Here is a 41,518-nt window from a genome sequence, read left to right as displayed (position 1 = left end):
ACCCCAAATGTGCGCACTGCTAAGGGGGCACAAGTATCGGTATATGGTGGGGGAGACGCGTGATACCTCTATGCACCCGCAAAAAGAAAACGCCTATATACCGCCACAATCCCTGCGCCACGCTCTAGCAATCCTAGAGCAAGACATAACACAGAATCTAGCGCACAAATAGCACAAAAGAGGTGTATGAAACGCACAAAGAGGGCACACAAATGGGGCGGAAAAGCTTGGGTGTGCAAAAAGGGGAGTGTGTGGTAAGGCTCTATAAGTGAAAATCTGTCGTGTGGGAGTGATATGAGTGGTGATCACGACTGGACTTGAACCAGCGACCCCTACCATGTCAAGGTAGTGCTCTACCACTGAGCTACGCGATCTGTGCTCAAAACAAAAGCGAGGTTGGGAGTATAGCAACTTTTAGCTTTAACAAAATTTATTTATACAGAATCTAGTGCGCTTAAGCACAAAGGCTAGGCTAGATCACTCTAGTAAGTCCTTTGTCGCGAGGCTTTTTGTCGTCTTAGCGCCGAGTTTTTTGAGGGATTCAAACCTCGAGGCGAGACTCCCCCGCCCGCTTGTGAGTTTAGAATCTATCTCATCGCTTTGCTTGAGCACGCGCTCTAGGAGTTTTTTGAGCGCGCTAAAATCCTCTGTGATCGCCACAAATTTATCATAAAACTTCCCAATCTCCTCAAACGCCGTGCGCACTTTCTCATCGCTCTGTATATGCACCCAGCTCACCTCAATAGTCTTAAGTGCCATAAAGAGCGTGTGGGGCGTGGTGAGATAGACTTTTTTAGTATAGGCGTATTGGTAGATCCCACTATCTGCGCTCAGAGCCAAATCAAGGATATTTTGGTAGGGGATAAAGAGTAGCACAAACTCATAAGTGCTAGATTCAAAATTCGCATAGGGCTTTTTGGCAAGCTCATCGATACGATTTTTGAGATTATGCGCGATTTCTTGGCATACGCTTATATCAAGGGTTTCAAAGCTAAAGTTATTTGGCAGCGGGAATTTAGAATCGATAATAATGCTTTTTTGCTTATCCAAATACACCACCGCATCGGGGCGATACCCACTCCCCTCGTGCGTGAAGTGCGCCTCTAGCTTATACTGCTCGCCTTCGATTAGCCCACTATGCTCTAGCACATTTTTGAGCTGGATCTCAGCAAAATTCCCCCTAATTTTCTTATCGCCCTTTAGAATCTGTGCGAGCTTCTGGGCATTCTGCCCGATTTCTTGACTATAGGCAAACATATTTTTGATATTTGTCTCTAGCTTGGCTTCATTGGCCACAAGCTTTTCTTTATACTCTTTCATACCCTCCTTGTAGGTTTCTATACTCTCACGCACGGGGGCAAAGAGGGAATCGAGCATTTTTTTAGAATCTTCTAGCAAGTAAAGCTTATTTTGCTGGAGCATACTTTGGGATTGGGTTTGCAGGGATTTGTCAAACTCCGCTTTGAGCGTGGCGAGGTTTTGGGCGTATTTTTGCTCTAAGGATTGCAAAAGCGTGGCGTGGGCTTGTATCTGTGCTTGCGCTCTCGCGTTATCCTGCAGCGCGAGGCTGTATCGCTCGCTAGATTCTGTAATCTGGGCTTTGAGGGCTTGCTCATTCTTTTGGAATGAATCCACCTGCGCGATGAGGGCTTGGGTGTCCTTGCGCAGGGCGGTGTTTTGGAGCAGGGCGCGCATAAGCACAAACACTAGCGCGATCACTACTCCCAGCAGTCCGATAATGATGTAGAGCATTTATAATCCTTTTTATTTAAGACTTTCTTTGAGATTGTTGTAATACACACAGGCATTTTCTAGTCCCATATCGCAGGATTTTTTGTAGGTTTGTAGTGCCTTTTGGTGTCTTGCTTGAGGTTGATACCACCACGCTCATAGAGCGAGCCTAGTGAAAAGCACGCATTAGATTTGTAGTTTTCATAATGTTTTTGGCATTGGGCTTGATGGGCGGTGTTGGCACAGGCAGATTTGAGCGTGTAGCCATTGCAGGATTTGTCCATATATGCTGCGGCGATCCCCCAATCCTTGAGTGTGCCGCCAAGCCCAGATACATACCACAATCCTATCTGATAGCAGCTATTGACATCGCCTAGCTCGCAGCCCTTTTGGAATAAATGCGCGGCTTTTGTGGGATTGCGATTTGCCCCGCCAAAGCCGTGATAATAATAAAACGCCAAATCCCCACAAGCCACGCTATCGTTTGCCTCACATTGTTGTGCGAGCGTCTGCCCCCTCTCATCGAGTGAATCTTCTTGCGCTAAGGCAGCGAGCTTTTGGCGTAGCTCGCACCCTGCGTCAAAACCCAGCTTGCAAGCCCTATGCGCGTATGTATCGGCTTGCTTAAGATTCTGTGCTATGCCTTGGGCGTTTTGATACATTAGTGCTATGTTGTAGCACGCGTTGCCATCGCTTTTTTGGCAGGCTTTTTGATAGAGCCCCATCGCCTTAGTAAAATCCTGCTTTTCCCCCACGCCATAGCGATATACCGCTGCATACGCCCTGCACCCAAATGCCGAATCCAGCTCGCAAGCCCTCTTAGCATAGCGCGCGATAGAATCTCGCTTATTTGGCGCGATATCTTGGAAACTTCCTTCCCATATCTCGGATATAGCGAGCTCACAAGCTTCTTTGGGCGAAAGATTGGTGCTAGTAGCCCCATCGCAGATGAGCCCATAGCGCGTTGGAGAAAAGAAGTCTTTGGGGATTTTGCCATCATAGGTTTTTTTGATCGTATCCACATAGTCCCACTCCACAAGCCCGTTTTCTAGATTTGTGATACTAAGGATAATGTTGTATTGCACGATGGTTTTGCCCCCTAGCTCTTTGATGTCATTAGAGATTCTGCCGCTTAGGGAGTATTTGGGGACTAGCAGCGCGCCTTTGGGAATGATATTGCTAAACTCTAGATTGTTACGCATAGCACGGATAGAATCTAGCATAGGATCGGCGTTTGAGGCATTGCCAGCGATGACATTAGTGAGGGTAAAGAGCTTAGAATCCTTAATCTGGCGCAAAAACACTCGCGCCACCAACGCAGAATCTAGCGCAAAATCCGTGAGGTTGAAAAAATCCGAAATGGCGATGACTTTTGTGCCCTCATCTTTGCTTGATTTGGCAAACTCCGAGTGCAGCAAGTCATACCCCGCTAATTCACTAAATTGCGTGATTTCCTCAAGGCTGGGAGAAAGTAAGGTGCCCTCAGAGGGAGTGGCACTCCCTAGAGAAACGCACAATGCTATAATCCACAGAACATATCTCATCATTGTGCCTCCATTGCCTCTAGTGGGGGATCTTTTGTCGGTGTATTATACTTCAATTTTTGTATAATGGCTTGGCTTAATACACTTTAGGGGTGCGTATGGGGATCTGGCTAAAAGTTGGCAATATCGTGCTATTTGTCCTCGCTGTGATTTTGGGGGTGTTTGTGTTCCCACATAGTAAGATTACCCAAGAGGTGCTTGAGCTCTTCCCACAAAATGCGGATAGGGAGATCATCGAGGTGTATCGCGAGTTTGCAAGCTCTCGGTATGTGCTTGTGGCAAGCGAGGGCTTTGATGAAATCTCACGAGAAAACCTCAAGGCGTTTTTAGCGCGCACAGAGGATTTGCCCAATGTCGCCACGACTTTTACCCACACGCAAACCCCGCAAGATTTGGAGGATTTTATCGCTAGGCATTATGTCGCTATCGCCTCCCCCACGCACTCATTACAGAATCTAGCGCGCCTAAGCCAAGAGCAAATCACAAGCCACATAGTCCAAGGTGTGCAGAGCCTATTGCGCACACAAGATGGCGCAGGGGCTAATACAGAATCTAGAGAAACCCGCACCAAAGATTCACAAAGCCCCACAACCCCGCCCTCCTTTAATCCCCACGATCCGCTTGGACTTTTTAGCCTCCCCGTGCTAGATTCTAAAGAGCTCATCGCTAAGGACTATGGACTGCTAGGCGTGGTGGAGCTAAAAAGCATTGAGAGTGAGGCACTCAAACACACGATTGCAGGCTTTCAGTCTATTGCCAAAGACTTCCCAACCATACGCTATTTTTCCCAAAACTTTATGGATTCACTAAACCTCACGCTGACTTTGGAGGAGGTGGGATTTTTGCTCACTTTTTCTTCAATCGTCTTTGTGGTGCTCTATTTTGTGATTATCCGTATCCCTATGCTGACACTGCATACTATCATCATGCTCGTGCTTGCTAATGTGATAGCGATGTTTGTGGTTGCAAATATCTATCCCAAGGTAACGATTATGGCTCTAACCTTTGGTATGGGGATTAGTAATATCGCCATTGATTATATGATGCACCACAACTTTTTTGGGCTCTATGCCTCTAAGCGCAGGAGGTTTAACGCTCCGGTGTTTTATGGCTATATGACGACGATTGTGGGCTTTGGGATTTGCCTCTTTGTCCCCTTCCCGCTTTTGGCGCAGCTCTCTTTGTATGCGATACTCTCACTTAGCGTGAGTTATTGCTCCTTTGCGTTTGTGTATCCGTATATGGGCTTTAGGGCACCGAGGTTTTTCCCCACTATGGCGAGATGGCGCACCCAGAGCCTCTCTAAATGGTGGTTTTTGGCACTCTGTGTAGCGAGTATGGGCTTTGTGACTACGCATTTGCATTTTGACTTTGATCTCTCAAAGCTTGGGTATCACAACAAAGAGCAGATAAGAGAGCGCGAGTTTTTTGCCAATGCCTATGAGCGTGAGAGTAGCCAAATCTTGCTTAGCCATAAGGATTTGCAAGGGCTCATCGCGCTTGCTAATGCCCTGCAGCGCGCACTCAACGCACAAGTTTCACAGAGCTTCATACCCCTTAGCCTCCTGCCAGATAGTGCGCACCTAAAAGCTAGCAGGGAGCTTTTAGAATCTCATGCTATGGGGTATAATGTCGCACTACTGCAGCGCGCCCTCCCGCCACTTAAAAATGCGATGTTAGCGCAGATTAGCCCTAAAGATGAGGAGCGCAAAGCCGCGATAGAGACGCTTTTTGAGACTATGCAAAGCGCGTATGATCCTGCCAAACTCAAAGATTTGGAGCACCTTAGACTAGAGGCGTTAGAATCCCTAGGCTTTCGCGTGATAGAGCACGGGGGAGTGCTCTATTATCTCGCAAGCATTCACACAGAGGATTTGCCTCTCGTGCGCCAAATCGCGCGCAAGGAGCTTGGCACACAAGCCACGCTAGATAGCAAAGGTGGCGTGGGTGCTAGCGGGGGCATAAGCGGCGTAGATAGCACAGAGGGCGGCATAGAGACGCGCTCGCTCCAAGAGTTGCTTAGCCATATCACAGATTCACTCTATGCGCCTATGCTCATTATGCTAGGCATCGCGCTCACTGCTATGCTTGTTACGCTTGCCTTAAGTGCGCGAGGGAAGTTTTTAGAATGCGCGGTGTTTGTGCTTTTTCCCCTTACTAGCGCGCTTTTTGTTATCTCCACGCATAGCGCGCTAGATATTTTGCACCTCTTTGCGTTGCTCATCTTAGTGGTGGTGAGTGTGGATTATGGAATCTACGCGGCAAAGGAGGGACTAAACTTGCGCACCACACACGCGATATTTTTCTCCGCTATCACCACAGGCGTATCCTTTGGGATTTTGATGCTTGGCAATACTAAGGCGATTGTGTCCTTTGGGGAAGTGATGTTTGTGGGTATGGCGTGTATTTTGGTATTGCTTTTTTGGCTAAAGAGCGGGCAGGCACGACAATCACACTAGCACGCGACTAGCAAGGGTATAAGCCCCTAGCCCCCCGTGTGATAGAACGCGCGCTCTGAAATCTGCTCCGCGCCCCATTGGTTTTTTTCAGGCTTGTTATACACGGCTTGCTTGAGCAGCGCGCTCATCGCCTCCTTATCGCCCGATACTATCGCCTCGCGCGCATTCACAGAATCTTGGTAAAACAAACACGGGCAGAGCACACCCTCACTCGTGAGGCGGATTCTATTGCAGCTTGCACAAAAATCGTCCTCGTGCGGCGCGATAATCCCAAAGGCATAATCCCTGCCGTCTTTGGCTTTGGCATTGATACTAAAGAGTTTGGCGGGTCCGAAGTGCTCTTTAAATAGCGGCGTGATCGTGTATCGTGAAGCAATAGTCTCTAAAATCTGCTTAGAATCTAGCGAGATAAGCGTGGAATTAGCGTGCGTGTTTTCCATAAATTCGATAAAGCGCACCAAAATCCCGCGTGCTCGCCCAAACTCGAGCATATCACAAATCTCATCACGCGTCTGACTAAGTGCCACCATATTGAGCTTCACACCTAGCCCGACATTTTGGGCAGATTCTATGCCGCGCAGGATTTGGGGCAGCGCGTCGCGCTTAGAGATGGCTTTGATACGCTCGGGCTTTAGTGAATCTAGCGAGACATTAATACGCTTTAGCCCAGCGGTTTTAAGGCTTTTGGCAAATTTTTCGAGCAAAAAGCCATTAGTCGTGAGCGCGATCTCAATGCTAGGCTTGTGCGTATAGATTCCAGCGATAAACTCCACAATATCAGCGCGCAAAAGCGGCTCGCCACCGGTAATGCGGATTTTGGCGATGCCATTGTCGATGGCGATTTTGATAAACTCTAGGAGTTTTGGGAGCTCTAGAGCGGTGTTGTCAAAAAAATCATCGGGCGTATCGGGCATACAATATTGGCAGCGGAAGTTGCACTGCTTAGTTAAAGACACGCGTAGGTAGTCGATTTTTCGCTTAAAAGTATCGATGAGCATAGATTCTCTTTTTGTGGGTTAAAGTTGGGAGATTATACAATTGCAAGCATAACTAAAAACTAAATGAGGGAGAGGGAATGAGCGTAGCGTGTGTGGTTTTGTGCGGGGGGAGGAGCAGTCGTATGGGGTGTGATAAGGCGTTTTTGCCCTTTGGCGAGAGGGATTTGGCGCATTTTGTGTATGCGCGCTGCAAGGAGGTGTTTGCCAAAAGTTTTTTGTGCTTTAAAACCCCTAAGCCTAATGTGAATCTGCCTATGATTATAGAATCCCTTCACTCCCAAATCACGCAAACACATAGCCCCAATAGCCAAAAAGTGAGCGAGGGCAAGGATATTGCCTTTTCGCCATTGCACGGGATTGCGTGTGCGCTAAGGGAGCTAAAAAGCGCGTATGTCGCCTTTGTGAGCGTGGATACGCCTTTTGTTAATCCTAAGATTCTTTATACGCTCTATGAGCAGGTGCGCGAATGCGGGGCAAATGGCGGCTACATCGTGCAAGTTGATGAGGCGGGGGCTTTGGTGCGCGAGCATTATCTGCTCTGTGTGTGGCGTAAAGACGGGTTAGATTCTCTCGCGCGCGCCATAGAGGCGGGGGATTTTGTAGTGGGGGATTTGGTGAGAGAGCTTGGGTTTATCACATATGTGGTGTGTGATGAGGGCTTAAGCCACAATCTCAATACGCCGCAGGACTATCAGCACGCGCTTAAGAATCTACCCCGTGTGCGGTAGATTCTAAACGCACGCGCTCTTAAAGATAGCAGGCTTTTGTGATAAACTCCCGCGCTCTGCTCAACGCCTCTAAGTCTATCGCCTCGCCCCATATTTGTCGTATGCTTAAATCTAGATTTGTGAGCATTGCCTCTTTTAAGTCTTCAATATCTGGGGCTTTTGGATTAAAATCCACGCGATTGTGGCGCAAATCCTCTAAGCTATGGGGCTTTAGGATTGTGCAGGGCTGAAAACCGCGTGCTTTGCTCTGGGCTATCCTGCAAAAAGAGCACGGGTATGCCCATCGCGGTGCAGGGCGAGGCGCAGTGCAGGGCAGTGGTGATGACGAGTCTTGCCTGTGTGGCGTAGCGATCTAGGAGTGCTTGGGTGCTCTGATAGTCCCCATTAGCGATTCCTTTCTTCTCGTTTTTGGAAATATGTCTGTATGGTTTCTTGGCTTGGGTAGGTAAAGTTTGTCCTGCGCTTGGCAAAAATCTGCTCCTTGTTATCAAGCGCGAAAGAGCGCAATATGATAGGATAGATACTATCGTTTCTGTCGTTTTTGGAGAGATTTTCTCTAGCGCGTATGGTTACCATCTCTGTGCGCTTTTGCCCGGATTTGACGACAAAGGGATCTTTGGGCTTGATAATCTCTAGCTTGGAGGCGATGTCAGAATCCACACTAGGATTTAAAATCTCTATAGAAAACTCGTGATCGATACTATCGGTATTGTGAAACACCACTCTAAAGGTATTATCCACCACTTCGTGGGTGCGGATTTTATAGAGCTCGGAAGTGTTGTTGATATTTAGGAGCATACCCTCTTTTTTGGTGCTCACCACTAGCAGCGCGACAAACACAATGCTAAGCACGACGATGTAGGCAATCGTGCGGAATCTAAAATAGCGCACCTTTTGGTTTTGTTCCATCGCGGTGGGCGAAGTCCAAGTGACAAGCGAGGGCTTGTGGAGCTTGCCCATCACGCCCGTGCAGGCATCTACACACTCAAGGCAGTTGATACACTCTAGCTGCATACCCTTGCGTATATCTATGTGCGTGGGGCAGACTTTGACACACTGCTCGCATTCTATGCACTCGGCGTTTGGATCGATGAATTTTAGCTTTTTGTCAATCTTAATGCCGTGCTTGTCATACACGAAGCCCCCGCGGTTGTAGTTGTAGGTGGGCATAAGCGTATCGTTGTCATAGAGCACGGATTGCACGCGGCAGTATGGACAGATATAGACGCAGAAATTTTCTTGGATAAAGGCAATATCAAAGATAAAAAAGATCCCAAAACCTAGCCAAAACACCATAAGCACAGGGTGCTCGGAGGGCTTGGCAATATAGGCGAAAAAATCCTCGGGTGGCACAAAAAACCACATAAGGTTTGCCGCAGCAGTGAGACACAGAAACGCGATAATCACAAATGCAAGCGTGGCTTTGAGCTTATCAGCGAAGCTCTCAAGCCGCAAGGGCTGCTGTTTGTTGGAAATTTTTTTGCGCAAGCCAAAGATGGTGGTTTGTAGCAAATCCCGATAAATCACGCGAAAAATCGTCTGCGGACACGCCCAGCCACACCACAGACGCCCCGCCAAAGTCGTGATAAAAAATATCCCCACAAAAAGCAATATGAGCAAAAATGGCATCAAATAGAGCTCTTGCATATTAAAACGCGTGCCTAGCAGGTGCAGCTCGCCGTGATCAAAAGAGAGCAAAAAGATGTGTGTGCCATCGATAGTGATAAAAGGGAAACCAAGGAGCACGACTGCGGCTAGAAAATAGACGAGATAGCGCTTCTTGCGATAGAGCACTTGCTTTGGCGCGGTGGTTGGCAGAGTGGCAGATTGCATACAAAATCCTTATTGTGTTGTGGTATGAAGGCTACTATTATACACTATTTTACTGCAATTTGCCTTTGGCAAATTGCCACCGCTCGTGGGGAGTGAATCCCCACTTCGCTCCGCTGCGCGTTCATACACGCAATCTTGAAGCGAGATTCTGTGATTGCTTAGTGTAATCGCGTCAGGAACGCCGCTTGGACTAGCACCTTTTCTATAAACCGAGCCAGAGCCTATCATTTAATGCAAGTTTTACGCAGTAAAACTTGTCTATCGGGGCGTGGGCAAAGCCCCTCGCCCCTCCGCTTACGCGAGCATACATTGCATTTTTTAGCAAGGTTACAGAATCTTTTGGTGTAATCGCGTCAGGAGTGCGATTTGGCAATGGAATAGATTCTATAAACCCACCTTTTGGCAAAACTTGTTATCGGCAATGTGGGTAAAGCCCTCACTTCGCTCCGCTGCGCGAGCATACATTGCATTTTTTAGCAAGGTTACAGAATCTTTTGGTGTAATCGCGTCAGGAGTGCGTGTGGCGTTTGCACAGATTCTAAACCGAGCTAATGTAACAATTTGTGAATCCACAAAAGTGTGTTTATTGTGGAAAAGTCTCGTCTTGCATTGTTTTTAGCACTTTTTGCGCGAGATTTTGTTACAATCCATTTACTAAACCAGAAAAGGAGGATTTTATGGAGTTTTTGACGAGCTTAAATGAAGGCACGCAGTTTGCCATACAAATCGCTGTGGTGCTTGTGTGCTTGTTTTATGGTGCGCGCAAGGGCGGCGTGGCATTAGGGCTACTTGGGGGCATTGGTATCCTTATGCTTATCTTCCTTTTTCACGTCAAGCCGGGCAAGCCCGCTATCGATGTGATGCTCACAATCCTCGCAGTGGTGGTGGCGTCAGCGACACTGCAGGCTAGCGGGGGTTTAGATGTGATGCTCCAAATCGCGGAGCGTATCCTGCGTAGGAATCCAAAATTCCTCACGATTTTGGCACCCTTTGTAACCTGCTTTTTGACTATCCTCTGTGGCACGGGGCACGTGGTTTATACGATTATGCCTATCATCTATGACATTGCGATCAAAAACAATATCCGCCCCGAGCGTCCTATGGCGGCGGCTTCGGTGTCCTCACAAATGGGGATTATCGCCTCGCCCATGTCCGTGGCAGTGGTATCCCTCACCGCCTTGCTTTTAAACGCCAAGCACCCGCTAGCGGGCTTTGATGGCTATATCAACCTCTTGCAGATCACTATCCCTAGCACGCTCTTTGGGGTGCTCTGTATCGGGATATTTTCGTGGTTTCGGGGCAAGGATCTCGATAAAGACGAGGAATTCCAAGCGCATTTAAAAGATCCCGAGTTCAAAAAATATGTCTATGGCGAGAGCAAAACCCTGCTCAATGTCAAGCTGCCCAAAAAAGATTGGGTGGCGATGTGGATTTTCCTCGGAGCCATCGCGCTTGTGGCGACTATCGGCGTGTTTGATAGCCTCAAGCCAAACTGGGGACAAAAGATGAGCTACACCTACACGATTGAAGCAGGTGGGCAAATCTCTTGGACGCCAAGCGGGGAGAATAAGGGCAGTATCGATCTCAAAAAACTCGGACTCGATCAAACGCCCAAAACTACTGAATTTGGGGAGAGCACAAGCGCGTTTAAAGAAGCACTAGATTCTGGCGCGCTTGTGGCGACACCACAAAAGGACAAGCTAGGCAACCCAAGCTATGACTATATCTCGATGGTGAATGTGATCCAAGCCTTTATGTTGCTCGCGGGCGCGCTCATCATTATCTTTACCAACACTGATGTGAAAAAAATCGGCTCTAATGAGATTTTCCGCTCGGGTATGATTGCGCTTGTGGCAGTGTTTGGGATTTCGTGGATGGCGGATACGATGTTTGAGGTGCATACGCCGATGATGAAAGCACTGCTAGGCGATGTCGTGAGGGAGCACCCTTGGACTTATGCGCTGATGCTGCTACTCATCTCTAAGTTTGTCAATTCCCAAGCCGCAGCCATCGCAGCCTTTGTGCCTTTGGCACTCAATATCGGCGTGGAGCCCGGTGTCATCGTAGCTTTTGCCGCGGCGTGCTATGGGTATTATATCCTGCCCACTTACCCAAGCGACTTGGCGACTATCCAGTTCGATCGCTCGGGCACGACGCGTATCGGGAAATTTGTGATAAACCATAGCTTTATCCTGCCCGGGCTTATTGGCGTGTTTAGCTCCTGCTGTGCGGGATATGTGCTCGCTATGGTTGCGGGGTATGTGTGAGACTATATCTTTCTTAAGCCTCATTTAGGCTTTCTCTAGGCTCTGTCTCTTAGAGTAGCCTAGAGCCCAAATGAGGCAAAGGGAGCGAGAGTGCCTCTCTAGGGCTTTGCGCTCCCTTATGTTTTCTTATACCCCCTTGCCTAAGCCCCATTTTCTTTAGTTATCAAACCACAAGCTACGATTTTATAGATTCTGTGTCGCTTAGATTCTGTCTTTGTGTGTTGTTTAGAATCTCTTTAGATTCTGTGCGTGTTTTAGAATCTGCGTTGTTTGGGGATTGGTTGTGTGTTTATGAATCTATGGAGGTAGATTCTGTGATTGTTTCAGATTTTGAATCTGTCTTAGATTGCGTGCTCCCTACATTTGCTCTTGTAGATTCTGTAATCGCCTTTGAATCTGCCTTAGATTTTGTGTTTGTTTTAGAATCTGCTTTGGATTCCCTAAGTTCCGCATTACTTAGATTCTACCCTTGCCCATTTTTCAGAATCTCTTTAGATTCTGTATTTCTTAGATTCTCATTCTCACGAATATTCCCTAGATTCTCAAAATCACTTGTTTGCGCAAAAGAAAAGGAGTTTATCCCCTCCTCACATCCTTTAGCCCCGAAAAGATAAAGAGCCATTTCTGTGCGATCATCGCGTCTGTGTGCGCCATGCCTCCCACTCCTCCCAGCTCGCAGCTTCCTTGTTTTTTAGCTCATAGAGCGTGCCACCGAGATTCTTATGTCCGACATGCTTATGGCAGTCTGTGCATTTCATCGCCTCATCTGTGCCCTTAAACTCCAAATACTTTTGGTGCATTTTACTAATGCCCGAAGTTTTGAGCGCATTTGCCTCGATAAAGGCGTTTTCGTGGCATCGCATACACGAACTATCAAAGGTATGATTTGCCCTTGTGTGCTCGCGGTTGCCTAGCCAATCTTTTGTGCTAGGATCGCCTGTGAGCGTAGTCCAGCCCTCAGCGATGCCATTTTTTGCCTTGGTAAAGAGATAGTTATGTAAGCTATCATGGGGCAGGTGGCACTCCGCGCAAGTAGCTTGCACGCCTTTGGGGTTGCTCGCGCCGTGGATTGTATCGGCGATATTTGTCTCTGCTATCGCCCCGTCCCACGCGTGACAACTCCCGCAAAAGGGATACTCGCCGCTCGCCACCACCGCCTTATAGCCTAGCGAAGTAGCGATCAATGTCGCAAACACGCTTACCACAACTATGTAGAAAATTTTCTTTTTCATAGCCTCACCTCGCTATTAGATTTTGCATCGCTTCTTGTCCGTGGCATTGCGCGCACAGGACTTTTGGGGCTTTGGTAGAGCTTAGATTCTCTGCGCCTGCACTCACATCGATATGGCTTTTGTGGCAAATATCACAATCCAAGCTCTCATAATGCGGGCTTTGGTGGATATTGTTATTATGCCCTAAACCACTTGTGTAGTCTGCGAGCTTGTCGTATCCGCCGTGGCATTTCTCACAGCTCCTATTCATAGCACTTGAGTAGTCTTTTGGCTCTTTTTCTAAATGGCAATCCGTGCAGGAGAGATTGAGCTTTTTGTGGATTCCATAGATGGGGAACCTCGCCTCGCTAAAATCCTGCGCTACTTTAGAATCTCCCTTAGAATCTTTTAGAGCATTCCCACCCTCTGCCCACGCGAGCACACCACACAGCATTACACATACGATAACCCATCTCATCACACACTCCTTATTGCATTGTATCGTTTGGCTAACGCCTCGCCCGCGCGCATTCCATACACGAGGCAATCTAGCACCGCGCAGCTCCCTAGGCGATTATACCCGTGCCTCCCGCCTGTGAGCTCCCCGCACGCATACAAGCCCTTGATGATTTTTAGCTCATTATCATACACCTCACACCAAGTGCTAGTTTTCACCCCGCCCATACAATGATGCACCTTCGGACCCGGGCGCGCGGCAAAAAATGGCGGTTTCTCTACCTTGATGTATTTGCCCTTAAATTGTGAAAAATTGCGCCCAAACTCCGGATCGGTGTAGTTTGGATTTTTTGCTGCCTCATCGACAAAGCCATTGTATCGCGCAAGCTGCTCCAAAAACGGCTCTTTGTTAATCCCATAGTATTCGATGAGCTCATCGAGGGTTTCAAACTGCCGCACCGCCCCTGCTAGCATACCGCGCTGCAAATCAGGCAGCTTAATCGTCTTTGCCCCCTCTATGTCGGTAATCACCACCGGTGGGATTCCCTCATTTTGTGCCGTTACCTTGAGGATCGCGTCCGAGCCGATTTTCCTATCTGCAATTTCGTTAAAAAACCGCTTGCCCGTCTTTGGATTAATCGCGATTCCATAATCATAGGCTTGAGTGATGAAGCGATACCCAAAGCCAAATCCACCCTCATCAAAGCTCGTTACGTGCATACTTTGGATATATTGCATATCCACAAATTTCACATTGTCTTTGAGCAAAATCTCTGCGGTATAGCCCGTCGCGCCGAGGTGGTTTGTGGTTTTAAACTCTTTTGTGAGACTAGAATCAAAGCGCGAGCGGAATCGATAATCCGCGCCCCAGCCGCCCGTGGCGAGGATCACGCCGCCCCAAGCCTTGTAGTATTTTACCTGCCCGCTTTTGTTGGCAGATTCTATAGCGTCAGGATTGAAGTCAAATTGATACTTCTCGCGCACTTTGAGCCCAATCACATTGCCCTTTTTGTCATACACGATGCCATCCATTATCACGCGTGTGAGGATTTTGCCGCCATCTTTTTGGATTTTTTCTTGCAGTGGGCGCGTGATGTAGCTCCCCACGCCCGGCGAGAGCGAGCGCGCCACCGAGTGCCCGCCACTGCGTGTGAGCGCGCTAAACTTCACGCCACTTGCCATAAGCCACTCTAACGTGCGCGGCGCGTCTTCTACCATAATATCCACGAGCTCCTTGTCATTAATGTTGCGCCCGCTTTTTAAAATGTCTGCGACAAACTTTTCTTTAGAATCTTCTACATTCTCCTCTTTTTGGAATCGTGAGCCAGCCACGGCGATTTTACCCCCGCTGTATGCACTATTGCCACCCAAATAGGGCATTTTGTCTATCATCACGACATTTTTTATGCCATTATCTAGCAGGCTCTGCATCGCCGCTGAGCCCGCATAGCCACTCCCCACGACGATAGCATCAAACTCCCTATCCCACTTTGGGATCTCCTCCTCAAACACCTTTGCAAGCGCGCTTAGTGGCAGCGCACAGACGCCTACGCCCCCAGCGATGAGTTTCAAGGCTTTTCGTCTCTCTTGCATAATGCCCTCCTTTATTTACTTTTGATTTACTTTACTACAAAAGCCATAAAAGCACAAGGATTTTTTAAAAAACTTGTATTTTTGTCTAAAAACCTCGTAATTTGGTGCATTTTGCGGGAGGGGAAGCAAATAAGGGGCGAGTGGAGGAAACAAGGAGGGGTGCAGAGGATAAGAGGAATGGAGGGAAGCGGGACAAAAAGAAAAAAGCAGAGAGGTAAGATAAAAAAGAAACAAAAACGCAAAAAAAAAGGGGGAAGCAAAGAGGCAAAAGGCAAAAGAAGTGGGGCAAAAAGTAAAGAGATGGAAAAACAAGGCAGAGAAGTGAAAAAGTAGAATAAAGAGATGGGACAAAACAGAGGCGGGAGCAAACGAGGGGCGGGATTAGTCTAAAAATAGCGGGTTTTGCACGATGCGCTCGAGATTAGCAAGAGCTAAGTGTATGCGGTGCTGGGATTGGTTAAACTGCAGACGCGCTTGGTTGAGTGCTACCTCGACATTGAGCAGCTCGCGGGAAGTCTCGATATTTTGCTCATAGCGGTTTTGCACGATTCTGTAATTCTCCTCGGCTAGCACGATTGCCTTTTGTGAGACTTCGTATTGCTCCTTGGCGATGGCTAAATCATCGAGAGCTTTATCAAGGGCTAGGGACATTTCTTTTTTGAGATCGCTTAGCCTGCTCTGCATTGCTAGTATCTCATAGCGTTTAGATTCTATGGCATACGCATCGCTAAGCCCGTTAAAAAAATTCCACGACACGCTTAGGCGCGCTTGGGATTGGAGGTTGGTGCCAAAGCGATTGAGCAGGCTCACATCATTGCTATACCATCGCCGCGAAAAGCTCACATCAAGTGCGGGTAAAAAACTCCCATACAACGCCTTTTGTTGGTTGCCCATAGAGGAGAGAATCTCCTGCATATACAGATACTCGGAGCGATGGGAGAGCATAAGCCCCATAAGTTTTTGCCGCTCAAAGCGCAGTTTGTCTAGCTCATAGGCTCTAATCTCTTCAATCGCGTGCGCGCTCACCTCTTGCATAATGAGCTTTTGGAGTGCTAGGGTGGCGTAATGCAGGGTGTTTTTGTCATTGCTTTGGGTTACCTTGGCATTAGCGAGCATCACCTCCACACTCAAAAGATCGCTCTTTGCCTTCACACCTTGGAGGTAGAATTGCTGGGCTTGGGATTTTTGCAGCTCTAGGAGGCGGATAGATTCTGTAGAGATGGCGAGATTGTCTCTGGCTTGGAGAATCTGTATATAGAGGCTTTTAGCAAGTAAGATAATATCCTGCCTGCTCGCCTCATACATATGCTGCTGGGCTTGGTAGAGATCTTTATAGAATCTAAACCCATACAAATCTCTTAAGCCATTAAAGAGATTGTAGCTCATTTGGATATCGCTAAGATTTATGGTGTAGATGGTGTCATTGACGCGGGTATTTTGCGTGATGGTGTATTGCAATCCTAGCTTTGGGGCAAATCTCCCATATTGCGCCAAGAGATTTGCCCTGCTTTGCTTGGTGCTAAACTCCTGCTCTTTTATCACATCGCTATTTTGGAGGGCTAGGCGTATGACTTCATCGAGGCTTAGTCCCCACGCGCAAGTGGGCAATATCGCAGGCAGTATCACTGCCAAAGCCACCCTCCACATCGCCCTTTTCATCATTTTTGGCACCTCCACTTTCCTATCTGCTGCCAACTTTTTGCGCGTTTTAGAATCTCCCTTAGCCTTTTTGGGATTTTTATAAGCGCGTTATGCTCTCTTTTGCGCGTGCTCCCTCTGCGCTCTTTAGCCCAAAAGTAGAGCAAAAGCGCGCTTGGGATTACTAAGAGGCTTAGCACTCCTGAAAAGAGTAGCCCACCCACTAGCACCGAGCCAAGCCCTCTGTATATCTCGCTTCCCGCCCCGCCAAAAAGCACGAGTGGGAGCAGCCCAAATACGCTTGTAAAGATACTCATAAAAATCGGGCGCACGCGGGATTTGGTAGATTCTCTAATGCTTGGCAGATACGCCATACCATAGCTTAGGTTAAACTGCGTCTGATACACGATTAAAATCGCGTTATTTACCACGCTTCCAACAAGAATAATAAAGCCTAGCAGGCTAAGCATATCGAGGTTTTGGGGATAGACAAACGCATTGACAAAGCTAAGCCCAAAGAGCCCGCCACAAATGGCAAAGGGCACGGTTAGGATAATGATAAAGGGATAGGAAAAATTCCCATACAGCGCGCATAAAATAAGATATGTAATAAAGAGTGCCAACGCAAAGCCCATATACAAATCCTCCCTACCGCCCTGCATATCCTTAGCACTCCCGCCAAAGATGAGACGATTATCGCGCAGCTCGCCCTTTGTCTGAATCTCAGGGAGCACCTCCTCGCGTATGGTGGAGAGCACCTCCTCTAGGGGCTTGTCGGCGGGGGAGTTAAGCACGAGCAAAATCGTGCGCTCTCGCTCAAAATGCCGAATCTGCGCCATCGTGTATTCTTGGGCAATGTGCGTGAGTGAGCTTAACGGGAGGAGCTTGCCGCTGGGGGTGTAAATCTGTGTGTGCGCAAAATCCTCGGGTGCTTGAAAATCCACACTCTCCCTAGCGCGCCCTATGCTCTCCTCGCTCAAATCCGGCAGGGCTTTGAGCACGAGATCGATAGTCTTGCCACTAGGGGTTTTGAACTCATCGATTTGCTTGCCATCAAGCACCACATCGATAATATCCCCAAAGCTCTTAGCGTTTAAGCCATTGAGTGCTAATGCCACATAATCAGGATAGAGCACAATCTCGCGATTGGTATTCTCTAGTGCTGGCAGGGGGCGCACCTGCATATAGGGCATTTTTTGCTTGATAGCGTTGCTTAGGGCGGTGGCGGTGGAGATGATTGAATCTAGCTCGCTCCCCACGACATTGATATAGATACTCTGCGTGCTAGAGCCCTTATCAAATATCCCCTGCTGCACCACGGAGGCTTGCACGCCGGGGATATTGCTAATGCTTGTCTGAATCTGTGGGATAAGCCGCCTAATCTCTGCGGGATTGCTAGAGGTTACGCCAAGCTGCATATAGCTCTCACTCCCCGAAAAAAATAAATGCTTAATAGGCGGCAAATCATCAGAATCTTTTTGTGTGTAGCCTAGAGATTCTATAAGGTGTTTATTTTGGGCAAAGATACTCTCGCCGATTTCCTTGCGCTGCTCATAGGAGATACCCGGCGGGGCGTTTATGTAGCCAATGAGGAAGTTTTGATTACCCTTAGGCAGATAATCAAGCCTAGGGAAAAGCACCCAGCTAGCAAGAGCACAAAATACCATAAATGCGATGATAAACCACGCACTGCGCCTAGGCGTGCGCAGGATAGAATCTAGCACGCGTATAAGATATGCGCTCAAAGCACCACCAAGCCTCTGATACCAAGCAATAGCACGACTAGATTCAAAGCTAAAGCGTCCCATACACACATACAGCATCGTAGGTATCACAAAAATCGAGGCAAAAAACGAAATCCCAAGCCCAAAGCACACGCTAAGCGCGATATCATAAAAGAGCTGCCCCAAATCCTGCTGCATATCCATAATGGGGATAAAAATGGCAATAGTCGTAACCACCGAGGCAAAAATCGCGCCAATCACTTCCCGCGTGCCATCGATACAAGCACGCAAAAGGGGCTTTTGCATATGCAAGTGGCGCGTGATATTCTCTAGCACCACGATGGCATTATCAATAAGCATACTCATCGCAAAGCTCACACCCGCGAGCGAAATCACATTGAGCGTGCGTCCCATAAGGTTTAAAAAGAAAAAAGCAGCGATGATACATATCGGGATACAAATAAGCACCACCGCCATAGAATAGAGATTGCGCAAAAAGAGATAAAGCACCGCGCACGCGAGCGCAATACCCACGATGATATTGTCTTTGACAAGGCTTAGCGCATCAAGGATATAGCCCTCCTGATCCCTGCTCCACACGAGCTCCAAGCCATTTTCGCGCAAAATCCCCTCGTTTAGATTCTGCACGATGGCGCGCGTCTTTTGGGTAAGCTCTAGGATATTGGCATTTGCCACGGGCACGATTTGCACGCTAAGCGCGCGAGTGTCATTTAGGTAGCCATAGCTTGCCTGCTTGGCAAAGCCTTCAACCACGACGGCGAGATCTTGGAGATAGAGAATCTTGCTACCGGATTTTTGGATAGGCGTGTGCAGGATCGAGGCGGCGTTGTTGTATTCAGATTCTACTTTTATCTTGTAGGAGCGCATACCATAGTCCAGACTCCCTGCGGTGGTGTTTTTATTATGCTTAGTGATGGCAGCGATGACTTCAGCGATGGCGATATTGTGGTGCGCGAGCTTTTTAGAATCTAGCAGGACTTGCATTTGTGTGGCGCGCCCACCGGGATAAAACACCTCGCCCACGCCCTCTATGCGCTCCAAATGCCCTAGCACATAATCCTCAAAAAATGTCTTATAGGTATCCACTTCGCGCTCATTCCCCTCCAATGTGCGCAAAAAGAGATAAATCGCTGGCGGGATACTCTCGCCACTTAAGGCGATGGTGGGCTTATCCACATCATCGGGATAGCCCTTTATCTCGTCCATTTTGGCACTCACTTTAAACAGCGCGAAGTTTATATCCACCCCGCTTTTAAACTCTAGCCCTACCACCGCGCGCCCCTGCCTCGCAGTAGAGCGGATAGATTCTAAGCCTTCAATCCCTTTTAGGTATTTTTCTTGACGATTGATGATCTCCTTTTCCACCTCATAGGGCGTCGCACCGCTCCAAGTCGTGTAGATACTAATCGTGGGCTTGCTCACTTGGGGCATAAGCTGATAGGGCATAGATTTTAGCCCCAAAAGCCCAAACATCAGCGCAAAAATCACGCACACAAATACCACCATAGGATTGTGTAGGCAAAATTTGAGCGTGCGTATCATCGCCACCTACTTTTTGAGGCTTTTTAGCTCGATAGTGGATTCTTTGACTTGCATACCATTTTGGAGGCGATCCTGCCCGCGATACACGACAGAATCTGTGCTTTTGAGATTGCCCCGCACGATGGCATTGCTCCCCTGCACGCTTAGCACTTCCACAGGCACAGCGTATGCTCTAGAATCTCGCACCACAAACACACTCTGCATTCCCAAATACTCCACGATACAATCCCTAGGCACCATATTGCCCTCAATCACCCCGCCACTAGAGAGCAGGACTTGTGTCGCCATACCATCGACAAAGCTCCCATCGTTCTCCACACTGATATGCACGGGGAATGTCCTCGTATGCACATCCGCGCGCGGTATGATGGCATAGATTTTACCCTTATAATGCTTTTTGTTGATAAGCACGCCCACTTCCTGCCCTCTCTTTAGGTGTGTGAGCATATGTGAGGGCACATCGACAATGATCTCCGCACTTGTGGTATCCACGATCTCACAGATTGGATCGCCCACATTAATCCACTCGCCTTTGTTGATTTTTTTATCCACGATGATGCCGCTGATTGGGGCTTTGATATGTTTTTTGGCAAACTCCATTTTGGCAGATTCTAGCTCGGAAGTGAGGGCTAGGATATGGCTATATTGGGATTTTTGCTCGTATTCTATGCTCTCATACTGCTGGAGCGAGACAGATTCAGACTTTAGGAGGTTTTTGTAGCGCGCGAGCTCTTTTTGCTGGCGTTCGTGGATATATTGGGCTTGACTAAGCTTAGCCTGCTTGCTTTGGATTTCTTTTTGGAGTAAGTCGGCATTGACTTTGGCAAGAGAGGCATTGAGTTTGATAGAATCTCCGATTTTAAAATACACCTTTTCGACTACCCCGCTTGTCTGGGAAGCGACTTTGGAGCTATTGAGAAAGTGCAGCGTGCCAAGGAATGGAGTTTGTGCCTGCAGCGCGCCTTTTTGGATAGGTTTGGAGATGATGACTGCCTCTGGGGTTTGGGCTTTTGTTTCACTCTTTGTGCTTTTTTGAATCTGTGATTTGCTGCTCACTTCCTCTTTTTTTTGGCTTGATTCCCCTTGGGCAAAGAGACTAATCCACACAAATGCTAAGAGAGCTACAATCCTCATTTGGCTACCTTTACTCTTAAAATGCGGCGGCAAAATGCCAGCGCGCACCCATATAGAATCTAAATCGTGTAAAATCCAAATTGTTTCAATACCGCTTCCATACCGCCTATGCTAATGGGGCATGCCACAGATTCTGTCCTAAATTCTGCAAAAAAGCGATGAGATTTTATAAATGTTTCATTTTGTGTATATGCCATAGAATCCCCTGTGTATAGGCATTTTTAGAGAATCTAAACGCACAAACTCTCCAAAATTACCCTTTTGTGGTGGCAAAAGTTCCACAAATTGTTGTTTTTTTGTTACATTGATAGGGAATCTCAACAAAAAGGAGTGCCTTATGACAAGCAACAATAGACAGGCTGTGTTGCAGCGTTTTCAGCAATTCGTGAGATTCCGAAACAGATTCGGACTTGCTCTCGCAGTGATTGTGCTCGTATGCTACTATGGCTTCATCGTGGGCGTGGGATTTTTCCCTGAAGTTTTGGGGTATAGGCTAGGGCCTAGCTCTATCACATTTGGCATTATGTTTGGTATCTTCCTCATTGTGCTCTCCATCGTGCTTACAGGTGTTTATACATTTTTTGCCAACAAATACTTTGACAAAGAGCAAGAAGAAGTGATAGAAGAGTTACACCAAAGTGGGCTTATCGATGAGTTGAAAGACGGGAGGTAACATTATGAAACATAAAATCTTTTTAGGGCTTTTGTTTGCAAGCCTTACACAAGTCGTATTGGGCGCGGGCTTTGACGCAGGAGATGTAGAAAAAAGCGATCTCAATCTCATCGCTATCGCGCTTTTTGTGCTCTTTGTGCTCGCCACGCTAAGCATTACCTATTTTTCAAGCAAAAAGTCCAAATCCGCCGATGGATTTTATACCGCAGGGGGTAATATCACGGGTATGCAAAATGGTATCGCCATTGCGGGGGATTATATGAGCGCAGCGAGCTTCCTAGGAATCGTCGCGCTAGTTTTTACCAATGGCTTTGATGGCTTGATTTATTCTGTGGGCTTTTTGGTTGGTTGGCCTATCGTGCTTTTTTTGATCGCAGAAAAATTCCGCAATCTTGGCAAATACACCTTTGCCGACATTGTCGCCTATCGCCTCAAATCTAAGCCCATCCGCACGATTTCAGCCATCAGCGGCTTAGCGGTAATCGTCTTTTATCTCATCGCACAAATGGTGGGCGCAGGGCAGCTCATACAAGTGCTCTTTGGACTTCCATACACCGTGGCTGTGGTGCTTGTAGGGATTTTGATGATTTGTTATGTCGTCTTTGGGGGAATGCACGCCACCACTTGGGTGCAAATCATCAAGGCGTGTTTGCTTTTGGGCGGTTCAACCTTTATGGCGCTTATGGTGCTCTATCATGCAAATTTTGATCTCGCCTCTTGGTTTGCTAAGGCTGTGTCTAATCATAGCAAGGGCGAGGCGATTATGAGTCCGGGGACCTTCCTGCCCGATCCTGTTTCTGCGATTTCTTTGGGGTTAGCGTTGATGTTTGGCACGGCGGGCTTGCCCCATATCCTTATGCGATTTTTTACCGTCAAAGACGCTAAAGAAGCGCGCAAATCCGTGTTTTATGCTACCGGACTTATCGGATATTTCTATATCCTTACCTTTATCATCGGGTTTGGGGCTATCGCGTTTTTGCTAGGCAATCCGGAATTCACTGATAGCGAGGGGAATTTTACCGGTGCGAGCAATATGGTGGCTGTGCTCCTAGCTCAAGTGCTTGGTGGCGATGTGTTTTTAGGATTTATCTCCGCAGTGGCGTTTGCTACGATTTTGGCAGTGGTGGCGGGGTTAGCCATCTCTGGAGCGGGTGCGATAAGCCACGATTTGTTTGTCAATGTCTGCAAAAACGGCGTGTGCGATCCAAAGCTTGAGATGCGTGTTACCAAAGGTGCCTCTATCGGACTTGGAGTCTTGGCTATCGTCCTAGGCATAGGTTTTGAAAATCAAAATGTCGCCTTTATGGTGGGACTTGCCTTCGCTATCGCAGCAAGCGTGAATTTCCCTATCATTCTACTTTGCATTTATTGGAAAGATCTCACGACAAAAGGCGTGTTTTGGGGCGGACTCATCGGACTTATCAGCGTTTTGGCACTTGTGTTACTTAGTAAAAGTGTGTGGGTAAAAGTGCTACATTTCCCTGAGGCGATTTTCCCTTATGAGCACCCCGCTATCTTTACGATACCATTGACACTTGTCCTCATCTATATCATCTCTAAGCTTGATAATAGTGAGCGTGCAAAAATCGATAGAGCAGGGTTTAAAGCCCAAGACTTCCGTGCTCAAACAGGGATTGGTGCAAGCGAGGCAGTGGCTCACTAAAAGAGCCGCTTAAGCCCTATGGATTCTATTAAACCACCTTTTGTGGGAAAATGGGGCTCTGCGGGTTTGCAATGTGCTAAGGTTGAAGAATTTCTAAAGAAACTTCGTTTTCTAAAGAAACTTCGTTTTGTGAAAAGCATATCGCAATGAATAGTTTTGCTAGCAGTAGCAATCTTACAGAATCCACACAAGGCAAGCAAGACCACGCACAGAATCTCAAGTGGCTTTAGAATCTAGCCTTATAGATTCTAAGGCCATTGCAAAATCCGCTCAAAATCCACAAAAACAAAACCTAGAATCTAAAAAATCGTAGAATCTACAATATAGAATACAAAAAAGATTCAAAACTTACCATTTCAAAAAACCTCATCAAGGCTTTTAGTGTTGTAAATTTGCAAATTTTCCAATTGTTTTGGATTCTCAATCCATGTTGGATTCTAAGCCCACACTAGATTCTGTGTTTTGCTTGGGATTGTGCGCTTGGCTTGGCATTTTGTTATAAGCTCTTTAATCATTGTAGTGCGTAAGCTTGCTTTGAAAGAAGCAGAGGCTAGCTCCACGCCCTCCAAAAATCTGCAATCTTACCGCACACATCACATACCCGCTTGACTTAGTGTGGAGGGAAACAAAAAGAGTTGTTTGCATTATAGAATCTAAAGACTGCCTAGATTCTCTAATGCTAGGTTTTGGGATTTAAGTCCTAGAGCTTTTTGAGGAGCTCTTGCATAAGCTTCACTTCACTCTCTTGCTCGGCAATGATGCCTTGAGCGATTTTGCGAATCTGGGGATCTTTGGCATAGGCGAGGATAATTTTTGAAGTCTTAATCGCGCCGTTGTGGTGAGCTATCATCGCACGCACGAAGTCCTTTTGGATATCATCTGTGGGCTTTATCTCGTGCATTTGGTGCATCATCGTATCCATCGCCTGCCTGTTGGCTTTGAGAAACTCCTTGTAATCCGCGTTTGATAGCGTCGTGCTTGTGACTGTATCGCCGCTAAGCAGGGCTTTGAACTCCTCGATTTCTTTAGTTTGGGATTGGATGATGTTTTGTGCGAGTGCGCGTAGCTCATCATTGGTGATATGTGGCAAAAGCAGCGTCGCAGAATCCACCGCGCCCTGATGATGGGGGATCATATCGGTAAGATAATCGATCTCTGGGCTTCTGGATTCTGAAAAGTCTTGGAGCATCATCGGTGCGTGCATAGAATCTAGCATTGCTTGGCTTGAGGCACTTTGGCTTAGCGTGGGTTGCTCTTGCTGGGTGTGGTGCTCGTGATGGGCGTGGTGATTGTGTGTGTTGGCAGATACCAAACCCATAGCCAAAAATCCTGCAAAAACAAAACGAAGTAACATAAAAATCCTTTCAAGTGGGGAATTGTGCTTGGCATTATAGGGGAGAAGTTTTAATTGATACACTTTATTTGGGGAATTTTTTGTATAATTGGCTCTTTGCAAACATCGTGGCTCCTAGCCATCTTGCTATCCACACACTCACCTCTCGACCCCTTCATCTAGTGGCCAAGGATACCGCCCCTTCTAGGCGGTTACGCAAGTTCAAATCTTGCAGGGGTCGCCAATCTAGCGTTTATTTTCTCCTTCATCTAATGGCTTTGAGGGCTTAGATTCTGTATGTTGGGATTGTGCTATTTGCTCGGATTTAGGCGTATGCGTATCCTGCGCCTTTTTGGCTTGCTTTTTATCCTTTTTGTTTTTGCCCTTATCTTTTGTCACTTTGGTTTTTGCGAGCTTGTCTTTTTTACGCTCTTTAAATTGCGCCAAAACCTCCTTGGTGGGATCGTCGCTATAGTGTTGGTATTCAGAATACTGCCACACGATATGCGGATCTGGGAGCAGGCACACACGCGTTTGATCCTTGTCCTCGTAGTCGATTTTGCTTAGCAAATCGCGTGCGACATTGAGCCGTGCGCGCTTTTTATCGTTGGTATTGACGACTACCCACGGGCAAAAATGCGTATGTGTGCGCGCAAACATCTTTTCAAACGCCTCGGTGTATTCATTCCAAAGCCCTAGGGATTTGTCATCGATGGGACTTAACTTCCACATACGCAATGGATCGGTTTTGCGGCGCAAGATTCTGCGTTTTTGCTCATCTTTGCCCACATCAAGAAAGTATTTAAAAATCATCGTGCCGCTTGCGATAATCATATGCTCGAGATTAGCCACTTGCGTGATGAATTCCTTATATTGCTCCTGGGTGCAAAAGCCCATCACTTTTTCTACCCCCGCACGGTTATACCAACTCCTGTCATAAAAGACGATTTCCCCACCGCTTGGCAGTGTGGAGATATAGCGTTTAAAATACCATTCTGTGCTTTCTGTCTCTGTGGGCTTTGAGAGTGCTACGGTGCGGCAACCTCTGGGGTTTAGGTGCTCGGTTAAGGCTTTTATTGTGCCGCCTTTGCCTGCTGCATCGCGCCCTTCAAAGATGATCATTATCTTTTTTTTGTATTTTTTCACCCAATTTTGCAGTTTGCAAAGCTCTATATGGAGCTTTTGGAGCTCGTTTTCGTAAAAATCCTCTTTCATTCTGCCGGATTTCTTTTTATACACTTCTTTGATATCCATACTATTTTCTGGACGGATTACAAGCTGCTGCTTTGCCTTTGACATACGCGCTCTCCTTTTTGTGTGGATTATCCACCGAGGGTATAAAAAAACGCATTAATAAATGCTAAAATGCCACAATCTGCAATAAAAATACTCCAAAAGGTGCTGTTATGAAACATACCCTCTCTTTTTTGCTCATCGGCATAGATTCTCTAAGTGCCATCACGCTCCTTAGCTCGCTTGCGCAAAAAAACGATGTGCTTTTAGAATCTAGCGGCTTGTTTGTCAGAGCCACGCACACGCACAAAGCCACCCTAGAGGCGTTTATGCGTGAAGTGAGTGCGCTCTTTGGCTCTAAGCTCGTGCGGGGCAAAAATCTCGCCCAAACCGCTATCGCGCTGCTCAAAGCCACGCACCAAAAGCTAAGCACCGCAGAGAGCTGCACGGGCGGGCTGCTAGGCTATAAATTTACACGCATTAGCGGGGCTTCGGAGGTGTTTTTGGGCGGTGTGATAAGCTATGATAATGCCATCAAGGAAGCTTGGCTGGGCGTAGATTCTCACGATTTGCAGAGCTTTGGTGCGGTGAGTGAGGTAGTCGTCTCGCAGATGTGCAAGGGGGTTTTGCGCCTAAGCGGTGCGGACTTTGCCCTAGCGACAAGCGGCATAGCCGGACCGGGCGGAGGAAGCGCACAAAAGCCCGTGGGGCTCGTGTATATCGGCGTGCAGCACCGAGGCGAGGCGGCAAAGGTGGAGCGACATATCTTTAGCGGTAATCGCACAAGCGTGCAAAAACAAGCCGCACAAACCGCGATACTTATGCTACTGCGAGAGATTTTGTATCTTTAATCCTAAATCCTTTGAGAGAAAATAAATGGGGAAAGAAGTCTCGTTGTGCTTTGTCCCAAAGCCTAGTGAATGAAAATGTAGAAGCGCGATTATAGTGTGCGGTTTATAAAAATATTTATACTGAGTTTATGATGGCGTGTGATAATGTCGCGCTAAAACACATTAAAGGAGTGCAACAATGAAAGTAAGGAAAGTAGTTTTGGCCTTAGGGCTTAGTTTATGTAGTGTCCTGTGGGCGCAATCTGGCACAGATTCAGAGAGTATCGCCGAGCTGTTTTATACACTCAATGGCGATGCAAAAGATCCACACAAAAAGATAAACCACACTAAGGGTTTTTGCGCTATCGGGGAGCTTGTGCCTGTGAAGGGTATCACGAAAACCTATGATATCCCATTGCTTAAAGAATCCGCTATCCCCACACAAGTGCGCTTTTCGCTTGGTGGTGGGAATCCTAACGCAAGCGATGGCACAAAGGGCAGGGGATTTGCTCTAAAAATCGGGGGCAAAAGCGATAGTTGGGAGATTGTCGCGCTCAATGCCGAGATAAGTTTTGCAAAAGACTTAGAGGAGTTTGTGAAGTTTTTTGAAATCAGAATCCCAAAAGATGGGAAGGTGGATTCCCAAAATCTTGCTAAGGTGACTAAAGAAACGCCATCTTTTGCAAATTATGAAAAATACCTCGCTACCCTCCCGCTCACGCCTAGTGTGGCAAACACGAAGTATCATAGCGTGCATACTTTTTACTTCAAAGACACCAAGGGCAGGGATATCCCAGCGCGCTTTGCCTTTGTGCCTGTGATGGGCGAGAAGGGACTCACACCCGATGAGGCAAAAAAGCTAGGCAATGACTTCCTAGAAGCGGACTTTAAGAATAAAGTCGCTAGCAAGCCTATAGAATACAAAATGATGCTAATCCTAGCCAATCCAAAGGATAAGACTGATGACACCACCGCCCTTTGGAGTGGCAAGCACAAAGAGGTGCAAATCGCCACGCTTAGGGTTACAAAATACGATGGTGATGGCTGCAATCGCGATGTGTTTATGCCAGCGGTGCTGCCAAAAGGCGTGGGTGCGCCCAAAGATCCGCTCTTTGAAACAAGGAATGAAGTGTATGGCATAACCTTTGGGAGACGGCAGTAGGGTGGATTAGGGCTAGATTCTATGCAGATTGTAGAATCTACGCCGCCACCACCGCGTTTCTCACGCACTAATGCCAAAAACCACAGAATCTCGCACTTAGATTCTATATGTGCTTACCTAGCACAGGCAATGGGAGTGTGAGCTCGCATTGCCAATACATAGGCTAAACCTGCATAGACAAATCCCCCCTACTCGCATTTAAACAAATCTAGCTGCTTATTGAGTGTATCCGCCTTAGAAGCTATGTCTCTAGAGATGGTGTTTATCGTATGCACGCTTTGGCTATTTTGACTGATGAGCGTATCTAGCTGCTTGAGGTTTGTTAAAATCTCACTGATAGCCTTAAAGAGCTCATTTGCCTTGTGCAGTGATTGGGAGGAGGCATCAAGCGCGCTTTGAAGTGAGCGCATACTCTGCTCTAAAGATTCCGCACTCTCAATCGAAGAATCCGCCACCTGCGAGATATTCTCCACATTTTCTCCCATCGCTGCGTTGGCATCGTGTGAAGATTGGATGATCACATTGACCACTGCATTTATCTCGCTTAGCCCCTTTTGTGTGCGCTCTGCAAGTTTGCGCACCTCATCAGCCACCACGGCAAAGCCCCGCCCCGCTTCTCCAGCGCGCGCGGCTTCTATATTAGCATTGAGCGCGAGGAGTGCGGTTTGATCGGCGATTTCATCGATGAGAGCAAGCACATCTTTGATACGCTCACTCTCCTTAGCATCGGATTCTAATCGGCTTGCGATTTCGTGCTCTGTGCTCACATTTTGTTGGAGAGAGCGCACCATTTGGGCAAGCACTTCTTTGGTGTTTGTGAGTTGGGTAAAAGATTCTTTCACATCATCAGCACTCCTTTGTGCCAATGCGATAGAATCTTGGAGCACCACTTCAAGCTCCTCGCGCATACTCGCGCTTTTATGCACCACCTCCGCACTTTGGGCAATGCGTGAATCTATCTCTTGGGAAGAGTCCGAGAGATTGCGCGCTTGTGTGATATTTTGGTGTGAAGTGTGCTTGGCGTTGCTAATGGTGTCGCTAATTTTTTGGATAAAGGCATTGATATACGCGCTTGCCTTAGCTATCTCATCTTGGTTTCTTATGGGCAGGCGTTTGGTGAGATCGCCATCGCCTTGGGAGAGATCTTTGGCGACATTGGCGAGATTTTCTATGGGCGCAAACACAAGAGTCCTAAAGACAAAAAACAGCACGATGAGCATTGCACCCACCACGCCCAAAATCCACAGCACAATCTCGAGCAAAATCCTATCAGAATCCGCTAGCATCTCTTTGTTTGAAATCGTGATTTTTGCCACGCCCAGCGCGTCTCCTATCTGTGAAGTCCCGTGGCAGGCTAGACAACTCTCTTGGGCTAGGAGGGGCTTTAGCATCACATAGCCACTATCCCCACTGCTTTGGTAGGCTCTAAGCTCTTGTGTCTTATCCGCAAAAATCCTCTTAATCTCCACATCATCACTCACAGATTTTTGCAATCCCATAAGCTCGATAACATCTCTAGAGGGAAATATCTGCAGATTTAGCACGCCGGGCGTGTGCTGCGCCCCATTGATAAAGCCATTAATCACTTCAGGATCGCCAGAATTCATCGCGACTTTGAGCCCTTCAAAAAGCATAGCATTGAGTTTATTGAGCTCGCTTGTCGTGTTGTTTTTGGCTAGGCTCTTAAAGCCACTTTGGAGATTAAACAACACCACGCCAAGTAAGATGGCGATAAAGAACAAAAGTATGGCGGTAATCTTTGAGCGGATTGTGCCTAGCATTGTGCTCTCCTAAGTTTTATATTTGATTAAGCTTTATCTTAGAGCAAAAAGGCTTAAATTGTCAAGCAAATCCCCACATTGTGCCAAGGGGCGCGCTAGATTTAAGGGTTTTTGCAGAGCTTTTTTAGCTTAGATTCGTTATACTAGGCGCAAAATACCCAAACACAAGCCTAAAGGAAATCATTATGAGTGCTTTTGAGACGATTATCGGACTAGAAGTGCATGTCCAGCTAAATACCAAAACCAAAATCTTTTGTTCCTGTGCTACGAGCTTTGGTGCCAAGCCCAATACCAATGTCTGCCCTACTTGTTTGGGGCTACCCGGTGCGCTTCCGGTGCTAAATAAAGAGGTGGTTAAAAAGGCGATTGCCTTTGGCACTGCTATCAACGCACAGATTAACCAAAACTCTATCTTTGCGCGCAAAAACTACTTTTATCCAGATTTGCCCAAAGCCTATCAGATAAGTCAATTTGAAATCCCCATCGTGGGGCGTGGCAATATCGAGATAGAAGTGGGTGGCGAGAAAAAGACTATCGGTGTGACACGCGCGCATATGGAGGAGGACGCAGGCAAAAATATCCACGAAGACGCGTATTCTAAAGTCGATTTGAATCGCGCCTGCACGCCGCTGCTAGAAATCGTCAGTGAGCCGGATATGCGCAGTAGTGATGAGGCGATAGCCTATCTTAAGAAGCTGCATTCTATCGTGCGGTTTTTGGATATCAGCGATGCCAATATGCAAGAGGGGAGTTTCCGCTGCGATGCGAATGTCTCAATCCGCCCTAGGGGAGATTCTAAACTCTATACGCGTGTGGAGATTAAAAATCTTAATTCTTTTAAATTTATCCAAAAAGCTATCGAATACGAGGTGGAGCGACAAATCGAGGCGTGGGAAGATGGCAAGTATGAAGTAGAAGTAGTGCAGGAGACAAGGCTCTTTGATACTACTAAGGGCGTAACGCGCTCTATGCGGGGTAAGGAAGAAGCAGCGGATTATCGGTATTTTCCCGATCCGGATTTGCTGCCGGTGTATATCGATGAGGCATTAATGAATGAGGGGCGACAAATCCCTGAAATGCCCGATGAAAAACGCGAGCGATATGTGCGGGAATTTGGGATAAAGCCTAGCGATGCGGGCGTGCTCACAAGCGAGCTAGAAATGGCGCGATATTTTGAATCTATGCTAGATTATGGAGCGAGTGCAAAGGGAGCGCTCACTTGGCTCACCACCGAGCTTTTGGGGCGATTAAAAGGCGAAAATACCCTGCAGAATTGCGGGGTGGATTCTAGGACTTTGGCGACTTTGGTAAAACGCATTGATGAGGGCAAAATCAGCGGTAAGAGTGCTAAGGAAATCCTTGATGTGCTAGTGGAGCAAAGGGGTGGCGATGTGGATAGCCTTATAGATTCTATGGGATTAGCGCAAGTCAATGACGATGGGGCGATTATCGCTGCGATAGAATCTGTGCTAGCGGCTAATGCTGAAAAGGTGGCAGAATATAAAAGCGGCAAGGATAAGCTCTTTGGATTTTTCGTCGGGCAGGTGATGAAAGCTAGCAAGAGCGCAAATCCCGCCCGCGTAAATGAGTTATTAAAAGAAAAGTTGCAATAGCGAGCTGCAATAGTGGGGAAAATAAAGGCGCGGCGTGAATCTAAGCGGTGTAGATCTAAAGGGTGCGGTGTTTGGGATTTTAGAATTTGTGGCGTTTGTGGCCTGTGCATTGGGCGTGAGATGTCTCAAAGTCGCTAGGCACACACTTCCTAGCCTCAATCCCAACACTCCCAACACAATGAAGCACCCTAGGATTCTAAAAAGACTTAAGGACTTGTGATGCCACTCCTCCCACACACTCATCCCGTGCTAGATTCACTGCGCACTATGCGCTCTGGGCTTGAGATTCCATCATTTGCGCCCTATATCGATGCACTTTTGGCATATTTTGCGCGCCTTGCGCCTTCCCTGCCTCCCTTTGCACAAAAAGCCGCCCCACTGATGATTGTGCTTTTTTGCGACGCGCTGATGGCGTTTGTCTTTGCCCTGCCTATTTATGCACTCTCTCTTTTTGAATCTAGCCATACCGATATGCCCTATTGGCTAGGCAGTATCTTGGGGGCATTGAGCCTATATGCCTATCTGCGTGTTCCCAAATCTCGCCGCTTTGGTTTTGGCTTTTTCGTGGGGCTTTGGTGGTTTTGGTGGGTGGGACTTAGCTTTAGATTCTTTGAGCTTAGCGCACTTGCGCCCTTAATCGCGGTGTGTGTCGCGCTGGTGTATGGCGTGGTGTTTTGGGTGCTGCTCTTTTGTGAATGCCTACCTGTGCGGCTTGTGGGCTTGCTCATAATGCACTTTATCACGCCCTTTGGGTTTGATTGGCTCGTGCCCCAAGCCCTGCTCGCATATAGCCATTTTGGCGTGGATTCACTGCATTTTTGCCTGCTTATCCTCGCACTTTACTTCCTTATCATCTCCACACACGCGCACAAAAGCTGTGTGCCAAAGTCTAAAAATGCCATAGCAAACCTGTTTTTAAGCCTTGTGTGTGCATTTGGTGCGCTAGATTTTCACACCTTTAGCCCCTCAAATCCCCCGAGCTTTACGCAACATATCGCTATCGCTAAAACACAAGTCCCCCAAAGCCTCAAATGGAATGCCCAAAATATGCGTGAGATTATCGCCCAAAATTTCGCACTCATTAAAGACGCCATAGCGCAAAAAAAATCGCTCATCATCCTCCCAGAAACCGCCTTCCCTTTCGCGCTCATCGATAGCGGTGCGGCAAGCGTGTATGAGGCGCTGCGCCAATACTCCCTAGAGATTACCATCATCGCGGGTGCGCTGCACACACACGGAGAGGAGAGCTACAATAGTGCCTTTGTCTTTAGCAATGGAGAATCTAGGCGCATAGACAAGGTGATTCTCGCGCCCTTTGGGGAGTATATCCCCCTGCCACGCTTTATAAAAGAGCCCTTTGGCTTTATCGCGCAAATGGAGTTTAGCGCAGGTGCGGAGTTTGGGGATATTGATGCTTTAGGCGAGCGTTTTCGCGTCGCAATCTGCTATGAAGCCACTTCTAGTGCCCTGTATGCGGACTATCCGGAGTTTGTCATCGCAATGAGCAACAACGCGTGGTTTTACCCAAGTATCGAGCCAAGCCTCCAAAAAATGCTCCTCAAATACTACGCGCGATTGCACCAAAGCACGATTTTGCATAGTGCTAATATGAGCGAGAGCGCCATCATCACGCCTTAGAGCCTAGAAGCCCGCAGATTCTATAACCTCCATAAAACTCTGCACGCCTACCCGCTCTCGCACAAAGTCCAAAATCTCGCGCTCCAAAAGGCTTTGAGCGCGCAAAACCTCCCACGATGAGCCACGCAAAATCTCCAAAGCCCTCTGCTCATATGCCTGCACATCATACACCACATACGCGCACTCACAAAGCACATTTTTCACATCTGTAAGGTTTGTGAGCGCGATAGCACGGCTTGTGGGCGCAGGGGCATTATAGAGGGCTAAAAACTCCGTGAGTAGCTCGGTATATTGCTCCACCCAGCGCGAGATTCTCTCCTCTCGCTCTTGCTTGCTTTCTTTAGATAGCACCAATGCCACGCCGCCCTTAGCCACATATTCTATACGGCTCTCCCCCTGCTCAAGCGGGAAGCTATCGAGCCACAAATCGATGATATGCCCATAGAGCGCGCTATCGACATACCCACTAAAGCAAAAGCGATGAAGCAAATCCGCGCCCCCCTCGCGCACGATTTTTTCGCGTATCGCCCATTCATTGCCCCCACCACACGCCAGATACACGCTTTGCGGAAAGGAGCGCATAATTTCTAGCACGCTTTTTAGGTATTGTGGAGAATCCAGCTTAACTAAACGCCCGATTGTGCCCAGAATCTTGACATCGTGAGGGTATTGTGCGCGCAAAACCTGCAAGGCGCGTGAATCTACAGGGGGATTATAAAAGCGCGTATCCATTTTCACACTCACGCCGATGAACCCAAATCCACAATGCGTGATGCGTCTTTGGGCATTGCAAATATGCGTGAGGCGGTGCGTGATGGAGGGAATATCATACACAAAATTCCCGTGCGAGTAATACGCCTGCACAGGCGCCACACGCACGCTAAGCAAAAAATCGCTAATCCCATAGCCATTATTTGGCGAGATGAGACACCTCACCCCATCGGCTCGTATCGCCTCCCACAATAGCAGGGCTTTGCTAAGATGGGAGTTGTAAAAGCCCTTTGTGTTTTGGGCAAGCACCACATCGCAGATTTCCACGCCAATACCCTCTAGCTCCCTGCGCAACGCCTCATCATCAGAGCTTTTTTCAATAAGTGCCATATTGTAGATTTTGATACGAAAGCGCGAGGCAAAGCTTTTGTCGCGCAAAAGATTGCTAAAGAGCGAAAACTCGACTTTGTAGGGGGAGTTGCCCACAATGCGATCCTTTAAAATCCCTATGATTTGGCGCGTGGGGGTGGATTGTGTATGCAAATCTCCTCCGTTATTTTTAGGCGCACTCGCACTGCCTTTTTGAGAATCTAAAGGTTGCTTAGATTCTATAATCTCGCTTGCCACTATAGAATCCATATATGGCGCAAACTCCTCATACACCGCTGCTGCCCTGCTATCCACCGCGGCGCAAAACTCCCGCCACTGCTCTTGGGTATGGAAGCTATTGCCACACATATGGTAGAGAAAAAACTGCGCATACAGCACCTCATCAAGGCACTTCATTGCGCGCGCCATATCGTGGGATAACGCCTCCTTGGTGCGATCAAGCAGTGCATAAAACACCGCCTTGTATGCGGGATAGAGCTCAAGCCAACGCGTGTTGTTAAAATACCCCTCGATATTCCAGAGGCAATGCAGCTGCCAATTAAACAAGCTCCTGCGCCGTTTTGGGCTTAGCGTGGTGGCGGAGTGCAGGGCGTGGGCGAGTGCCTCTAGGCAGAGGGTAAAATCCACGCCAAGCAGCGGGAAGTGTTTGATACAAAATTCCGCTACGCCCTCGCTTTGTGGGAGATTCATATCAAGCAAGCACATATGGGCGATAAAAAACTTCATACCCTCCTCCGCGCCATACACAAACATCATCGCCACGCTACACACCTGTAAAAATAAGAGATTTTCTATCTCGCTAAGCCCATCGCTAAAGGGCTGCATCTGCTCCAAAAACACCGCAAAGCGCGTATCATTAAGAGGGGATTTCAAAGTGCGCAACACCCAAAACACGCCGATATACTCAAGCTCACAAATCGTGCCATTGTGCAGCAGCTCATAGATTCTATCCGCGAGGGCTTTGGCGACCTCTGTGAGATCGTGTGTGGGTATCGCCTCGCTTGGTGGATTGTGTGGGTTATGTGCATTGTGTGGGTGAGGATTGACAAAATCTCGCGCGGCAGGGGCACACGCACAAAGCTGCAAAATCGCCACATCAAGCGTGTGTTTGCTACAAGGAGCGCGGAGGGAAGCTAGGATATGAGCTAACTTGTCATTTATCGCATCGTGCTCTGCTAACTTACTATCACTCACAGAGGGCAGATCCCCACTCGCTCCGTTATTTTTACCCTTTGGCACGCATACACTGCCCTTTTTAGAATCTAAAGGCTGCCTAGATTCTGTAATCTCGCTAGTCGTTATAGAATCTTTCATTTTATTGCAATTTGTCTTTGACAAATTGTTATCGCTCGTGGGGAGTAAATCCCCACTCGCTCCGCTTCGCGCACACACATTACCTGAATCTAATGTTTGAGATTGTCTAGATTCTGTAATCTCGCTAGTCGTTATAGAATCTTTCATTTTCACAAACGCGCCATTAGGGCTCTTGAATCGTTTGGGTTTCTAGTAAATCCTGCACTCTCGTATCCACCACCCACACATAATCGATATCCTGTGTCTGTGCATAGGGCAGCACATCGGCGCGCAGGAAGTTGGAATCCTCATAGATCTCCACCACCTTGCCCACGGGGATATTCTCGACAAAAATCCCATCTAGCCCGTTGGTATAGACTTCATCGCCCACCTTGATATCCACCCATTTTGGGATATAATTCACGCCCACATACGCGCCACTGCTATTTTTTGGCGTATTATCGACTATCCCCATTGCTTTATTTTGCCCTATAAACACGCCATAGCTGCATTCCTTGGCAGTATTGAGCAGTCCCTGCAGTCGCCCATACTCAAACTTAGCGATACCTAGTGCCACATTGTTGCGCACAAGCCCTAGGATTCTAGATTCTGTGCTAGATTGCAGTCTTTGGCGGAAGGCAGAATCTAGCGTAAGCCAGATCCTATCATACTGCCCCATACGCACATACGCGCTCATATGTGCGAGATAAAATTCGGGTTGTAGGCGCAAGTCGTTTTGTATGAGTGATTTTAGCTCGGTGTTTTGGTTAGCAAGGGCGGTGTTTTGGAGCACGATTTTGTCATAATCTGCGACTTTTTGGCGCAGGGCTTTTATCTCATCGGCTTGAGCAAAATACGCCCTATACCATAGCCAAAACCCCTCCAAATTTGAGACAAAAAACATTCGCACCTTATCGGCTACATTGAGCACGCGCGTTTCAAAGCCCTTATTTAGCTCCATCGTTACGACAATCGTAACGCAAAACAAAACGAGAAAAATAAGGGCTTTGTAGCGCATAGATCGGTTAGTTAATCGCTAGTTCTTGGAGGAGTCGCTCATCTTCCATCGCTTTGCTTGTGCCTCGCGCGACACATAGCAGCGGCTCCTCTGCCACCCACACGGGCAGACGCACGATTTCAGAGATGTATTTGTCAAGTCCGCGTATGAGCGCGCCACCGCCTGTGAGCACGATACCATTTTCGATGATATCGCCAGAGAGATCGGGCGGGAGCTTTTCTACCACATCTTTGAGGGCATTGACGATTTCTTTTAGCTGATCTTTGATAGCCTCACGCACATCTTCGTTTGTGAGATCGATGGTGTTGAGCAAGCCACTCACATTATCGCGCCCACGCACCTGAAACACAAGCGACTCATTCATAGAATACGCCGAGCCAATCTCGATTTTGATAGCCTCCGCGGTGCGCTCGCCGATGAGGAGATTGTATTTTTTGCGCACATAGTCCATAATCGCCGCATCAAACTTATCCCCCGCCACCTTGATACTTTTGCTAATCACCAAGCCGCCATAGGACACCACACCGATTTCCGTCGTCCCCCCACCAATATCAATCACGAGATTGCCCTTCGCCTCCTCTGTGTGTAGCCCAGCACCGATAGCCGCCGCCATAGGCTCTTCTATCAGATACACTTCACGCGCGCCCGCTGCGAGGGCGGATTCTTTGACTGCCTTTTTTTCCACACCTGTGAGTCCATAAGGCACGCACACCATAATCCGCGGGCGGATGAGACTCTTGCGCTTATAAGCTTTTTCGATAAAAAATCGTATCATTCTCTCCGTCATCTCAAAATCCGCGATAATGCCATCTTTCATAGGGCGGATTATCTCGATTTTATGCGGGGTTTTACCCTCCATATCTTTGGCTTCGCGCCCTATGGCGATAATCTCGCCATAGCCATTTTTGTCGCTCTGCACCGCCACGACTGATGGCTCATTTATCACTATCCCCTCGCCCTTAATCGCCACAATCGTATTTGCCGTCCCTAAATCAATGGCGACATCCTTAGAAAACGATCCTATCAATCTATCCATTAGCAGCATACACACTCCTTACTTTAAATTCTTAATCTTATGAGGTTTTTTTCGCCCTTGATTGCTTGATGATGATGGGCTTTTTTTTGCCCTCTATGCACTCTTGCGTGATAGTTATCTCACAGCCTCGCAAATCCGGGAGATTATACATAAGATCGTTGATATGCTCCTCGATGATAGATCGCAGCCCTCTCGCTCCGATCTTACGCGCTATGGCTAATTCGGCGATTTTCTCTAGCGCACCCTGCTCAAACTCTAGCTTCGCACCATCCATCTCAAAGAGTTTTTGGTACTGCTTGATAAGCGCGTTTTTGGGCGTGGTGAGAATCTGCATCATCGCTTTTTTGTCTATGGGATTTAGCGTCGTGATGACATGCAATCGCCCTATAAGCTCGGGAATAAGTCCATAGCCCACGAGATCATCGGGCTCCACGAGACTTAGCAGATATTGCTCATCGCTTTTGCTATGCTTTTTACCGTGGAATCCTAGGGCATTGCCCCCGATGCGTCTTTTGATGATCTCGCCTAGTCCATCAAACGCCCCACCACAAATAAACAAAATATGGCTTGTATCAAGCTGCACAAACTCCTGATTTGGGTGCTTCCTGCCACCTTTGGGAGGGATATTTACCACACTTCCCTCGATAATCTTTAGCAACGCCTGCTGCACACCCTCGCCACTCACATCACGCGTGATGGAGCGGTTTTCGGACAAGCGCGAGATTTTGTCGATCTCATCGATAAACACAATGCCCCTTTGGGCTTTTTCTATATCGCCATTGGCAGCTTGGAACAAGCGCGTGAGGATATTTTCTACATCTTCGCCCACATAGCCAGCCTCCGTGAGACTTGTCGCGTCAGAAATGGCGATAGGCACATCCAAAAACCTCGCCAAAGTCTGTGCCATTAGCGTTTTTCCACTGCCCGTAGGACCGATGAGCAAAATATTTGACTTAGCAATCTCCACATCTTTAAGCTCGGGGCTCACGGGGCATTGCTCGCCACTAATGCGCTTGTAGTGGTTATACACCGCCACGCTAAAGACTTTTTTTGCCTCATCTTGCCCCACAACATATTCATCAAGGCGGGCATTGAGCTCCTTAGGGGTGGGGATACTAAACTCCCTATTATGCGCAGATTCTAACTCTTTTGGCTCTTTATAGCCTTTGAGGATCTCCTCGCTTACCGTGATACAGTTTTTGCAAATATACACATCGACAGAATTGCCTTTGTTGCCCGTTATGCAGGGGTTATTTGGCGTCTCCATTCTGCCGCAAAAGCTACAATATCTTGGCTCCATCATTATTCAGTTCCTTTGCGCCCTAGAGGTATGCCCCTAGTCGTTGATAAAATAAAATTACAAATATACACCTCTGTGCGTGAAAGCTTGCCAGAATCTAGCTCTTTTTGCACCAATTCCTTCATCGGTGCCTCCCGCGAGTAGATGCGCCGATACATCGCCGTGATAGAATCTATCTCCTCGCGACTAAAAAGCTTGCGCATACGATGCTTGTTTAGCCCCGCTATGCGCGCGTGATTGCCGTGTGCGATGGAGTAGGGTGGCAAATCCTGCACGAGTGCCGAAACCCCACCAAGCATACAGCCATCGCCTATTTTCACAAACTGATGCACCGCGCTCAAGCCCCCAAAATTCACATAATTCCCTACACTTACGTGCCCGCCAAGCGTCGCGACATTGGCAAAAATACAGCCATTGCCCACAGAGCAATCGTGGGCTATATGCACATACGCCATAAAGAGATTCTCATCGCCTATGCGCGTTACCCCCCCGCCGCCAGCCGTGCCGGTATTGAGCGTGGTGTATTCTCTGATGATATTGTTGTCGCCGATGATGAGCTTTGTATCCTCTCCGGCGTATTTGAGATCTTGGGGTGGCACACCCACACACGCACCGGTAAAGATTTTGTTGTTTTTGCCTAGCGTTGTTTTGCCCGTGATGGTTACGCGATCGCCTATCTCGCAGTCATCGCCTATCACCACATCTTTGCCTATCACACAAAAATGCCCGATTTTTACATTTTTGCCAATTTTTGCTCCAGATTCTATAATGCTTGTCGGGGAGATTCTATCCTCTGCCATATGTATCCTTTTATCCTTTATCCGCGTCGGCTATCATCGCTTTAAGCTCGGCTTGAGAGACGAGTTTCTCATCGACAAAGGCTTTCGCCCCAAGCGACCAAATATTTCCCTTATGGGCAAGCACCTCGAGCTTATACACGAGCTTATCGCCGGGCACGACGGGCACGCGGAATTTGACATTGTCAATCGTCATAAAATATACGATTTTTTCTTTTGCCTGCTGCGTATCATCGCCAAACATACTCACAAACGCCAGCACACCGCCAGCCTGCGCCATTCCCTCGATCTGCATCACACCGGGATAAATGGGGCGTTTAGGAAAATGTCCCATAAACACCTCTTCGTTAATCGTTACATTCTTATACGCCTCAATCGTCTCATTTGGCACCAATGAGACGATCCTATCCACAAGCAACATCGGATAGCGATGCGGCAAAATCTCGCGTATTTTATTGATATCCATCATACTAGCTCCTTGCACTTACAAACTTACAACACATTGCCAATGGGCGCATTCTACTCAAAAAACACTTTTAAAATGCTTTATCCTAGCCCGCTTGTAGCCCACCCTATTTCTTGCCCTCTATGAGAGCAAACACGCTCTCTTCTTGGAATATGCTATGGATAAAAATCGTGAGGCTAGATTCTATGCGTGAATCTAACACGATGATAGGATTGACACTCCCCAATCCACACAGACAAATGCGCAGCGCGTTTTCTAAGCTATAGGGGATGGGCGCGCGGCTTAGCTCCCGCACGCTTTGGTAGCGCGTCTCACACAGGGTGTTAAAATCCTCTAGACACAAAAACACGCTATCATCTTTACTCGCCACCCCTAGCGCAATCTCGTGAGAAACATTTGCAAAGTGCTGGGCTAGGTTCTCGCTTTGTGCGGAATTTGTCGCACTTTTGGGGCGTAAAAGCCCCTGCAAAAGCAATGGCGAGCCAACCTCCGTGCGTATCCACTCAATCTCCCCCATCTTGCTATGGTTCTTACTCTTTGAATCCGCGAGCACATACGCATCTAGCGACTTGCCCTCAAACTTAGCCGTGCTGCGCAGGTTTCTCCACGCCATAATCGAGCGTTTGGCAAGGATATATGGCACACGATCCGCCTCTAGGGCGTTGCGCCGGCTAAAAGTCTCAAGCCGCTCTTCATTGCTCGCAGGCTGAATCTGCCTCCCGAGATTTTCCACTAGCTCAAGCGAGAGTTTGCCCTGCGCGTCACGCTGCTTTGTCAATGCAAATTTACACCCGCAATATGTCTGCCGATAGAGCCTATCTTTTTTAGCTAGCTTGGCTTGGGCTTGGGTGCCGCCGTTGCTGCGCACATCGATTTTGATAAACTCGAGATTGTGGAGGCGCGCTATCTTTTCTCCTTGTGTGAAAAGTATCTCGCGCTCTTTCATCGGACTAGAGAGGAGCGTCGTGGTAAAAGTCCCAATCCCCTTTTGCTTCGCAAAGCTCGCCGTGCGCAGCAAACGACTATCAAAGCACGCCACGCACCGCTCGCCCTTCTCGGGCTCCTCCTCTAGCCCCCGCACATCCTCTAGCCAATGCAGCGTGTCGTATTCTCCCTCATAGAGATCTATGCCGAGCATTTTGCAGCTTCGCTCCACATCAAGTAGGCGCAAATCGTATTCTGCCTTGGGATGGATATTGGGGTTATAAAAATACCCCATGAGCTTTGAATCTGGATACTGCTCACGCAAACGCTGCAAAAAATAATGGCTATCTACAGAACAACAAATATGTACAAGTATCATACTTCTCCTTTTATTTTTTAATGCAAGTTTCACGCTGGTGAAACTTGTTATCGGGGCGTGAGGCAGAGCCCCTCGCCCCTCCGCTGCGCGAGCATATACAGAATCTAAATGCGAGATTCTGTGGCTTCTTGGTGTCATCGCGTCAGGAACGCGTTTTGGGCTAACACCTTTTCTATAAACCAAAGATTCTATCAAAACACACTATAGAATCTAAGCAATTTACAGAATCTACCACTTCAAAAACCTTAATAAGGCTTTGCCAAATGATATAAATAGTGCGTGCGGTAGCACGAGCCTACTCTCGCCCTTGTCGTGGTGGCAAAAATCAGGAAAAAGGTGGCAGCAGTGCCACCGCTGATTTTTCTAAAGAAACTTCGTTTTCTAAAGAAGCTTGCGCTT

At 47.7% G+C, this 41,518-nt stretch carries 37 protein-coding genes and 2 tRNA genes; 12 read left to right on the top strand and 27 right to left on the bottom strand.

Annotated elements, in window-relative coordinates; translation table 11 throughout:
- Positions 1–299: 299 nt before the first annotated feature.
- The 3 genes from ACH2BK_RS06445 to ACH2BK_RS06435 all read right to left on the bottom strand — a co-directional run bounded on the left by ACH2BK_RS06445 (position 300) and on the right by ACH2BK_RS06435 (position 3,278).
- Positions 300–374 (bottom strand) — tRNA-Val (locus ACH2BK_RS06445).
- Positions 375–477: 103 nt separating this feature from the next.
- Positions 478–1,752: a DNA recombination protein RmuC gene (rmuC, locus tag ACH2BK_RS06440; protein WP_395002736.1), complete on the bottom strand. Its 1,275-nt coding sequence runs from the start codon at positions 1,750–1,752 to the stop codon at positions 478–480.
- A 59-nt stretch (positions 1,753–1,811) separates the two neighbouring features.
- The gene (locus ACH2BK_RS06435; RefSeq protein WP_395002734.1) at positions 1,812–3,278 is read right to left on the bottom strand and encodes a hypothetical protein; all 1,467 of its coding nucleotides are present in this window, start codon (positions 3,276–3,278) and stop codon (positions 1,812–1,814) included.
- A gap of 95 nt (positions 3,279–3,373) precedes the next feature.
- Here ACH2BK_RS06435 and ACH2BK_RS06430 point away from each other — a divergent pair, with 95 nt between their 5' ends.
- Positions 3,374–5,734 carry a hypothetical protein gene (locus ACH2BK_RS06430; RefSeq protein ID WP_395002732.1) on the top strand — a complete coding sequence of 787 codons (2,361 nt, stop codon included), beginning with the start codon at positions 3,374–3,376 and terminating at the stop codon, positions 5,732–5,734.
- A gap of 26 nt (positions 5,735–5,760) precedes the next feature.
- On the opposite strand, the gene moaA is transcribed toward ACH2BK_RS06430, so the two are convergent.
- A complete protein-coding gene (gene moaA / locus ACH2BK_RS06425) occupies positions 5,761–6,732 on the bottom strand; it encodes a GTP 3',8-cyclase MoaA (protein WP_395002730.1) in 972 nt (323 codons plus the stop codon).
- Between the two features lie 77 nt (positions 6,733–6,809).
- Between moaA and ACH2BK_RS06420 the strand changes: the two genes are divergently transcribed.
- Positions 6,810–7,460 carry a molybdenum cofactor guanylyltransferase gene (locus ACH2BK_RS06420; RefSeq protein WP_395002728.1) on the top strand — a complete coding sequence of 217 codons (651 nt, stop codon included), beginning with the start codon at positions 6,810–6,812 and terminating at the stop codon, positions 7,458–7,460.
- A gap of 19 nt (positions 7,461–7,479) precedes the next feature.
- On the opposite strand, the gene ACH2BK_RS06415 is transcribed toward ACH2BK_RS06420, so the two are convergent.
- The 6 genes from ACH2BK_RS06415 to ACH2BK_RS06390 are packed head-to-tail and all read right to left on the bottom strand — an operon-like array spanning position 7,480 to position 9,866.
- Positions 7,480–7,650: a hypothetical protein gene (locus ACH2BK_RS06415; RefSeq protein WP_395002726.1), complete on the bottom strand. Its 171-nt coding sequence runs from the start codon at positions 7,648–7,650 to the stop codon at positions 7,480–7,482.
- A 10-nt stretch (positions 7,651–7,660) separates the two neighbouring features.
- On the bottom strand, positions 7,661–7,930 hold the full coding sequence (locus tag ACH2BK_RS06410; RefSeq protein WP_395002724.1) for a hypothetical protein: 270 nt from the start codon (positions 7,928–7,930) through the stop codon (positions 7,661–7,663).
- Positions 7,845–9,293 (bottom strand): cytochrome c oxidase accessory protein CcoG, encoded by a 1,449-nt coding sequence (gene ccoG, locus ACH2BK_RS06405; protein WP_395002722.1) that lies wholly within the window; start codon positions 9,291–9,293, stop codon positions 7,845–7,847. Before ccoG ends, ACH2BK_RS06410 begins: the two co-directional genes overlap by 86 nt.
- A 9-nt stretch (positions 9,294–9,302) precedes the next feature.
- Positions 9,303–9,521, bottom strand: a complete 219-nt coding sequence (locus ACH2BK_RS06400; RefSeq protein WP_395002719.1) for a hypothetical protein — start codon at positions 9,519–9,521, stop codon at positions 9,303–9,305.
- Positions 9,496–9,699, bottom strand: a complete 204-nt coding sequence (locus ACH2BK_RS06395; protein ID WP_395002715.1) for a hypothetical protein — start codon at positions 9,697–9,699, stop codon at positions 9,496–9,498. Before ACH2BK_RS06395 ends, ACH2BK_RS06400 begins: the two co-directional genes overlap by 26 nt.
- Positions 9,678–9,866, bottom strand: a complete 189-nt coding sequence (locus ACH2BK_RS06390; protein WP_395002713.1) for a hypothetical protein — start codon at positions 9,864–9,866, stop codon at positions 9,678–9,680. Before ACH2BK_RS06390 ends, ACH2BK_RS06395 begins: the two co-directional genes overlap by 22 nt.
- A 104-nt stretch (positions 9,867–9,970) precedes the next feature.
- Here ACH2BK_RS06390 and ACH2BK_RS06385 point away from each other — a divergent pair, with 104 nt between their 5' ends.
- Entirely contained in the window at positions 9,971–11,560 is a 1,590-nt protein-coding gene (locus ACH2BK_RS06385; RefSeq protein ID WP_395002711.1) for an anaerobic C4-dicarboxylate transporter, read from the top strand.
- A gap of 194 nt (positions 11,561–11,754) precedes the next feature.
- Positions 11,755–12,174 carry a hypothetical protein gene (locus ACH2BK_RS06380; protein WP_395002709.1) on the top strand — a complete coding sequence of 140 codons (420 nt, stop codon included), beginning with the start codon at positions 11,755–11,757 and terminating at the stop codon, positions 12,172–12,174.
- Positions 12,175–12,192: 18 nt separating this feature from the next.
- Here the strand turns inward: ACH2BK_RS06380 and ACH2BK_RS06375 are convergent, their stop codons facing one another.
- From ACH2BK_RS06375 to ACH2BK_RS06345, 7 genes are all read right to left on the bottom strand, one after another.
- Entirely contained in the window at positions 12,193–12,792 is a 600-nt protein-coding gene (locus ACH2BK_RS06375) for a cytochrome c3 family protein (RefSeq protein ID WP_395002706.1), read from the bottom strand.
- A 4-nt stretch (positions 12,793–12,796) separates the two neighbouring features.
- The gene (locus ACH2BK_RS06370) at positions 12,797–13,249 is read right to left on the bottom strand and encodes a cytochrome c3 family protein (protein WP_395002703.1); all 453 of its coding nucleotides are present in this window, start codon (positions 13,247–13,249) and stop codon (positions 12,797–12,799) included.
- Positions 13,249–14,820, bottom strand: coding sequence for a flavocytochrome c (locus ACH2BK_RS06365; protein ID WP_395002699.1), 1,572 nt, complete (start codon positions 14,818–14,820; stop codon positions 13,249–13,251). The genes ACH2BK_RS06370 and ACH2BK_RS06365 overlap by 1 nt, the downstream gene beginning before the upstream one ends.
- A gap of 381 nt (positions 14,821–15,201) precedes the next feature.
- Entirely contained in the window at positions 15,202–16,482 is a 1,281-nt protein-coding gene (locus ACH2BK_RS06360) for a TolC family protein (RefSeq protein ID WP_395002696.1), read from the bottom strand.
- On the bottom strand, positions 16,479–19,745 hold the full coding sequence (locus tag ACH2BK_RS06355) for an efflux RND transporter permease subunit (RefSeq protein WP_395002692.1): 3,267 nt from the start codon (positions 19,743–19,745) through the stop codon (positions 16,479–16,481). The genes ACH2BK_RS06360 and ACH2BK_RS06355 overlap by 4 nt, the downstream gene beginning before the upstream one ends.
- Before the next feature lie 6 nt (positions 19,746–19,751).
- A complete protein-coding gene (locus ACH2BK_RS06350; protein ID WP_395002690.1) occupies positions 19,752–20,879 on the bottom strand; it encodes an efflux RND transporter periplasmic adaptor subunit in 1,128 nt (375 codons plus the stop codon).
- Between the two features lie 59 nt (positions 20,880–20,938).
- Positions 20,939–21,076 (bottom strand): hypothetical protein, encoded by a 138-nt coding sequence (locus ACH2BK_RS06345; protein ID WP_394995814.1) that lies wholly within the window; start codon positions 21,074–21,076, stop codon positions 20,939–20,941.
- A gap of 140 nt (positions 21,077–21,216) precedes the next feature.
- Between ACH2BK_RS06345 and ACH2BK_RS06340 the strand changes: the two genes are divergently transcribed.
- Both ACH2BK_RS06340 and ACH2BK_RS06335 read left to right on the top strand, forming a co-directional pair.
- On the top strand, positions 21,217–21,552 hold the full coding sequence (locus tag ACH2BK_RS06340; protein WP_394995811.1) for a DUF485 domain-containing protein: 336 nt from the start codon (positions 21,217–21,219) through the stop codon (positions 21,550–21,552).
- A 4-nt stretch (positions 21,553–21,556) separates the two neighbouring features.
- Positions 21,557–23,215, top strand: a complete 1,659-nt coding sequence (locus ACH2BK_RS06335) for a cation acetate symporter (RefSeq protein WP_394995809.1) — start codon at positions 21,557–21,559, stop codon at positions 23,213–23,215.
- Positions 23,216–23,915: 700 nt separating this feature from the next.
- On the opposite strand, the gene ACH2BK_RS06330 is transcribed toward ACH2BK_RS06335, so the two are convergent.
- Positions 23,916–24,569 (bottom strand): DUF305 domain-containing protein, encoded by a 654-nt coding sequence (locus ACH2BK_RS06330; RefSeq protein WP_395002687.1) that lies wholly within the window; start codon positions 24,567–24,569, stop codon positions 23,916–23,918.
- 147 nt (positions 24,570–24,716) lie between these two features.
- Between ACH2BK_RS06330 and ACH2BK_RS06325 the strand changes: the two genes are divergently transcribed.
- A tRNA-Glu gene (locus ACH2BK_RS06325) sits at positions 24,717–24,792 on the top strand.
- Between the two features lie 2 nt (positions 24,793–24,794).
- Here ACH2BK_RS06325 and ppk2 read toward each other — a convergent pair.
- Entirely contained in the window at positions 24,795–25,847 is a 1,053-nt protein-coding gene (ppk2, locus tag ACH2BK_RS06320) for a polyphosphate kinase 2 (protein ID WP_394995804.1), read from the bottom strand.
- A 107-nt stretch (positions 25,848–25,954) separates the two neighbouring features.
- Here ppk2 and ACH2BK_RS06315 point away from each other — a divergent pair, with 107 nt between their 5' ends.
- Positions 25,955–26,632 carry a CinA family protein gene (locus tag ACH2BK_RS06315; protein ID WP_395002685.1) on the top strand — a complete coding sequence of 226 codons (678 nt, stop codon included), beginning with the start codon at positions 25,955–25,957 and terminating at the stop codon, positions 26,630–26,632.
- Positions 26,633–26,810: 178 nt separating this feature from the next.
- Positions 26,811–27,773 carry a catalase gene (locus ACH2BK_RS06310; protein WP_395002681.1) on the top strand — a complete coding sequence of 321 codons (963 nt, stop codon included), beginning with the start codon at positions 26,811–26,813 and terminating at the stop codon, positions 27,771–27,773.
- Between the two features lie 188 nt (positions 27,774–27,961).
- Here the strand turns inward: ACH2BK_RS06310 and ACH2BK_RS06305 are convergent, their stop codons facing one another.
- Positions 27,962–29,554, bottom strand: coding sequence for a methyl-accepting chemotaxis protein (locus ACH2BK_RS06305; RefSeq protein ID WP_395002678.1), 1,593 nt, complete (start codon positions 29,552–29,554; stop codon positions 27,962–27,964).
- Positions 29,555–29,739: 185 nt separating this feature from the next.
- On the opposite strand from ACH2BK_RS06305, the gene gatB reads away from it, so the two are divergent.
- The 3 genes from gatB to ACH2BK_RS06290 are packed head-to-tail and all read left to right on the top strand — an operon-like array spanning position 29,740 to position 32,805.
- Positions 29,740–31,167 carry an Asp-tRNA(Asn)/Glu-tRNA(Gln) amidotransferase subunit GatB gene (gene gatB, locus ACH2BK_RS06300; protein ID WP_394995792.1) on the top strand — a complete coding sequence of 476 codons (1,428 nt, stop codon included), beginning with the start codon at positions 29,740–29,742 and terminating at the stop codon, positions 31,165–31,167.
- A 34-nt stretch (positions 31,168–31,201) separates the two neighbouring features.
- Positions 31,202–31,387 (top strand): hypothetical protein, encoded by a 186-nt coding sequence (locus ACH2BK_RS06295; protein WP_394995790.1) that lies wholly within the window; start codon positions 31,202–31,204, stop codon positions 31,385–31,387.
- Positions 31,387–32,805 carry an apolipoprotein N-acyltransferase gene (locus ACH2BK_RS06290; RefSeq protein ID WP_395002676.1) on the top strand — a complete coding sequence of 473 codons (1,419 nt, stop codon included), beginning with the start codon at positions 31,387–31,389 and terminating at the stop codon, positions 32,803–32,805. The genes ACH2BK_RS06295 and ACH2BK_RS06290 overlap by 1 nt, the downstream gene beginning before the upstream one ends.
- A 3-nt stretch (positions 32,806–32,808) precedes the next feature.
- Here ACH2BK_RS06290 and ACH2BK_RS06285 read toward each other — a convergent pair whose 3' ends face one another.
- The 7 genes from ACH2BK_RS06285 to ACH2BK_RS06255 all read right to left on the bottom strand — a co-directional run bounded on the left by ACH2BK_RS06285 (position 32,809) and on the right by ACH2BK_RS06255 (position 41,119).
- Positions 32,809–35,367, bottom strand: a complete 2,559-nt coding sequence (locus ACH2BK_RS06285; protein WP_395002674.1) for a hypothetical protein — start codon at positions 35,365–35,367, stop codon at positions 32,809–32,811.
- A 16-nt stretch (positions 35,368–35,383) separates the two neighbouring features.
- Entirely contained in the window at positions 35,384–36,217 is an 834-nt protein-coding gene (mreC, locus tag ACH2BK_RS06280) for a rod shape-determining protein MreC (RefSeq protein WP_395002672.1), read from the bottom strand.
- Positions 36,218–36,224: 7 nt separating this feature from the next.
- Positions 36,225–37,259 (bottom strand): rod shape-determining protein, encoded by a 1,035-nt coding sequence (locus tag ACH2BK_RS06275; protein ID WP_394995876.1) that lies wholly within the window; start codon positions 37,257–37,259, stop codon positions 36,225–36,227.
- Between the two features lie 31 nt (positions 37,260–37,290).
- Positions 37,291–38,553: an ATP-dependent Clp protease ATP-binding subunit ClpX gene (gene clpX, locus ACH2BK_RS06270; RefSeq protein ID WP_395002738.1), complete on the bottom strand. Its 1,263-nt coding sequence runs from the start codon at positions 38,551–38,553 to the stop codon at positions 37,291–37,293.
- A gap of 2 nt (positions 38,554–38,555) precedes the next feature.
- A complete protein-coding gene (gene lpxA / locus ACH2BK_RS06265) occupies positions 38,556–39,353 on the bottom strand; it encodes an acyl-ACP--UDP-N-acetylglucosamine O-acyltransferase (protein WP_394995779.1) in 798 nt (265 codons plus the stop codon).
- A 10-nt stretch (positions 39,354–39,363) separates the two neighbouring features.
- Positions 39,364–39,819, bottom strand: a complete 456-nt coding sequence (gene fabZ, locus ACH2BK_RS06260) for a 3-hydroxyacyl-ACP dehydratase FabZ (protein ID WP_394995776.1) — start codon at positions 39,817–39,819, stop codon at positions 39,364–39,366.
- Between the two features lie 103 nt (positions 39,820–39,922).
- Positions 39,923–41,119, bottom strand: coding sequence for an epoxyqueuosine reductase QueH (locus tag ACH2BK_RS06255; protein WP_395002670.1), 1,197 nt, complete (start codon positions 41,117–41,119; stop codon positions 39,923–39,925).
- Positions 41,120–41,518 lie beyond the last annotated feature (399 nt).

It is taken from the genome of uncultured Helicobacter sp. (assembly GCF_949282165.1).
GTDB lineage: Bacteria > Campylobacterota > Campylobacteria > Campylobacterales > Helicobacteraceae > Helicobacter_F.
This window is presented reverse-complemented; position numbering and strand designations above follow the sequence as displayed.

Coding starts and splice junctions, on each gene's coding strand:
- ACH2BK_RS06435 (WP_395002734.1), bottom strand. CDS start 3,278: ATGATGAGATATGTTCTGTGGATTATAGCATTGTGCGTTTCTCTAGGG.
- rmuC (WP_395002736.1), bottom strand. CDS start 1,752: ATGCTCTACATCATTATCGGACTGCTGGGAGTAGTGATCGCGCTAGTG.
- ccoG (WP_395002722.1), bottom strand. CDS start 9,293: ATGCAATCTGCCACTCTGCCAACCACCGCGCCAAAGCAAGTGCTCTAT.
- ACH2BK_RS06385 (WP_395002711.1), top strand. CDS start 9,971: ATGGAGTTTTTGACGAGCTTAAATGAAGGCACGCAGTTTGCCATACAA.
- ACH2BK_RS06305 (WP_395002678.1), bottom strand. CDS start 29,554: ATGCTAGGCACAATCCGCTCAAAGATTACCGCCATACTTTTGTTCTTT.
- ACH2BK_RS06400 (WP_395002719.1), bottom strand. CDS start 9,521: ATGATAGGCTCTGGCTCGGTTTATAGAAAAGGTGCTAGTCCAAGCGGC.
- ACH2BK_RS06290 (WP_395002676.1), top strand. CDS start 31,387: ATGCCACTCCTCCCACACACTCATCCCGTGCTAGATTCACTGCGCACT.
- gatB (WP_394995792.1), top strand. CDS start 29,740: ATGAGTGCTTTTGAGACGATTATCGGACTAGAAGTGCATGTCCAGCTA.
- mreC (WP_395002672.1), bottom strand. CDS start 36,217: ATGCGCTACAAAGCCCTTATTTTTCTCGTTTTGTTTTGCGTTACGATT.
- ACH2BK_RS06330 (WP_395002687.1), bottom strand. CDS start 24,569: ATGTTACTTCGTTTTGTTTTTGCAGGATTTTTGGCTATGGGTTTGGTA.
- fabZ (WP_394995776.1), bottom strand. CDS start 39,819: ATGATGGATATCAATAAAATACGCGAGATTTTGCCGCATCGCTATCCG.
- ACH2BK_RS06360 (WP_395002696.1), bottom strand. CDS start 16,482: ATGATGAAAAGGGCGATGTGGAGGGTGGCTTTGGCAGTGATACTGCCT.
- ACH2BK_RS06345 (WP_394995814.1), bottom strand. CDS start 21,076: ATGGCATATACACAAAATGAAACATTTATAAAATCTCATCGCTTTTTT.
- ACH2BK_RS06430 (WP_395002732.1), top strand. CDS start 3,374: ATGGGGATCTGGCTAAAAGTTGGCAATATCGTGCTATTTGTCCTCGCT.
- ppk2 (WP_394995804.1), bottom strand. CDS start 25,847: ATGTCAAAGGCAAAGCAGCAGCTTGTAATCCGTCCAGAAAATAGTATG.
- ACH2BK_RS06340 (WP_394995811.1), top strand. CDS start 21,217: ATGACAAGCAACAATAGACAGGCTGTGTTGCAGCGTTTTCAGCAATTC.
- ACH2BK_RS06350 (WP_395002690.1), bottom strand. CDS start 20,879: ATGAGGATTGTAGCTCTCTTAGCATTTGTGTGGATTAGTCTCTTTGCC.
- ACH2BK_RS06255 (WP_395002670.1), bottom strand. CDS start 41,119: ATGATACTTGTACATATTTGTTGTTCTGTAGATAGCCATTATTTTTTG.
- ACH2BK_RS06420 (WP_395002728.1), top strand. CDS start 6,810: ATGAGCGTAGCGTGTGTGGTTTTGTGCGGGGGGAGGAGCAGTCGTATG.
- moaA (WP_395002730.1), bottom strand. CDS start 6,732: ATGCTCATCGATACTTTTAAGCGAAAAATCGACTACCTACGCGTGTCT.
- ACH2BK_RS06375 (WP_395002706.1), bottom strand. CDS start 12,792: ATGAAAAAGAAAATTTTCTACATAGTTGTGGTAAGCGTGTTTGCGACA.
- ACH2BK_RS06355 (WP_395002692.1), bottom strand. CDS start 19,745: ATGATACGCACGCTCAAATTTTGCCTACACAATCCTATGGTGGTATTT.
- clpX (WP_395002738.1), bottom strand. CDS start 38,553: ATGGAGCCAAGATATTGTAGCTTTTGCGGCAGAATGGAGACGCCAAAT.
- ACH2BK_RS06335 (WP_394995809.1), top strand. CDS start 21,557: ATGAAACATAAAATCTTTTTAGGGCTTTTGTTTGCAAGCCTTACACAA.
- ACH2BK_RS06365 (WP_395002699.1), bottom strand. CDS start 14,820: ATGCAAGAGAGACGAAAAGCCTTGAAACTCATCGCTGGGGGCGTAGGC.
- lpxA (WP_394995779.1), bottom strand. CDS start 39,353: ATGGCAGAGGATAGAATCTCCCCGACAAGCATTATAGAATCTGGAGCA.
- ACH2BK_RS06310 (WP_395002681.1), top strand. CDS start 26,811: ATGAAAGTAAGGAAAGTAGTTTTGGCCTTAGGGCTTAGTTTATGTAGT.
- ACH2BK_RS06315 (WP_395002685.1), top strand. CDS start 25,955: ATGAAACATACCCTCTCTTTTTTGCTCATCGGCATAGATTCTCTAAGT.
- ACH2BK_RS06285 (WP_395002674.1), bottom strand. CDS start 35,367: ATGAAAGATTCTATAACGACTAGCGAGATTACAGAATCTAGACAATCT.
- ACH2BK_RS06370 (WP_395002703.1), bottom strand. CDS start 13,249: ATGAGATGGGTTATCGTATGTGTAATGCTGTGTGGTGTGCTCGCGTGG.